Raw genomic sequence first — 55,519 nt, 5'->3', positions numbered from 1 at the left:
AGGCCGCGAAGACGTAGGCCTTGCGCTTGACGAAGCGGTCCCGCCGGCGGTCGAACACCGTCCGCGGGCGGAAGCCGACGTAGCGCAGGCGGCGGTAGGTCGATGCGTCGCCCGACCGGATGATGTCGCGGTCGACGAAGATCGTCCCCTCGAAGGGGGGCTCGCCCTGCGGCACCTCCTGGCCCGCGGCGGACGACGGGGCGGCCATCGTCACGGCGACCGCCGCGGCGAGAACGGTGCGACGGGCGGCGTGCATGCGCGCGAGCCTACCCGCGGCGCGGTCCGGCCGCGGGCACCGCTCGGCGTCTGCGTCGGGCCGGGTCGCGCTCGTCAGTCGTCGCCGGCCGCCAGCGCGGCCACCTCGTCGCGCGCGTGACCGAGGTGCCCGCGGACGGTCCGCTCGGCGCCGACCGCCGTCCGGAGCTGCCGCGAGTCGACCTCGGCGAAGGCGCGCGTGCGGTCCCGCGCGGTGTCCACGCACTCGCCCATCGCGCGGAAGAGCTCGGGATACCCGGCGCTGTGGGTGAGCGCGGCGGCCTCGATCCGCCCGTTGACGTGCAGGGCCTGGATCTGCTTGAGGTCCCGCTCGAGCCGGGTCGCGCTGTCGACGATCCGCTCGAGGCCGTCCGTGACGCTGCCCAGCGAGGTGAAGAGGTCGTCGGCGCCCGACACGAGGCCGTCGGTGAGGACGCCGAGCGCGGGCACCATCTCGCGGACGTGCGCGTCGTCGCGCGCGGACTCGGCGAACTGCATGAGCATCTCGGCCTGCAGGTTGCTGAGCGCGATCCTGAAGCTCATGTCGCGGATGACGGCGAGCGTGGACGTGATGTCGCCGCCCATCTCGTCGGTGAGCGCCGTCACCGCCCGGGAGGTCGTGCGCATCATCGCGGAGAGCGCCCCGAACACCGCGCCGTGCTCGCTGAGACCGGCCGACGAGATGCTCGCGTTGAGCGCGAAGTCGCTGAGCTCCTCGCCGAGCTCGCCGACGAACGCGGAGTTCTCCTCGAGACGCGTGCCGATCGCCGAGACGTCCTGGAGGAGGGGGAGGAGGGTCTTGAAGTACGCGTCGGTGTCCGCGCACGCGCGGTGCAGCGCCGCGAGCCGACGGTCCGAGATCGCGACGTCCGCGGAGCGCTCGGCGGACCGGTGCGCCTCCCGGCTGTGCGTCTCGAGCGGCAGGGCGTGCCGCATGAACTCCTCGTAGCTGCCGTAGCCGAGGTCGCCGAGGCGCTGCCCGAGGAACGCGACGCCGTCGGCGATCGCCTCCTTGCGCCGTCGCACGTCGCCGCCTTCGCTGCGCAGCTCGTGATCGCGGACCTCTGCGTAGAGCTCCTGCACGGTGTCGAGGAGACCGCTCGTCGGCTTGAGGCGGACGGACACGAAGCCGTCGCGCGTCGGCACCGCGACGGCGATCACCCAGTAGTACGAGCCGTCGCTCGCCGCGTTCTTCACGTAGGCGGCGATCGGGCGTCCCGCGAGGAGGAACTCCCAGAACGTCGCGAAGACCGCGCGCGGCATGTCCTCGTGGCGGACGATGTTGTGCGGGCGGCCGATCATGTCGCGGAGCTCGTACTTGCTCACGCGTGCGAAGACGTCGTTCCCGTAGGTGATGATGCCCTTCGGGTCCGTCGTCGAGAAGAAGAGCTCGTCGACCTCGTACGGGCTCTCGACGGGCGTGGGGCGGGCGTGGGTGAGAGTGGCCATCACGCACTTTGTCGGCAGCCACGGCCATGATCGCAGTCGAATTGCGGAGAACTACGGACCCGGCATGATCCGGCGAGGGGCGAGGCGGGCCGCGCCGAGCGGCGGGGAGCGCCGTGCGAGCACGTCGCTCCCCGCCGGCTCGCGTCAGGAGCAGCCGTCGGTGACGCCGTCGCCGATCGCGGTCGCCGTGCAGCCGGTCAGCGAGAACGCCGTCGCCAGACTCCCGTCGCCGATGACCGTGGCGGTGTTGTCGTTCCCGACGCTGTAGGTCGTGCTCGAGTCCCCGATCGTCGTCGCGGTGTTCCGGTCTCCGTCGGTGAACGCGTTCGAGCCCTCGCCGATGACGGTGGCCGAGCTGTCCGTGCCGATCGCGCGGGCGATGCTCCCGTCACCGACGACCGTCGCGGTGTTCGAGGTGCCGAGCGCGGCGGCGTCGCTCCCATCGCCCGTCACGACGGCGGTGTTGCCCTCGCCGTTGGCCGCGGCACCGCTGTTCATCCCGTCCACCGTGGCGGTGTTGCCGTCGCCGTCGGTGCTGGCGACGCTGTCGTCGCCGGTCACCGTCGCGGTGTTGCCGTCCCCGCGCTGGGCGTAGGCCCAGGTGCGGTCACCGGTGGCCGAGGCGGTGTTGTCGTCTCCGTCCTGGGCCAGCGCGTGCGCGTCGTAGCCGTCGGCGATGGCGGTGTTGCCGCTTCCGAAGATCGCGCTCGCGCCCGAGAAGTCGCCGGTCGCCGTGGCGGTGTTGCCGTCGCCCTCTCCGGCGCCGGCATACGCATATTCGCCGGTGGCGACGGCGGTGTTCCCGTCGCCGTTGCCGGCGAATGCGAAGCTGTCGGCGCCGCGGGCTCGGGCCTTGTTCCGATCGCCGCCGGTGGCCTCGGCGGTGCTGCTGCTGCCGAAGGCGAGCGCCACCGAGCCCTGGCCTTCGGCTGTGCAAGACGCCGATCCGGAGTCGTGCCGCACCTCGCCGTTCGTGGCGATGCACATGGTGGACTTGGCCTGAGCCGCCGGGGCGCCGGCGGCGACCAGCGTGATGGCGGCTGCCGCCACGAGCCCTCCTGAGCGTGTCTTCGTCATGTCTGCTGCTCCTCGTGTGTCGTCGGACGCTGACCCGAGGCGACGTTGGCCCAGGGCCCAGGCCTCCGACAGCGTGCTCACTACCGCTCCGACTTCGGAGGAGTACCGAGGCCGGTCCGTAGGTCTCGGAGTCCTGCGACACGCGTCGGCCAGACGCCGGGCGTGCTCCGGCCCCTTCGCAATTGGTTGACATAAGATCGATTATCGAGCGCAACACGCCGCAGCATCGAGCCGTGGTTCTCGCGCGCGAGAAGGCTCAGTAGTTCGAGGCAGCCGCCGCGCGGCGAGTCACGGATGCCACGTGAGACGGCGGCGCCGACCATGAACGGCCCGACCAGGAGACGTGGCGTGCCGGCTCACACGATGGTCAGACCGAGTCCTCCGGCCGACGGCAAGACGGGCCCTTCCGACGACACGTCGCTCCCGCTGGCCGCGCTCGCCGGCGCGGTGTTCTTCGCGCTGATCGTCGTCCACTCACAGCTCCGGGCATCGGCCCCCGCCGTCACCGATCCCGCGCGCGAAGTCGCGGCGTACTTCGCGTCCCACCAGGACAGCCTCCAGCTCGGCGCGGTCGCGCTTGCTCTCGCCATGCCCGCTGCTCTCGTCTGGCTGGCCGGCCTCGTCAACACGCTGCGGCAGATCGAGGGCCCGAGCAGGGTCGCGAGTCTCACGGCGCTCGGCGGCGGAGTCCTCGCCGCAGCGAGCGCGGTCGTGACGGCCCTGATCCAAGGAACCGTCGCCGTCCGACACGCGGATCTCGGCGCCGACGGGACGCAGGCGGGTTGGACGATGGTCCTCCTCAGCACAGGCGGGATCTTGCTCGGCTTGATGGTCGTGATCGGAGCCGCGGGGATGGTCTCGCGGCGCACGGGGCTGCTGCCCCGCTGGGGTGGCGTCGCGAGCGGCGCGCTCGTGCTCCTCTCCCTGGTCGGCGCCTTCACCATCGGCTACGGCTCCGACGCCATCCAGGCCGTCGCGGGCATCACGATCCTTCTCGACAGCGTGTGGATCGTGGTCGTCGGCGTCCTCATGTGGCGACGCCCGCCGCACGCGGCCGCGTAGCCCCGATCGCTCAGCGTCGTCGTCGCCGTGCATCGGGTGCGCCCGTCCGGGCAGGTCGGCGGGGACTCCCCGGACCGGCCACCGGCGACGAGGTGTGCCGCGGCGGCTTTCGCGGTATCTAGGACACGTGAGCTCTCGGCCCTTCTCCTACTTCGCAGCCCCCGCCGCTCTCGTCGCCTGCGCCGCGGCGGTCTTCGTCATCCTCGGTGGCACCGGTGAGGCCGTCGGCGACGGGCGCATCGCGAAGGCGCTCCCGGAGTGGGACGTCCGCCTCGTGGGCAACGACCCGCTCGTGTCGCGGCGGTTCGGTGACGACTGCCTGCTGCGCGTCCGCGAGGGCCGCTCGGTCGAGGGCGAGGACCGCGACCGGCTGCCCGGGCGGATCGGCCTCGCGGAGGAGCCGAAGCTGAAGGTCGGCGGCCAGTCGCGACGGACGGACCTCACGACGCTCTACCTCCGCCTCACCCACGTCGGCGAGCGGTACACCCTGCGCACCGCGCTCGCACGCGCGTCCGACGAGGAGTGCGCCGAGCGCACCCGCCGCGACGCGCTCGCTGCCGCGCGGGTGCTCGTGGAGGCCGACGCCCCCCAGACGGCGACGACGGGTCTCTGACCGGCACCGCCCGCTCGGCGTCAGAGACCGAGGATCCCGCGCAGCGGCTGCGGGATCTGGGCGACGAGCCGGTCGCGCGCCTCCGCGAGCGCCGCGTCGCGGATGACGGCGATGAGCCGCTCCTCGAGCGCATCCGGGTCGTCGAGCTGACGCAGGACGGCGAGGACGTCGATCTCGAGGAGCGCCCGCCGGACGACCGGACCGGTCGGCACGAGGCCGTCGACGACCCCGTCGGGGATCCGCCGCACGGCCTCCTCCGCGAGCCCCGGCAGGCCGAGCTCGCCCACGTAGTCGTCGACGAGCACCGAGGCCTCGGGGAGCCGGCCCGCGCGCTCGAGGCGGTCGACCGCCGCGATGAGCCCGCTGCGGAGCACGCCCGCGAGCCGCCGCTCGTCGCGGCCGGTGAGGGCGGCGACCTCGCGGCGGTCACGCGCGGAGGGCAGCGACAGGACGAGCCGCTCCCGCGAGACGCCGAGGACGCAGGCCGCGCGCTGGACTCCCAGCAGGACGACGTCCTCCGCGACCGCCTCGAGGTCGTCCGTCGGCGGCCCGAGCGGCCGCTCCACGCACGGGTCGGCGGTGCGCGCCGGCTCGAACTCGTCGCCGCCCGACGCGAGGTGGATCGCGACGAGCCCGGCGCTCAGCGCGAGCGCCGCGAGCGGGAGCAGGAGCGCACGGAGGCTCACGTCCGGACCACCCGGGTCGGCCGCGACGCCGCGCGCCGGCGCGGTGGCCGGTCCCTGAGCATGAGCGACGGGAGGACCGCGAGCAGCGCGAGGCCGCCCGCGAGCAGGAAGGCGTCGCGGAACGCCCTCGTCGCCGCCCGCTCGAGCTGGTCGTCGAGCGCCAGCTCGAGCGCATCCGCGCGCTCCCGGCCCGCGGGTGAGAGCTCGATGGCGGCGAAGGCCGGCGCGAGGTCGGGGACGCGCCCCTCCTCACCGCGCAGCTCGGCGTCGAGCGCGTCGGCGAGGTCGAGCTTCGCGGTCGCCGAAAGCGGAGCGTCGAGGACGAGCGAGGCGATCGCCTCCTCCGTCGGCGCCTGGGCCTCACGGAGGTCCGCGGTGAAGACCGGCGTGAGGAGCGCGAGGCCGGCGACGACGCCGGCGTGACGAGCGGCGATCGTCCATCCCCCGTGCAGCGCCCGCGGGACCCGGTCACGCAGCGCGACGGCGGTGAGCGAGTCGACCGTGAGGCCGAGGCCGAGCCCGATGAGCGCCTGCGGGGCGAGCGTCCAGCGCGGGTCGGCGTCGGGGAGCAGCCCGAGCGCCACGAGCCCCCCGCCCATGAGGATCGAGCCCGCGACCGCCTCGGAGCGGGTCCCCGCCCGCGCGGCGCGCGCGACCGTTCCCGCGAGCACCGCGGCGACGGGGATGACGGTCACCGTGAGCGCCGCGAGCGCGGGCGACCGCCTCCACCCCTCGACGAGGAGGAGGACGAGCAGGAAGAGCGCCGCCGTGAGCGCGGCGGAGAGCAGCGCGAGCGTGACGTTCGCGACGAGATGCGGCCGATCGGGCAGCACGGGCACCTCGTCGACGCCCGTGTCGTGGACGGCGCGCCGTGCCCGCCGGCGCAGGACGAGCGCCGCCGGAAGCGCGAGGAGGACGAGCGGGACCTGCACGATGAAGATCGACTGCCAGGAGATCGCCTCGGTGAGGAGCCCGCCCGCGACCGGGCCGATCGCCGCGCCCGCGACGCCCGCGGCGGCCCACCGCGCCGCCCCGCGCCGCTCCTCCCCCGTCGCGGCGACGAGCAGCTCGAGGCACGCCGCGATGACGAGCGCCCCGCCGAGGGCCTGGACGACGCGCGCGGCGATGAGCACCTCGAGGGAGGAGGCGAGCGCGCACCCCGCCGACGCTGCGGCGAACACCACGATCCCGACCGCCCCCGCAGCACCCGCGCCGCCGTGGAGGCACACGCGGGCCGCCGGAACGGCCGCGAGGGCGAGGACGAGATTGAACGCCGTGAGGACCCAGGCGACCTCGCCCACCTCGGCGTCGAGCTCGCGCAGGATCTCGGGGAGCGCGAGCGTGACGATGGCGGAATCCGCGAGGACGATCCCGACGGCGAGCGAGAGGACCGCGGTCACGCCTCGATCGTAGAAGGCCGCGGGGTTCGGGCATCGTCCCGCGACGCGGGTCGCGCCGACGGCCGCCGCTCGTCGCGCGAGAAGCGTCGCGTCTAGGGTGGGTCCATGCCCGCCTCCCCCTCCCTCTCCGAGCGCGCCGACGTGCTGCGCCGCCTCCACGACGAGCATCGTCCGCTCGTCCTGCCGACCGTCTGGGACGTCTGGTCCGCGCGCACCGCGGCCGACGCCGGCTTCGCCGCTCTCACGGTCGGCAGCCACCCGCTCGCCGACAGCCGCGGCGAGTCCGATCAGGAGGGCCAGGCGCTCGCCGACGTCGTGGCCGCCGCGGGCCGCATCGCCGCGTCGGTCGACGTCCCGGTGTCCATCGACCTCGAGTCGGGCTACGGCGTCTCCCCCGACGAGCTCGTCGCCGCCCTCCTCGAGTCGGGCGGCGTCGGCCTCAACGTCGAGGACACCGTGCACTCCGAGGGCGGCCGGGTCCGCTCGACCGAGGAGCACGCGGCGTACATCGCGGGGCTCCGCGAGGCGTCCGACGCCGCCGGCGTCCGCGTGTGGATCAACGGGCGCACCGATCTCTTCGCTCACGCCGACGACAAGGCCGCGGTCCTCGACGAGGTGATCGCGCGGCTCCGCGCCCTCGTCGAGGCCGGGGCCGACAGCGTCTACCCCGTGAAGATCCAGGACGACGACGACCTGCTCCGCGCGGTCGTCGACGCCGTCGACGTGCCCGTGAACGCGACCGCCCACCCGGCGAAGCACGACCTGCGGCGCTTCGCCGACCTCGGCATCCGCCGGATCACGAACGGGCCGCTCCTCCAAGCCGCCCTCACCGAGGCGACCCGGGAGCTGCTCGCGCCCTGGAGGCCCGGCGGCTGAGCGAGGTTTCCCCGCACGCAGCGGTTCGGCGGATCACGGATGTCGCCGGGACCGCGCGAGGCGATCGTGGGGTCATGCCCGAGACGACCGCGCTCACGTCCCCGACCGCCACGCCGCTGCTCGAGGTGCTCGTCCCGCACGCCGACGCGAGCACCGAGGTCACCGTGATGGTCGACGCCCCCGCTCACGTCACGTACGCCGAGCTCAGGACGATCGACTTCGCCGAGATGCCGCGGCGCGACCCGCTCATGGGCTGGCTCATCGCCGCCCGCGCGATCCCCGACCGGATCGCGCGCCGGCTCCGCGGCGAGGCGCCCGCGGTGGCCATGGCGGAGGCGGGCTCCCGGCTGTGCGACATGTCCGAGGGCCCCGACGCGTGGATCCGGCTGGGCGAGCGCCCGGGGCTCGAGTTCGCCTTCGGCGCGATCGGTCAGTTCACCGGCCCGCAGGTGCGGTGGCGGCCCAGCACGGCGTCGGAGTTCCCCGGCTTCGCGGAGCCCGGGTACGTGAAGGTGGGCGCGGCGCTCTCGGTCCGCCCCTACGGCGAGCGGCGGTGCCTCCTCACCTACGAGTGCCGCTCGGTGGCGACCGACGAGAAGGCGAGCGCCGCGTTCCGCCGGTACTGGATGCTCGTCTCACCGGGGATCCGCCTCGTCCTGTGGCGCGCCGCGGTGGCGATCCGCCGGGCCGCGGTCGCCGCACGGCCCGAATGAGCCCCCCGGCCCCGGGCCGGGGCCCGGGGCGCGGACCGGCGGACCGCTTCAGCCGCCCTTCTCCGCGTCCTGGAGCTCGCCGCGGCCGAGCGCGAGCAGGAGAGCGTCGTTCGCCCCCTCGCCGATCTGCGTCTGCGGGGCGTCCCTGCGCAGGCGGGCGAGCTCGTCGTCGGCGCGGTAGGACCGGCTCGCCGCGAGCCGCGCCGCGAGCTCGACCGCCCACACGGCGGTGTCGGACGCGACGACCTTCGCGGCCGTCGACAGCTCGCGGGCGTTGTCGGCGTCGAGGTCGACGGCGATCGCGGCGCGCTCGGTGAGCGATTCGGCCGCCATCAGGCGCGCGCGCAGCTCGCCGACCCGGAGCTGCACGTGGGTGTGGTCGCCGAGGACGCCGTCCCCGATCTCGCGGTCGGTCGATTCGGCGAGCGCGACCGTCAGGCAGCGGTCGATGATCCCGAGCGCCCGGCAGGCGACGTTGACGCGGCCCACGCCGAGCGCGCCGAGCATCTGACGGGCGCCGCGGCCGGCGCCGTCCGGTCCCCCGAGGATCTCCGCGCCCGGGGCGTGGTGGGCCTCGAACACGTAGGCGGCGGACTCGACGCCGCGGTAGCCGATCTTGTCGAGCTCGCTCACCTGCCAGCTCGGACCGTCGCGGCCCTCCGCCGGGAGGACGACGCACGTGAGGTCCCCGTCGACGCGGGTCATCACGAAGACGACGTCGGCCGACACCCCGCCGGCGACCCAGCGCTTGCGGCCCTCGAGGAGGAGCCCGCCGCGCGGGTCGGGCGTCGCGGACGTCGTGAGCCTCGAGAGGTCGCTGCCGGCCTGCGGCTCGGTGATCGAGAACGCGGCGAGAGCCGACCCGTCCGCGAACCGCGGCAGCCAGCGCTCGCGCTGGTCGGGCGTCCCGTCACGGACGAGGAGCTGCGTCGCGAGGCCGGTCGGGTTGACCGCCCCCGTGAGCGAGATCCAGCCGCGTGAGAGGGACCGCCACACCGGGACGAGCTCGGCGACCGTCAGGCCCTCTCCCCCGTGCTCCGCCGGGACGAGCGCGCCCGGGATGCCGAGGGCGACGATCTCCTCCCAGACCGCGTCCGGGAGGACGTCGTCGCGGTCCCAGTCGGCGACGTGCGGGAGGACGACGTCGGCGACGAAGCGGTCGACCGCGTCGGTGAGCGGGGGCTGCGCGAGGTCGGGTGCGGGCATGGCCGACCGTCCCTACCCGCCCGGCGCCCCGCCGAAGCGCGCGGTCGATGCCGAGCACGCACCCACCGCCCCTGACCGAGCGGACGCGTCTCCCCCGTCCCGGGTGTCGGCGTGGGTATATGTGCGCCATGTCCGTGCCCCGGCGTGCCGCGCTCTGCGCCAGCCTCCTGGCTCCCGCCGCCGCGGCGGCTGCTGCTGCGGAGGCTCTCGCGGCGCGACGTCGTCGCGACGGCAAGCTACGGTTGCGCGCGGCGACGCGCCCGACGACCATCGCGTCGGTGAAGACCGTGCCGGCCAGGGACCCTCACGGCGTCGGATGAGCGCGACCGTCGTCGTCGGCGACTGCGAGCTCGTCCGGGCGACGTGCATCGAGCTCGCCCGCGCCGGGACGACGGCCACGCCGCTCGACGGCGCGGAGGCCGATGTCGAGCTGCCCCGGCTGCTCGACGACGCGGAGCGCGTCGTCATCGCGACGCGCTCCGACGCGCTCGCACTGCGGCTCGTCCTCCTCGTGCGCGACCGCGCGCCGGAGATCGATCTCGTCGTCACCGTCTTCGACGGCACCCTCGCGGCCGAGCTGCGCGGCCCCGGTCTGGACTGCCGGGTGGTCGCCTCCGCCGAGGTCGTCGCGGCCTCGGTCGCGGGACCGTGCGCAGGCGGCGCCGACGCGTTGAGCCGGAGCGCGCGCGGCGTCGAGGATCTCGAGGCCTCCGAGGCGGTCGTCCGTCGTCCGCACGAGGAGCATCGGGTGCCGCTGCCCGCGCGGGCTTGGCGCGGTCTCTCGTCCCTCGCCCGCCCGCACGACACCTCGGCGCAGATCCTCGTCGCCGGTCTCGCCGGCCTCGCGCTCATGCTCGCGATCGACGTCGTCATCGGTCTCACGGCCCTCGACGAGGACCCGGTCGAGGCGCTCTTCTACGCGACGCGCATCCTCACCACCGTGAACGGCAACGACGCGCTCGTCGAGAGCTCGGCCGCGATCCGGCTCATCTCGGTCCTCACGATGCTCGGCACGCTCGCGTCGATCGCGCTCTTCTCGGCGGGGCTCGTGAGCCGGATCGTCGAGCCGCGGCACGTCGGCATCGTCGGCCGCCGGTCGATGCCGCGGAGCGACCACGTCGTCGTCATCGGGATGGGTCAGATCGGCCTGCGCACCGCGCTCCTCCTCCGCGACGCCGGCGTGCGCGTCGTGGGCGTCGACCGCGACCCCGCGGCGGTCGGCGTGCGCCTCGGCAAGGCCGCCGGCCTGCCGATCGTCATCGCCGACGCCGAGGACAGGGCGCTCCTGCGGCGCGTCGGCGCGAAGAGGGCCCGGGCCGTCGCCGCGGTGACCTCCGACGACCTCGCGAACATCGAGGTCGCGATGGCCGCGCGCGCCGTGCGTCGGGACGCGACCGTCGTCATGCGCGCCGGCGACGGCGAGATCGCCCGCGAGACGCGCTCCCTCCTCCACCTCGGCGTCGTGCGGGACGGGCACCGCCTCGTCGCGATCGCGCTCTGCGCCGCGGCGCTGCGCGACGTCCCGTCCGCGGTCCTGCTCGACGGCGGCGCCGACCGGGGCTGGGTCGTCCTCGAGAGCGGGGAGCCGCTGCGCTGGCCTGCCGGCCGGGACGCCGACCCGCCGGGCGACGCCGCGGCGGTCCCCTCCCCGCGGGGCACGCGCGCGGAGCGCTGAGGCGCCTCCTCAGGGGAGGGCCGCGAAGGCGGCGCCGAGCGCGCCCCGGACGCCGCGCGGGAACCTCCCGAACGGCTCCGGGTCGATGCGCCGCGCGCCTCCGCTGCCGGCCGCGCGCCACGTCCCGACGACCTGGCCGTCGGCGACGACGGTCGGCCGGAAGACGCCGTTGCGTCCCGGCACGATGCGCTCCGCGTAGGCGTCGGGCACCACGGCCGAGCGGTCGGCGTAGCCGAGCACGTACTCGTCGAACCCGGGCAGGAGGTGGACGCCGGCGACGTCGTCGCGCGCGGCGGCCAACCGGTCGGGCGTCGCGGGGTCCATGAAGTGCTCGACGCCGTCGGCGTCCACGGCCTCGAGGGCCGGGCGGGCCCCCGCGAGACCCGCGCGCGCGTCGCCCATGGTGAGCCCCGCCCAGCGTGCGAAGTCGTGCACGGTCGCGGGCCCGTGCCCGCGGAAGTAGCGCTCGGCCCACTCGACGAGGGCCTCCTCCGGGTCCGGGCGGCGCGGGTCGGGCACCCACTCCTCGAGGAGGACGACCTCCTGCTCGCCGTCGCACATCGGCCCGAAGCAGACCACCCCCGTGAGCGCGAGGTGGTGGAGGAGGTGGTAGCCGCGGCCGCCGGCCGGCGAGAGCCCCGCCTGCTCCCAGCGGGCGAGGATCTCGGCGCGCGGCAGTCGGCCTCCCCCGCCGAGCGCGTCCTCGACGATCTCGCGGGCACGCGCGATCGCCGCGTCGTCGACGCCGAGAGCGGCCCGCCGCGCGCGGTTTCCCGCGACGACGCGCGGCGCGGCGACGGCGAGCATCCATCCGAGATCCTCGGCGGGAACGAGGTGCAGCGTCCCCCGCATCGGCCACGAGCGGACGACCTCCCCGGCGTCCATCGCGGCGACGACCTCGTCGCGTGAGCGTCCCGCCGTCCGCAGAGCGACCGACGTGATCGCGCCGGGGAGATCCTGCGCCTGGACAGCGGTGAGCCGGTGGACGGCCTCGCGCGGCGTCTCGCACGGCGGGCCCGCGATCCGCTGGGCGGTGAACCGCAGCCGCGCGATCTCGTCGTGCTGGAGAGGCACGACGCGGACGCTACTCGACCCTCGGGGGTGATCGGGGCGGTCCGATCTTCGTCCAGCGTTGAGGTTGGGCTCGTACCTTTCGGGCATGAGCGCCGTCGTCCCCAGCACGCGTCGTGAGGAGCTCGAGGAAGCTCGGGAGTCGCTCTCATACTGGGAGGGCCGCGCCCGGTCGCTCGGACGGGGCCGCGGCGCCCGCGCGCAGCGTCGGGAGGCCATGGAGCACGCCGAGTCGTGCCGGTCCCGCGTCGCCGAGCTCGAGCGCTCGCTCTACGGCGCCGGGACCCGCGGCGCGCTCGTGCTCCTCGCCGAGGAGGGGCGCCTCCCCGAGGCCGCCCGCCACGCCGGCCGGACGCTCGCGCGGCGCGGCCGGACCGCGCTCATCGTCACCGCGGTGGTCGCGGTGACGGTGACGCTGCTCGTCCTCGCGGTCGTCATCGCGATCGCGATCGCGATCCTCGGGGTGGCCTGAGTCAGCGCCGGGCCACCTGGGGGCTGCGCTCGGCCGGCTCCACGCTGCGTACGAGAGCGCGCGCGGCGTCGGCGATCCGCTCGGCGTCCGGGAGCGTCGAGGCCTCGCTCGTGCGGGAGTACGGGATCGTCCGCTCCGGCGCGACGCGCCCGAAGCGCGCCGGCACGCCGCGCTCGGCGATGACGGCAGCGATCTCGCCCGTGAGCCCGAAGGCGCGGTAGTCCTCGTCGACGGCGAGGACGGCCCCCGTGCGGGCGGCGAGACGCTCGACCGCGTCACGGTCGAGCGGCGCCACGCTGCGAAGGTCGAGAACCGCCGCGTCGATCCCCGTGCGTGCGAGCGCCGCCGCCGCCTCGAGGCAGCGATGGACCGCGACGCCGACGCTCACCAGGGCGACGTCGGCTCCGTGTCGCACGAGCGCCGCCTTCCCGAGGGGGATCGGCGCGACCGGGTCGTCGACGGGGCCCTCCGCGCCGGCGCGGGGGACGTCGAACGCGACGGTCGTGCGGTGCCCCGAGCCGAGGTAGTCGAGCCAGTAGTCGGCGAGGAGCTTGTGCTCCATGAACACGACCGGACCGTCGTGGCGCAGCGCGGCGACCATGAGCCCCGCCGCGTCGGCGGGCGTCGAGGGGACGACGACCGAGAGCCCCGGGATGCCGGCGAGCATGCCCCACAGGCACTGCTCGTGCTGTCCGCCGTCGCCGTAGCCGCCGCCGCACGCGGTCCGGACGACGAGCGGGCAGTGCCACCGGCCGCCCGAGAACGCGTCGAGCTTGGCGGCGTGGTTGAGGAGCGGGTCGAGCGTGACGCCGACGAAGTCGACGAGCATGAGCTCGGCCACGGGGCGCAAGCCGGCCATCGCTCCGCCCACGGCCGCCCCCATGAACGCCGCCTCGCTGATCGGCGCGTTGCGCACCCGGCCGGGGCCGAACCGGACGAGGAGGTCGCGTCGCAGCAGCCGGACGTCCTCGCCGAGGACGACGATCCGCTCGTCATGGGCCATCTCCTGCGCGAGGGCGCGGTCGATCGCGGCGGCGAAGGTCGTCATGCCGCGATCTCCGAGACGGCGAGCGCGCGGTCGACCGCGTCGCTCACCTCGCGCGTGGCCCTGGCATCCGCGGCGCGGCGGGCGGTGCCGGGGAGGCGCCTCCCCGCGACCGCGAGCGGATCTCGCGCGGACATGCGCTCGACCGCGGCCCCGGCGAGCGACTGCGTGACAGCCGCGAGACCGGCCATCCGCGCCGCCGGCCGGGCGCCGGGGCGACGACAGGTCGCCGTCGCGAGGCCACCGAGGATCCTGCGCGAGTCCGCCCCGAGCGGGGAGCGCAGCATGCGCAGCAGGGGATCGCCGAGGAAGTGGCCGTCAGGGCGGTGGCAGCGGGCGATGAGGAGGGTCGGACCGCCGCCGCGCCGCGCGCGCCGCACCGCCAGAGCCGCGCTCCGGCTCACGCTCCCGACGTCGGTGCCACGCACCCGCCGGACCGGCAGTCCGAGCCCTCGGGCGCGGGTGCCGAGCTTCCCGGCGGTGACGCTTCGCGAGACGGTGGTGATCGCGAGGGCCGAGTCCTTGCAGACGAAGACGACGGGCAGCCGCCAGGCGGCCGCGAGGTTCATCGACTCGAGCAGCATCCCCTGGTTCATGGCGCCCTCGCCGAAGAAGGCGACGGCGACGGACCCGGGCCGCAGACGCTGGGCGGCGAACGCGAAGCCGGACCCGAGCGGTCCCGAGGCGCCGACGATGCCCGAGGACGCCGCGAGGGCGTCGGGGGCGAGGAGGTGCATGTGCCCGCCCTCGCCGCCGCACAGTCCCTTCTCCGAGCCGAGCATCTCGAGGAAGAGGGACTCGAGATCGACGCCCCGTCCGACGAGCGGCGGCGTCGAGCGGTGATCGAGCGCGAGTGCGTCGCCGTCGCGCAGCTGGGCCGCGACGCCCGCCGCGATCGCCTCCTCACCGATCCCCAGATGCATCTCCCCGGAGACGAGGCCGCGCTCCCAGAGGTCCCGCAGCGACTCTTCCACGCGGCGCATCCGGACCATCGAGGCGTAGAGCTCCTCGAGCGGGACGGACCTGTCTGCCGGGACGTCCATGCGGCGAGTCTCCCGACACCGCAGCGCCGGCCGCATCCGTGGAGAGTACGGCCGGGCCTCGGCGGTCTGCCCCGTCCACCGGGGCGGCTGCTCAGCGCACCTCGGGTGGCAGAGCCGAGTACGGCGACGTGCGCAGCGCGTCGCGGATGACCCTCGCCGCTCGCGGGTGCCGGGAGAGCCGGAAGGGGCCGCTCGTCCTCTCTCCCTGGTTGTACTGCAGCATCCGCGTCCGGCGGTGGGCCCGGACCCAGGTGAACAGCCGGCGCGCGAACGCCGCGTCGTCGGCGCCCCACATCGCCCACTCGGCGAGGGCGAAGGGCCGCCGGTGCCCGGAGGCGTAGCGACGGTAGAAGCGGTCGAGGCCGCGGAAGTTCGGGTACTTCGAGTAGAAGCTCGTGCCGACCCAGTCCACGTAGCGGCGGCCGGGCCAGAAGCGCTCGGGGGCGAGCGCCGCGACCTGGGGCGAGCCGGCGGTCATCGGCGCCCACATGAGCGCGAGCCGCGGGACCGGCAGGGTCTCCTCGTCGGTGCGCAGCCGCGGCTGGCCGAGTCGGCGCAGCCGGGCGTCGATGCGGGAGACCGAGCCGCCGCGCAGCACGAGCGCGGTCCGGCGCCACGCGGCGACGAAGCGCCTTGCGCCGTGGTCGCGGCCTCGCGAGCGGCCGTCGCAGCGCAGCGGCGCGTAGGCGTTGCGGCAGTTGTTCATCTCGGCCATGAGGCGCAGGTAGACCGGCGCGCCGTGCTCGGCGAGGCGGCGGTTGAGGGCGACGAGCTCGGCGTCGCCCTCTCCCCTCGCGATCTCGCCCGGGGCGATGGCTCCCGCCCGGTCCTGGGCGTTCGCGGTGCTGAGGTGGAGCATCACGCGGGCGGGGACGGACGCCGCGCGCCGGAACGCCCACTCCTTGCCCTCGCCCCACTGCACGAACTGCTGGACGACGGCCGGCCGCGGGCCGAAGGCGTCGGGCTCGCCGCCCGTGACGCCCGACCAGACCTTGCCCGGTGGAGGGAGGTACTGCCCGGCCGCGGCGGGCCCGGCGAGGGCTCCGGCGACGAGGACGGCGAGCAGCGAGACGAGGCAGACGGCGGGGAATCGACGCATCCACCCGGTGATCGGCGGCGAACGCGCGAGGTTGAAGGTGAGCCCCCCGGCCAGGCGCCGAACCGGATTCCTCCGTTCACATGGCCACGGGGGAATCCGGTTCGGCGGGGCAGGGCGGTGGTCAGGGGGCGCCCAGCTGGAGCGCCATCTCCGTCACGAAGTCGATGAGGCTGTCGTCGTCGACCGGGAGGGTGCCGTCGAGGCGCCGGGCGACGAGCGCCGTGAGCGCGCCGGCGATCGCGGTCGCCGCGAGGACCTCGCGGCCGGGGCCGATCGGCGCCGAGCCGAAGAAGGTCGCCCGCTGCTCGACGAGCATGTCCGCGAAGCCGCCGATGATCTCGCGACGCCGCCGCTCCAGCTCGGGGGTGCCGATGCCCTCGAGGAGCGCGGCGCGACCCTTCCGCGGGTCGCCGACGAGGACGCGGACGACGGCGACCGCCCCTGCGCGCACGCGGGCGCGGGGATCGTCGGCGGGGCTCGCGGCGGCGGCCTCGAAGATCGACTCCCGCACCTCGTCGGCGAGCTCGTCGATGAGCGCGACGTAGAGATCCTCGCGCGAGCGGAAGCTCTCGTAGAAGTAGCGCTCGGTGAGCTTCGCCGTGCGGCACACCTCGGTCATCGTCGCGTCGCGCCATCCGCGCGTGCCGATGACCTCGAGCGCGGCGGCGAGCAGGCGGGTCCGCCGCTCCGCGCGGCGCTGCTCGCTCGTGCGGCCCTTGAAGACGCGCTCGCCGGTCGCCATCGATGCTCATGTTGACAGATCGTCCTGTCATCTCTAGAAGTTCCTGACATGAATGCCTGTCAGTTCGTCCCGGTGACCGGATGACCCCCGCGCTCGACGAGCCGGTCCGGGGCCGCGCGGTCTCCGCGGACCCGCCGTGCCCGTTCGACCCGCGCATCGCGACGCAGGTCCGCGCAGACCTCCTCGACGAGACCCGCGCGCGCCGGCGCGTCGGGCTTCCGCCGGGGTCGCTCGCGCCCAGCGCGAGGAACACCCTCCTCACGACGACCGACCCCCTCCGCCTCGTCCTCGAGCACCACCGCCGCTTCGGCCCGGTGTTCACGATCCGCCACGCCCACCAGGCCGTCGTGTGGGCGATCAGCCCGCGGGCGACGCACCAGGTCCTCGTCAGCGAGGCCGACGCGTTCTCCTGGCGCGAGGGCCGGTTCGGCGATCTGTGGCCGCTCCTCGGCGACAGCTTCTTCGCGATCGACGGGCCGTACCACCACCAGACGCGGCGGATGCTCCTCCCCGCCTTCCACGCCGACGCCGTCGAGGACGTCGCCGACCGCATCGTCGCGGAGGCGGTGCGCGCCGCCCCGACGCTCCGTCCCGGCACGCGCGTCGACGTCAACCACTGGGTCCGCGACCTCGCGATGCGCGTCGCGCTGCGCGTCCTCGCCGGGTTCGACGGCGACGACGACGAGGCCCACGACTTCGCGGTCGCCTTCGAGCGCGCGCTCTCGTTCCACTCCCACCCTCTCCCCCTCCAGATGCTGCGCGGGCCGGGGACGCCCTTCGCCGAGATGCAGCGCACGCGACGCGAGCTCGACCGCCTCCTCGACGTCCAGATCGCGCGCGGCCGGTCCTCCGACCGCCCGCGCGGGCTCCTCGGGATGCTCCTCGCCGCCACCGACGGCGACGGACGTCCGCTGCCCGACCGCACCGTGCGCGACCACCTCATGTCGCTCCTCTTCGCCGGGCACGACACGACGACCGCGACCTTCACGTTCCTCGCCCACGAGCTGGGCCGCAACCCGGCCGCGCGCGACGCGCTCCTCGCCGAGCTCGACGACGTGCTCGGCGACGCGGACCCGACCCCCGACCAGCTCGACGGCAAGGCGCTGCCGGTCCTCGAGCGGACACTCGGCGAGACCCTGCGCCGCTACCCCGCCGCCTGGGTCGGCCCGCGCAGGACCGTGCGCGACGTCGAGCTCGACGGCGTCCTCGTGCCCGCCGGCGTCGCCGTCCACTACTGCAGCTGGGCGACGCACCACCTCGACGAGCTCTATCCCGAGCCGCTCGCCTTCCGTCCCGACCGCTTCCTCCCGGGCGGCGAGGTCGACTCGCTTCCGAAGGGGTCCTACGTGCCCTTCGGCGGCGGTTCGCGGATGTGCCTCGGCAAGCGCTTCGCGCAGTACGAGCTGAGGGCCATCAGCGCGGTCGTCCTGCGTCGCGTCCTCCTCGACGGCGACCCTGCCGACCCGCTGCGGATGGCGTTCTCGCCGACGCTCGGGCCGCGCGACGGCCTGCGCTTCCACGTCCGCGCACGTTGAGACCGGGGGCGGCGTCGGTGCGTCCCGGGTCCGCCGGGGCGCATCGACGCCGCGTCGGTTGACGCGGCTGCCCCGACCAGGCACGCTCGCACCGGAGCCGCGACACGAGGAGGGGCGACATGGGACTCCACGTGAGGAGGACGGCACGCCGGGCGGCGGCCGGGATCCTGCTCGGCCTTCTCGCGGCGCCGGCCGGCGCCGCCGCGGTCGGGCACACGGGCATCCCGACGACCGGCCCCGTCGCGGTGGCGCCCACCGCGGTCCTCGAGTGGCGGATGCCCGAGCGCTTCGACGAGGGCTGGAAGGCTTGGCGCCGCACGGCGGCGACGTACCGCTCGTCGTACGTGTCGCCCTCGAGCTGGACGATCGAGATCGACGGCTGTCGCTCCTCCGGCCGCGGGAGCAGGATCGTCCGCTACGAGGTCGGCGTCGCCGGCGTCGGCCACGCCTTCACCGGGACCGCCGGCGGGACGTCGTGCCGGCAGCGCGTCACCGGTCTCCCCCGTCTCGGCGACTACGTCATCGGGCTCACGGTCCGCACGGAGGGCGGAGGCGTCGCGCGGGCGGCGGAGCGCGTCACTCTCCGCGACTGGCTCGTCGTCTCGCTCGGGGACTCGATGGCCTCCGGCGAGGGATCGCCCGACCGCTCGGGCCGGTACCGCCTGCGGACCGACCTCGACAGCACGAAGGACAAGCTGCGGTTCCTCAAGCACCTCGCCGTCGGCCATCCACGACCGGACGCGAACACCGACTTCGACGTGCGCGAGAGCCGCGCGGTCACCTGGAAGGACAAGCGCTGCCATCGCTCCGCCCGCGCCGGCCACGCGCGCGCCGCCCGGTCCCTCGAGCGGCGGGACCCCCACTCCTCGGTCACGTTCGTCAGCCTCGCCTGCTCGGGAGCGAAGGTCGCCCACCTCCTCGACACGACCTACAGCGGCCAGCAGCCGCCGGTGGATCCGCGGCCGAAGCGGCTGAAGCCGCAGCTCGGCGTGCTGCGCTCGCTCCTGCGCGCGCGGGCGCCGGGCTCGCCCGCCGGGCCGCGATCGGGGCGGCGCATCGACGCGCTCCTCCTCTCGATCGGCATCAACGACGTCGGCTTCTCGACGATCGTCGAGAAGTGCGCGCAGAACGTCGCGTCACCGAAGTACGGCGATCCCCGATGCGTGACCGACACGCGCGTGGACAGGAAGATCGACGGGCTCGAGAGCAAGTACGACCGCCTCGGCCGCGCGCTGCGGGGCTTCGACATCGACGAGGTGTACGTCACCGACTACCCGGCGGCGCCGTTCGGTCGCGGGGACCGCAGCGGCGGGTGCGGCATCCTCGGGCTCCGCCTCGTCGGCATCAAGCAGGACGAGGCCGACCGCATGTACGTCGCGGGACGCCGCCTCAACGGGCAGCTCCGGGCGGCGGCGAACCGCCACGACTGGAACTTCGTCGACGGCATGACGGAGCGCTTCCTCGGCCGCGACTACTGCCGGCACCACGAGCGGCGGAACTTCGTGCGGCTCGAGGAGTCGCTGCGCAAGCAGGGCACCGAGCACGGCACGTCGCATCCGAACCCGCGCGGCCATGCCCAGATGGGCAGCCTCCTGCGCGATGCGATCGGGCTCGGCCTGCCGGACGGCCCGTTCGTGCGCACGACGCTCGTCATCGACGAGGTGAAGCTCGGAAGCTCCTTCCGCGACCAGCTCGACGACCTCGACATCACCTTCCACCCGTCGGCCCAGCAGGAGGTGACCGTCCGCCGCGGGGTCCAGTTCATGGGCCGCTGGCGTCCCCTCGGCCTCGAGCTCGAGACCGACGTCCACGACCCGCCGCGGCCGCCGCGGTTCGCGACCGGCATCCGCGTCGAGCTGCGCCCGCACAACGCGTCGACGCACGTCATCCGCATCCGGCACGACCGCCGCGACTCGTGGGGCATCGGGGCGCACGAGGTCGCGAGCGAGCCGACGGAGGAGCACCCGGAGGGCTTCCTGCGCGTCCGCTACAGGGTCCGCGCCGAGCCCGTGGCGGGCCCGGCTCCGCCGGGTCCCGTCGCGGTCGAGGCCCGCCGCTGACCCTCCCCGTCGCGTGAGTGCGGATCCACCGGGCCATGCGCCGGGTGGATCCACACTCACGCGGGGAGGGCGGTCAGCCCGAGAGGGCCGCGAGGCGCTCGTCCGCCCACGCGAACGCCGCCCGCTGCGCGGCGGTGACGACGACCGGGTCGCCGTCGTGGACGAGGCCGCGCTCGGCGGCGAGGACGATGCGCAGGAGCGCGCCGTACGGCCCGCCTCCGGTCTCGAAGGCCTCCCGCACCTCGGCGACGAGCGGGAGTCCCGAGAGCGCCTCGTGACGGGTGATGCCGAGGAGCCGGTCGGCGACCGAGAGCAGGCCGACCGTCTCCGCCGTCGGCACGTCGAGGCCCGCGTCGAGCGCGAGGACGGCCATCGTGTGGGTGCGGGTCAGCGCCGTGGACATGAGGCTGTCGTCGCCGCCCGCGACCCCTCCGACGAGGACGAGCGCCGCCCACTGGCGGACGCGCTCGGAGCCGAGGCGGACGAGCGCCTCGCGCACCGTCTTGACGGGCTGGCGCCCGGCGTAGGCGGCGGAGCTGAGGAGCCGCAGGAGCATGACCGAGAGCGCCGGGTCGGCGCTGACGACGCGATCGACGTCCTCGAACGTCACGTCGGGGCGCGAGAGCTCGGCGACGGCCAGCAGGCCCGCGCGGGTCGCGGCGGGGGGCCGCTGCGTCCCCACGACCTCCGCGGCCCCGACGTGCCAGCCCTGCAGGAGGTGGCAGTCGGCGGCGAGGCACCCGCCCGCCTCCTCGCGGCTCTCGACGCCCGCGGCGACGACCGTGAGGCGGCGGCCGGCCAGGTGCCCGGCCGCGCGGGCGATGCCGTCGAGCCCGTGGTCGGCGATGTCGAGCTTCACGGCGCTCACGACGTCGAGGAGGCCGGCCTCGACGACGGCCGGCGTGAGCCCGTCGACCGCGACCGCGTAGCGCGCGGCGCGGAGCTCCCTCAGGCGCTCGGGCAGACCCGGGGTCCGCGCGTCGGCGCTCGACACCTGGAGGACGACGCGCGCCGGGTCGACCGGGAACGGGTCGAGCTCGAGGAGGAGGGACGCGGAGATCGGCAGCCACGCCCGCAGCGGGCCGACGATGTCGAGGCCCTCCGGCTCGAGGAGGATGCGGGCGAGAGCGAGGGCGCGGGCGTCGTCACCCTCGGGCGAGCCGCCGCCCGGGAGCCGCGGGAGCAGCTCGTAGCCGCGCAGCCGCGCCTCCCGGTCGACGATGGGCTGGCGGGCGAGGAGGAGATCGGCGGCGCCAGGGCGCCCGTCGGGCGTCGAGGAGGGGGCGGCGGGCGCGGACATCTGGATCCCAGTTCGGCATACCGCGCCGCTTTCCCGAGTCCTCTCGGCGAATGATCGGTGCCGCGCCTCGTCAGTTCGCGGCCGCGGCGGCGGCCGGTGCCGCGGATCGCGAAGCGCTCGACGCGGCCACGGAGCGCTCCGCCGCGCGCTACGAGGCGCTCGGGGGCCGACCGGGGGCCGTCGTTCACCGACTCGTCATGGACACCCCGGCGCCGGCGCGGGAGGCTCCGGGCATGTGGATCCGTCGTCGTCTCCTCGGACCGGGAACCCTCGCGGCGCTGCTGTCCCTCGCCGTCCTCGCCGGCGGGTGCGGCGGCGACGACGACGAGCCCGCGGCGCCCGCCGACCCGGACCGGGGGGCCGCGCTGGAGCGGGCACGGGCCGTCGAGTCGGCCGTCGCGGCGTGGGCGTCCGCGGACTCCCTCGCCGAGGCGAAGGCCGCCGCCGAGCATGCTCGCAACCTCATCACCGGGCCGCACGTCCGCGGCGCAGGCGACGCAGACGGGGACGGCAGCCTCCGCGAGGTCGCGATCGGCCTCCTCCCCGGCGAGGACGGCACGCCGGGGATCGCGAGCCCTCTCACCTCCGGCTGCCCGGGCCGCGACGTCCTCGGCGGCTCGTGGGACGATCCGGCCGACCGCTGGGACGGGCTCTTCCGGCGCGTCGCCGAGTGGACGCCGGCGAACAACCGCTTCCCTGAGCTCCCGAGCCACGCCCAGCGCGTCGTGGGCTGGGCCTCGCTCACGCTCGCGAGCGAGTCCCTTGCGGAGGCGACGGAGTACAGCGGCCACGCGGCCGGTCACGCGCGCATCGTCACCGACGCGATCCGGGACCCGGGCGCCTCCCCCTGCCCCGGCGGCTGAGCCCGCGCGCCGCGCTTGGGCGCTCTACCCTCCGCCGGGTGATCGACGTCCTCGAGCGCGAGAGCCCGGCCGCGCACGTCGCCCTCGCCGGGACCGTCCTCGTCGACACCGGGGACGGGGGAGCCCGGCGCCGCAGCTCCCGCACGAGCGGGACGGCGTCCCGGTCCGGCCGCAGGCGCGTCGACGCCCTCGGCGTGAGGGTGAAGCCGCTCGATCCGGGTAGCGCCCGGCGATGTCCAGCCTCCAGACCGCCACGCCGCGACTGCGCGGCAAGCGGATCCTCCTCACCGGGGCGAGCTCGGGCGTCGGGCTCGCCGCCGTCGACCTCTTCGCGCGGGAGGGGGCGCGCCTCGCGCTCGTCGCCCGTCGCGCGGACGCGATGCGCGCCCACGTCGACCGCCACGGCCTCGACGCGCATGTCATCGGCGCGGACCTCGCCGACCGCTCGGCCGCCCGCGACGCGGTCGAGGAGGCCGCAGAGGTCCTCGGCGGCCTCGACGTCGTCGTCTCGAACCACGCCGCGGCCGTCTTCGGGCACCTCGGCGAGGTGCATCCGGACGACTTCGACCGCACCATCGCGGTGACGTTCACCGGAGCGGTCGACGTCGTCCGCGCGGCCCTCCCCCACCTGCGGCGCTCGCGCGGCGCGATCGTCGCGACCGGCTCGCTCATGACGCGGGCGCCTCTGCCGACGTGGTCGAGCTACGCCGCCGCGAAGCACGCGCTTCGGGGCTTCCTCAACTCGCTCGCCATCGAGGAGCGCGAGCAGGGAACGGGCGTCACCGTGTCCGTCGTCCATCCGGGCCCGATCGACACGCCTCTGTTCTCGCAGGCGACGTCGACGACGGGACGCAAGCCGCGCGTGCCGCCGGACGCCTACCGCGCCGAGGTCGTCGCTCAGGCGCTCGTGGAGAACGCCGTCCGCCCCCGGCGGGAGACCGTGCTCGGCGGCGGGACCGTCGCGCTGCGCCTCCTCTTCGACCACGCCCGGCCGCTCGCCGACAGGGTCTTCCTCCTCGTCGACCGCTGGTATCGCAGCGGCGAGGAGGAGGCGCCCGTCCCCGGCTCGCTCTGGCGCACCGAGAACCGCCCGGCTGCCGTCAGCGGAGGGATCCCCTCCCGCGACAGCCTCCTCGCCCCGCTGCAGCTCGGTCGGCGCCTGCGCCCCTCGCCGCGGACGCCGCTGACGCTCGTCCGCCACCTCGCCAGGACAGCGCGGCGCGCCGTCGCGCTGCGTGACGTGCTCCTCTCCCCGCAGCCCGAGAGGACGCCGCCCGCCGAGCCGGCGAGCACGCGGGAGCCCCGCCCGGTCGAGGAGCCCGTCGAGGTCTCCACCTAGGGCGCGGTCACCGGGCTGCGGGGGTCGACGAGGATCTTCGCGTGCCGCTCGGCATCGCCGAGCGCAGCGAACGCGGCATCGACGCCGTCCAGGCCCACCTCGCCGGTGATGAGCGGCCGCGGGTCGACGTCCCCCTCGGCGAGCATGTGGAGGGCGTCGCGGAACTCGAGCGGCGTGTATCCGATGACGAACCGCAGGTCGATCTCCTTGTTGATCGCCATCGCGGGCGTGAAGGAGTCGCGGCCGACGCACACGCCCACGACGACGACGCGGGAGAAGAGCGGAGCCCCGTCGATGATGCTCTCGATGACGCCCGGGACGCCGACGCACTCGAACACGACGGGGTGCTTCGGCCCGGCTCCCAGGGTCTCCGCGAGCCGCCACACGTGCCACCACCCGACCGGCAGCCGCCCGAGGCGCTCGGTCGTGGAGACCGCGAGCTCGAGCGCGTCGGGGATCGTCTCGAGGTGCCCCTTGCGGCCCGCCGCCGCGAACGGCGATCCCTCGCCCGGGTCGACGACGACGTCTGCCCCGCACGCGGTCGCGAGCGCGCGCCGGCCCGGGGAGTAGTCGCTCGCGACGACGCGACGCACGCCCTTCGCCTTGAGGAGCAGGATGACCGCGAGGCCGATCGGGCCGCACCCCACGACGACGGCGACGTCGCGCTTGCCGACGTCGCTGCGCTGGACGGCGTGCCAGGCGACCGCCATCGGCTCGGTGAGCGCGGCGACCGTCGGGTCGAGCCCGTTGGGCACCGGGAGCATGAGCGACTCCTCGACGAGCATCTGCTCGGCGTAGGCCCCCGGGGCGTGCACCGAGAGACCGACGGCGTCGACGTCGTGCGCGGTGCGCAGGAGCGGCAGCGCGACGACCGGGCTGCCCGTCGTGACGGCCCTCCGGCAGCCCGGGCCGTGCTCGGCGACCGCGCCGCAGAACTCGTGGCCGAAGACGACGGGGTCGGACGAGCGCCCCAGCCGGTCGAAGCCCGCGCGGGCGGAGACGTCGGCCCACTCGTCGGCGCCGGTGCGCGCGTGGAGGTCGGACCCGCAGATCCCGCAGCGCAGGACCTCGAGACGGACCTGCCCCCGTCCCGGCACCGGGTCGGGGACGTCGGAGACCGAGAGCTTCTCGTGCTGGCAGACGACGGCGCGCATCGCGCGACTCTCGCAGAGGGCGGTGACGCCGTCACGCCCTCCGCGAAGGAGGAGAGGTCGACGCGGCAGTCGCGGACGACGCCGCGCGGAAGGGGCAGGTCGTGCCGGCCCAGCGAGCGGCAGGCTGCTCGCGGCCCGCGCGTCCGGTCGGCGATGCTGTCGGGACCGTGTCCGACCTCGTCCTCATCGTCGACGACGAGCCGAAGCTCCGCGAGATGCTGCGGCGCACGCTCGAGCGTTCGGGGTTCGCCGTGCTCACGGCGAGCGGCGGCGCGGAGGCGCTCGAGATCGCCGCGCGCGCCCGACCCGCCCTCATCGTCCTCGATCTCGGGCTCCCCGACGTCCCGGGCGAGGAGGTGGCGCGCGAGCTCCGCGACGCCGGCGACGACGTCCCCATCCTCGTCCTCACCGCGAGGGCGGGCGAGGAGGACCGCATCGGCATGCTCGAGGTCGGCGTCGACGACTACGTCGCCAAGCCGTTCAGCCCGCGGGAGGTTGCGCTACGCGCCGAGGCGATCCTCCGCCGCGCGCGCGGCGACGCGGGTCGACGCGACGGCCCGCTCTCCTTCGGCGGCGGCGCGCTCACGATCGACGTGGCCCGCCGCGAGGTGTCGGTCCGCGGCACCTCGGTGACGCTCACGCCGACGGAGTGGGGCATCCTCCTCGCCCTCACCGGCACCCCGGGGCGCGTGTTCTCGCGGTACGAGCTCATCAACCGCGTGCGTGGCTACGAGTTCGACGGCTATGAACGCGTCGTCGACTCGCACGTGAAGAACCTGCGGCGCAAGGTCGAGCGGGACCCCCGCGCGCCGGAGGTCGTCGAGACGGTCACCGGCGTCGGCTACCGACTGGGTCTGCACGCCGATGCGTGAGGCGCTGCGACGCGCGACCCTCGCGACGCGCCTGGCGGCGGCGTTCGTCGCGGTCGGCCTCGGGGCGGTCGCCATCGTCGTCGGCGTCGTCGCCGTCACGTCGGGGCGAGAGACCGACGCGCTCGTGCGGGAGGACCGCGCGCGTGCCGCCCAGGAGGTCGCCGCCCTCCTCTCCGAGGCCTACGTCGCGGCGGGCACGTGGGCGACGGCCGACCTCGGCCCGGCCGTTCGCCGTGCGAGCACCTCGCGCGCCGCGCTCGTCGTCACCGACGTCTCCGGGAACCTCGTGGGGGCCGCCAACCCGCGGGGCCGACTCGTCCCGCTGCCCTCCGGGGAAGGGACGAGCGATCTCCCCGCCCCCGAGGCGCCACGGCGATCGGCCGACGTCTCCGCGGGCGGAGCGACGGTCGGTCGCGCGGAGCTGCGCTTCACGCGGGAAGGGCTGCTCAACCGCGGCGCGCGCGAGATCCGTGACGCGCTCGTGCGCAACGCGGTCGTCGCGGCCGTGTTCGCCGCCCTCCTCGCCGTCGCGACGGCCGCGTTCGTCGCCCGGCGCCTCCGATCCCCGCTGCGCCGGATGACGGCGGCCGCCCGCGATCTCGGCGCAGGGCGCCGCGACGCGCGCGTCGGCGACGCCGGCGCGCCCGCCGAGCTCGCCGAGGTCGGCGCCGCGCTCGACGCGCTCGCCGACTCGCTGGCCCGCGAGGAGAGCGCGCGCAGCGAGATGGTCTCGGACCTCGCGCACGAGCTCCGCACGCCGCTCGCCATCCTCCGCGGCAGCCTCGAGGAGCTGCTCGACGCCGGCGCGGCGCCGCCTCCCGAGGAGATCGCCTCGCTGCACGAGGAGGTCCTGCGGATCGAGCGTCTGACGAACGACCTCTCCACCCTCGCCGAGAGCGATCCGGCCGTCCTGCGCCTCGAGCGCCGCCCGACGGACCTCGCGGCGGTCGCACGCGACGTCGTGGCGGCCCACGGAGCCCGCGCGCGGAGCGCGGGCATCACCCTGCGCCTCGACGCCGGCGCCGCGGTCGCCCTCGCCGATCGCGACCGCGTCGCCCAGGCCCTGGGCAACCTCGTGGGGAACGCGCTGAAGTTCACGCCGGACGGCGGCAGCGTGACCGTCACCGCCCGCTCGGACGCCGAGGGCCCGCTGCTGGAGGTGGCCGACGACGGCCCGGGCATCCCGGACGACGAGCTGCCGCGGGTGTTCGAGCGCTTCTGGCGGGGTCGCGGCGCGCGCGGCATCGGCGGGACCGGCGTCGGGCTCGCGGTCGTGCGCCGCATCGCGGACGCGCACGGCGGCCGGGTGACGGCATCGAGCCCTGCGCAGGGCGGCGCGCGCTTCACCCTGCGCCTCCCCGCGGCCTGAGCGCGCCCCGCGCATCTCCACATCGTCTCCACATCCCCTCCACGGCTCTCGCACCGCCGTGCGGTGTCCTCCGTGCACCACCTCTCCCCCTTTCGCCTCAAGGAGCCGCACCGATGGTCACCCGACGTCTCACCCTCGCCCTCGCCACCACGGCCGCGGCCGCGGCCGGTCTCGCCGGCGGCCTCGCGGTCGCAGGCGCCGACGAGCCTCGGCAGGACGCGGGGCGCGCGTCGCAGTCGGCGTCCGGGGACGGCGGCCACCGCCACCACGCCCGCCACCGCGAAGCGGGAGGCCAGGAGCGCAAGGGCCGCCGGTCCGGCCGCCACGGCGCGTCGCGCGGCAAGCTGCGCCTCTCCGCGCAGGAGAAGACGGCCCTCGTCTACCTGCGCGAGGAGGAGAAGCTCGCGGGCGACGTCTACGAGAAGCTCGCCGACCGGCACGCCGACGCGCCGTTCTCGCGGATCGCGCGCAGTGAGGATCGTCACGCCTCCGCGGTGCAGCGCCTCCTCGACCGCGCCGGCGTCGACGATCCGACGACCGGCAACGCGGTGGGCGAGTTCGAGAGCGACGAGCTCCAGGACCTCTACGACCGGCTCATGGCCGAGGCCGCCGGCGGCCGTGTCGCCGCGCTGCGCGTCGGAGCGCTCATCGAGGAGACCGACATCGAGGATCTCCGCGAGCGCGCGGACCGCGCGACGTCGAAGACCGTCAAGCGGGTCCTCTCGCGGCTCGAGCGCGGCTCCGAGAACCACCTGCGCGCCTTCGTGCGGTCCCTCGACGCCCAGGGCGTGACCTACGTCCCGCAGGTCCTCCCGGCCGCCGAGGTCGCCGAGATCATCGGCTGAGGCCGGGCCGGTCCGCCGGGCCGGCCGCGAGGTCAGGCCCGGCGCGCCGCGTCCACGGATCCCAGGTCCTCGACGGCCGCCGCCGACCGCTCGATGATCGGCAGGCAGAGGTGCGGCGGCTGCATCTTCGGCTGGAACGGGCCGCGCCCGATCGTGTACGTCCACGAGTGGTACGGGTAGAGGATCGCGCTGCGGTACTCGTCCCACGCCTCCTCGAACGACGGGGGCTCGCCGCCGGCCGCTGCGAGGCGCTCGAGGTACCCGGTGAGGAGGTCGCGCTCCCACGCGCGCCGGTCCTCGACCTCGAGCGACGTCGTCATCGCGAGCGCGACGTCGAACGCCCACGAGCCGCGCATGCACATCTGCCAGTCGGTGAGGCCGGTGCGCCCGGCGCTCGTCGCGTAGAAGTTCCCGACGTGCGTGTCGCCGTGGAGGAAGGTCCAGGGCCGCCTCGTCGCGCGCACCATCGCGCGCTCGAACGCCTCCCATAGCTCGTCCGTGCGCTCGAGGAGGGCCGGCGGCATGACCGAGGTCGCGCGCTTCGCGCCGATCGCGGAGCGCTTGCGCATGTTGATCGACGACTTGATGCTGAAGAGGAGGTCGAGCGGCGTCCGCATCCAGCCGCCCTCGTGCTCGACCTCCGGGCTGCGCCACATGCGGCCGTGCAGGCGCGCGAGGTCGCCGAGGACGTCCTCGATGGCCTCGCGGCCGATCGGGCAGTCGGAGTGCAGGAAGCGCGCCCCCTTCGTCGCCGTGATGTCCTCGATGAGCGAGATCGAGCGCCAGGACCGAGGGTCCACGGCCGAGTGGTAGCCGCGAGGGGTCTCGATGTCGAGCAGCGGCCGCACCTCCTCGAAGAACCGCACCTCGCCCTCGATGACGCCGGCGAGGCCGAGGATGAGCCGCTGCGTGAGCGTCGTCGTCGTCTTCGCGTAGAGCGCGGTGGGCAGGCCGGCCGCCTGCCCGGCCTCGTCGTACTCGATCCGCAGCGCGTGGCGGGTCGAGGTGCCGCTGCTCGAGTCCGGCATGCGGCACCCGACGGCGTGCGCACCCGGATGGCGGGCGCAGAGGACCGCCGTGAGCCACTCGGTCGTGATCGCCTCGGCCGAGACCGGCACCTCCCCGGCCCGATGCACCCGCGGGCGCGTCACGGTCTCGGCGACGCGGTGGGCGGCCGTGGACCCGAGGCGGCCGAGGATCGTCGCGGTCGCGCCGAGGCGCTCGGCGGTGCCGATCTCGGTCGACGGGACCTCTGCGGTGGCGGTCATCTCGGTCGTCGTCATGGTGACGTGCTCCTCTCGTCGGTGGAAGGGCGGTGGTCGGCCTCGCCGAGATAGGCCGCCTCGAGCATCCCGGGGTCCCGCCCGAGGCGATCCGCGGGGCCTCGCAGGGCCACGTCGCCGTGGACGAGGACGGTCGCCTCGTCGGCGATCCCGAGGGCCAGCCGGACGTGCTGCTCGACGAGGAGGACGGCCGCTCCCGTCTCGGCGATCCCCCGAACGACCGGAAGGAGGCTCTCGACGACCGTGGGCGCCAGGCCCATGCTCAGCTCGTCGACGAGGAGCACGCTGGGCTCCTGGATGAGGGCGCGCGCCATCGCGAGCATCTGCTGCTCCCCGCCGGAGAGGAGCGCTGCTGGAACGTCCCACCTCTTGGCGAGCGCCGGGAAGGGCCCCAGCAGGTCGCGCGCCGCAGGGCTCGTCCGCGTGCGCGCCGCCTCGAGGTTCTCGGCGACGCTGAGGCGGCCGAAGAGGGCGCGATCGTCAGGCACGAGGACGACGCCCCGCCGACGCGCCTCCCTCGGCCGCGCGTCGGGCAGCCTCCTCCCGGCGACCTCGACCTCACCCGCGAGCCGCGGGAGCAGACCCGCGATCGTCTCGAGCAGCGTCGTCTTCCCGGCCCCGTTCGGGCCGAGGATCGCGTGCACCTCGCCGCGCCGCGCGGTGAGGTCCAGGGGCCGGACCGCCGTCACCGAGCCGTGACCCGCGCGCAGCCCGCTGCAGACGAGCGCCGTGCTCATGCCGTCTCCCCCACCGCGTGCGCGTGAGTCGTGCCGAGGTACGCGGCGACGACCGCGTCATCGCCGCGCACCTCCTCCGGCGTGCCGCGGGTGAGCATGCGGCCGAGGTCGAGGACGACGACCTCGTCGCAGAGTCCGAGGACGAGCCCCATGTCGTGATCGACGAGGAGGATGCCGAGACCCCCGTCGCACAGGGCCCTCAGCCGGTCCCCGAGCCACCGGCTCTCGTCGGTGTCGAGGCCGCCGGCAGGCTCGTCGAGGAGGAGGATCGACGGCCGGCCGGCGAGAGCGCGGGCGATCGCGACGAGCTGGCGCTCGCCCGTCGAGAGGTCCCCGACGACCCGGTCGGCGTCGTCGGCGAGGCCGACCGGCTCGAGGGCCCGGCGGACGGCGTCGCCCCCGTGGTCGTCGGCCGGGCTGGCGGCGAGCCCGACGAGCACGTTCTCCGCGACCGTGAGGTCGTCGTAGAGCTCGGCCGCCTGGAACGTCCTTCCGAGCCCTGCCCGCACCCGGCGGTGCGGCGGCAGCAGCGCGAGATCCTGCCCCGCGAGCGCGACGCTCCCGGTCGCCTCCGCGAATCCCGTGACGGCGTCGATGAAAGTCGTCTTCCCGGCGCCGTTCGGGCCGATGAGCCCGACGATCTCCCCGGGCCTCACCGCGAGCGAGACGTCGTCGACCGCGAGCACGCCCCCGTAGCGAACGGTGAGGTCCTCGACGAGGAGGGTCGCCGGCGCGCGTCCTGCGACGGGGGCGTCGGCCGTCCTGCCCGGCCCCGCGCCGCGCCGGCGACGAGGGTCCCTCGGCGTGACGCCCCGCGACGCCCTGCGTCGTGCGAGCGCATCGTGCACCGGCCGGACGAGTCCTTCGGGGTTGAGGATGATCGTGAGGACGAGGGCGGCCCCGAGGACGATCTCGAACCACGCGCCGCCGCCGAGCCACGTGGTGAGGGCGTGCGAGACGAAGCCGTTCGTCACGAGGAGCCCCGCGAGGAGCGCCCCGGACACCGACGTGATGCCGGCGACGTAGGCGGTCGCGAAGACGGCGAGTCCGGTGAAGATCTCGAACGAGTCGAACGTGACGTTCGTGAGCTGGTAGCCGTGGAGCGCGCCTCCGAGCCCGGCCAGGAACGCCCCGATCGCGAACGCGGCGACCTTCGTACGGACGACGTCGATCCCCGCGGCGGCGGCGGAGCGCTCGTTCGCCCGCACCGCGAGCATCCCCGACCCGAGCGAGCTGCGGCGCAGCCGCGCGACGCCGAGCGCGGCGGCGACGAGCACGACGAGCGCCATGAGGCAGAACTCGAGGCGCGGGTAGGCGGCTCCCGTGCCGACCGAGAGGTCGAGTCCGAGCAGCTCCGCCGGCGCGACGTCGACGCCGCCGCCGGGGACGAGGTCGGAGTTGCGGAAGACGAGCGCCTCGACGGTGACGGCGAGCGCGAGCGTGACGACCGCGACGGCGATCCCGCGGACTCGGAGGGCCGGAAGTCCGACGACGATTCCGACGACGCCCGCGCCGGCGGCCGCGAGGACCGGCGCGACCGGGAACGGGACGCCGGCGTCGTCTCCGAGGACGCCCACGAGGAAGCCCGCGACGCCGGCGAGCGTGAGCTGCGCGAGCGAGATCTGGCCCGCGTACCCCGTGACGACGACGAGCGAGAGGGTGATGAGCGCGAAGACGATCGACGTGAGGAGGGCCCCGCGCCAGGCGCCGTCGAGCAGGACGAGCGCGGCCGCGGCCGCGACGGTGCCCGCGAGGGCGGGCCGCGCGAGCTCGCGCGGCCGCGGCGCCTGCCCGAGCGCACGGACGGTGACCTCGCCGCGCGTGGGCAGGGCGCGTCCGGTCGCGACGAGCACGGCGAGTATGAGGGCGAGGGGGATCGCCTCGGCCAGGCCGCTCGACGGCAGCCAGTCGTGCCGCGTCGCGAGGAACGTCGCCTCGGACTGGAGCATCCCGATCGCAAGCCCGCCGAGGACGACGGGTGCGAGCGCCTCGAACCGGCCGAGGAAGGCGGCCGCGAGCGCGGGGACGATGAAGAGGGTGTAGGAGATCGGCACGAGCGGGACGATCGGGGCGATGAGCACGCCGGCGAGGCCGGCGACCGCTCCGCCGATCGCCCAGTTGAGGGCGGCGATGCGATCGGGTGAGATCCCGCTGACGTAGGCGCCGCGCTCGCTCTCCGCCGACGCGCGGGTGTGGAGCCCGAAGCGCGTGAGCCGGCTCATGAGGGCGAAGGCGACCGCGATCGCCGCGACGACGGCGGCGAGGAGAACGCGGTCCGCGGTGACCGAGATCCCCGCGAGGTCCCACGTCTCCTGCGGGAGGATCGGGTCGACGAGGACCGCCGACGAGCCGAGCCGCTCGGCCATGAGGCCCGTGAGGACGATCATGACGCCGATCGAGGCGACGGTCCGCGCGACGGGGAGCGCTCCGCGCAGCGGCCGGTACACGAGCACGTGGAGCACGAGCCCGAGCAGCGCCGAGACGGCGAGCGTGACTGCGAGCGCAGGCCAGAGCCCGAGTCTGTCCCCGACGGAGACGGTCTCGGGCAGGCCCGGGAGGAGGACGAGGATCTCGCCGTCGCGGAGGAACGCGTAGGTGTAGGCGCCGTACAGGGCCATCGCCCCGCACGCGAGGTTGAGGACCCCGGAGCTGCGGTAGGTCACCGTGATCGCGAGGGCGAGGGCGGCGTACGTGCCGCCCGCGCCCAGGCCGAGCACGAGGAACTGGATGTGCTCACGCATCTCGCGTCCTCCGCGTCGGCCTCAGCCCGCCGGCAGCTCGAGGGTGACGTCGATCGCCTTGTACTCCGTCACCTTGCCGTCGCGGGAGAGCGGAGCCTCGAGACCGTCGCCGTTGCAGAAGCCCGGACCCAGCGGGTACTGCTTCCCATCGCACCGGAACGCGAGCCCCGCGCCGAGCGGGATCGGCGTCTCGGGCATCGCCGCGAAGGCCTCCTTGACGCCGTCGGGCGTCACCTCCCCCTCGTGGTTCTCGAGGGCGGCGGCGAGCGCGAGGGTGACGCGGTAGCCGATCGGCGCGAGGGCGGCCTTCGTCTTGCCCTTCGCGTACGTGTCCATGACGGCGTCGTAGAGAGCGAACTCCTCCTCGATCTCCGCGCCGCCGTCGGCGGGCGGGAACGACGCGCCGGTCGCCGTGATGCTGAGTCCCTCGGCGCCGTTGGGCAGGCCCTCGCCGGGCGTCCCCGGGAAGCACTGCGTGATCCCGGTCATCGGCCCGTCGAAGGAGAGCGTCTGGGCCGCCCGGAAGACGGCCGTGCAGAGGTTCGACTCGCCGATGACGTGGATCGCCTGGGCCCCGTCGTCGATCGCGGACTGGATCTGCGGGGTGACGTCGGGCGTCCCGAGCGGGACCGGGACGACGTCGAGGTCGACGCCGGCCGCACCGAAGTAGCCCTTGCCGACGGTGTTGACGCCGTCGGTCGCGGCGGGCACGTCCGTCACGACGTAGGCGGCCTTCTCGACGCCCTTTTCCTTGTCGGTCTGCGCGGGGATCGCGAAGGCCGCGGCGATCGCGTTCGTGAGGACGTAGCTGCCCGGCGTCGCGAACGCGTCCGGGTCGATCGCCTGGTCGGAGAGCACGACCGCGCCGCCCTCGGCGACGCGCTTGGCGACGACGCCTCCCTGCGTGGAGGCGCCGAGGAGGACGACCGGCACCTCGGCCCGGAGCATCTCGTTCGAGCACTTCGCGGCGCCCGCCGGCGTCGCCTTCGTCTCGCACACCTTCAGCTCGACGGGTCGGCCGGCGATCCCGCCGCCGTACTCGTTGAGGTAGGCGACGGCGGCGCGGGCCGCGTCGATCTCGCTCGAGAGGTCGCTCGCCTGGGTCTTGCCGTCCCCGACGAAGCCGATCGTCACCGGCGCGCCGGTGAGGGGCTCTGGCGTGCCGAGCGCGGCGGCCGCCGGCTCGGCGGCCGCGCCGCCGTCCGCCGTCGCCTCGTCGTCGTCCCCGCATCCGGCGGCGGCGACCGCCGCGCCGGTGCAGGCGAGCGCGAGCGCGCGCCGCGCCCACTTGCTGGTGGTGCTCATGGTGACCCTCCGGTCGTTCGTGGTGTGTGGTGAGGCGCTCATGCCGCTGCTCCCGCCGCCGTCCGACGGCCGTGAAGGAGACGGCGGCGACCTCCGTTCGCGCCGCTGCGGCGAAGGAGACGACGGGCGGCCTGCTGGCCGGGGACGCCGCTGATCCCGCCGGTCGGATGCGTTCCGGCGCCCGTGAGGTAGAGGCCGGGGACGGGCGTCTCGTACGACGACAGCCCGACCGCCGGGCGCGTCGGTCCGAGGCGCAGGCCGAACGGATCGACGTGGTACACGTTGCCGTCCGGGACGTGGAAGCGGGTGGCGAGATCGGGCGCGCCGAAGACGCGCCTGCCGATCTCGAGCTCCTCGAGTCCCTCGTAGTGCTGCGCGCACTCGCCGACGACGCGGTCGCCGATCTCGTCGCGCATCTCCGACCAGGGCGTGCGCGGCGACGCCGGGACGATGCCCGACCAGATCCACAGCGTGTCCTCACCCTCGGGCGCCTGGGTCGGGTCGATCCCCGTGGGCACGATGGAGATGAACGGGATCGGGTCGGGCCAGAGCCCGGCGACCGCCTCGTTCCATCCCGTGAGGTGCTCCTCGTAGGTGTGCCAGCTGACGACCGGGCGGCGGAGGTCGAGGTCGTCCCGGCGCCACGCCTGGTGACGGGGCAGGTGGATCCGCCCCGAGAGCGCGATGTCGATCTTGAGGTTCGCCGCCCCGGTGTTCGTCGTCGGGATGAGGCCCGCCCGCCGCTCGAGCTCCTCCGACAGGGTCCCCGAGGGCAGCAGCTCGTTGAGCGTGACCTTCGGGCTGCACGAGGCCATGACGTGCCCGGCGCGCACCTCCTCCCCGTCGTCGAGGCGGACGCCGACGACGCCGCCGTCGCGGACGAGGAGCTCGTCGACGCGGGCCGAGGTGCGGATGCTGCCGCCGTGGGCCTCCACGCAGGTGGCGAGTGCGCGCGGGAGCGCGACGGAGCCGCCCTCGAAGCGGGCGCTCATCACGCGGTGGCAGATGCCGAGGTAGACGAGCGCCCAGCCGGAGCCGTCCTGCGTCATCCAGCAGAAGGGCGGCATGGAGGCGAGCGCGGCGCGGACGAGCGGATGGTCGAACCACTCCTCGATGAGCTCCTGGTGCCCGCCGACGAAGAAGCGCGCGAGCGGCACGAGGGCGCGGTGCCGACGGGCGGCGGTCGCGAGCGCGCGGGCGACGGCGGCGGGCTCCGGCCGCGTCGGGTGCCCGAGCATGAGCGGCATCGCGATGTCGACCGCGGCGTCGAGCATCTCGGCGAAGCGCAGGAACGCGGTCGCGTCGCGCGGCGAGAACCGCCGGATCTCCTCTGCCGTCCGCCGCGGGTCGTGCCAGAAGGCGAGCGACGCTCCCTCGGGCTCGAGGTGAACGTGGTAGGGGTCGGCGGGGAGCCGCACGAGACCGTGGCGGGCGAGATCGAGGTCGCGCTCGATCGTCGTCGCGAGGAAGATCGACGCCTGGATGCCGCCCTCGTTGTGGAGGTGCCCCGGGGCGCCCGGAACGACGGGGCTCGTCGCGAGCATGCCGCCGATGGCGTCGGCGGCCTCGAGCACGGTGACGCGCCGCCCGGCCTTCGCGAGATACGCGGCGGCGGTGAGGCCGTTGTGGCCGGCTCCGACGACGATGACGTCGTCCTCGGTGGGATGGGTGATGAGCATGGGTCCTCGTCGTGGTCGGGCAGGGGCCGGCGCGCCGTCGCGGACGGCGGGTCGGACGGGAAGGTGCGGGGTCGCTAGGCCTGGCGGATGACGTGTGAGCCGGGCCCCTCGGGCGCGGGGATGTCGAGCATGCGCGCGAGGAGCTGCGTGCCGGGGTTGTTCGTCGCCATCGTCGAGTCGGCCGGCACCGCGCCGACGCTCTTCACGAGGGCGGCGGCGCGGACCATCATCACGCAGAACCGCAGGCCTCCGAGCACCTCGTAGAAGTCGATGTGCGGCATCGCGTGGCCCGAGAGCTCCTCGTAGAGGGCGATGGTGCGTGCGCGGTCGTGGAGGCCGGGCGGCACGGGCGCTCCGACGCCCTCGGTGTGGTGACGCTGCATGAAGAGCCACCAGCCGAGGTCGAGCGCCGGGCTCGCGAGGCTCGCGAACTCCCAGTCGAGGACCGCGGCGACCGACAGGTCCGGCGCGAAGAGGATGTTCCCGATCCGCGAGTCGCCCCAGGAGAGGCACACGGGCTCGTCGGCCACGGGCCGGTTCTCGCGGACCCATTCGAAGGCGGCGTCGACGACGGGGTTCTCCTCGCCCTCCCTCGCCCACTCCATGTAGTCCTCGAAGTAGGAGATCTCGCGGTCGAGCGGCGTCTCGCCCGGGCCGCCGCGCGCGAGCCCTCCGAGGCCGAGCGCCGCCCAGTCGAGCCGGTGGATCGCCGCGAGGGCGCCGATCGCGTTCGCGGAGAGGGCCGCCCGGTCGTCCGGCGCGAGGTCCGCGACCCAGCCGCTCACGGTGAACGGCGGCGAGTCCTCAGGGACGCGCCCCTCGACCCGGTCCATGACGAGGAAGGGCGCCCCGAACCAGCCCGCGTCGGTCTCGAGCCAGCGCGGGCGCGGGACGGGGACCGTCCCCTCGGCGTGGAGCGCGCTGAGGGTCGCGTGCTCCTGCGCGATGTCGTAGGTGCGCGTGACGCCGGCCGTCGGCGGTGCGACGCGCGCGACGAGGCGCTCGCGGTGCGCGCGGCCCCTCTCGCGCCACGCGGCCTCGAAGAGGAGCGTCTCGTTCGAGAGCCCGTTCGCGCTCGGGATCTCGACGGGTGAGATCTCGACGTCCTCGACGCCCTCGAGCCCGGAGAGCCAGCGGCTGAGCTGGGTGCGGGCGTGGTCCTCGGTGATGTGGTTCGTGATGGCCATGCGTCTCCTCTCTGGAGGTGACGCTAACGCAATCTGACCAAAAGGTCAATCTTGGTTGTTCGACCAACTCTGGATCTATAGTCATGGTTGCGCTAGGCTCGCGTCATGGCGCTCGATTCCGACACGCGGGCACGGTCGAGGTACGACCGCCGTCGCGATCAGACCCGCTCCCAGCTCACGGCGGCCGCGCGGCTGCTCATCGCGGACAAGGGCGTCGCGGGGCTGCGGATCGCGGACATCACCGAGACCGCGGACGTCGGCAAGGGCTCCTTCTACAACCACTTCGGCTCGAAGGAGGAGATCGTCGAGGCGGTCGTCATCGACTCGCTCGAGGACCTCGCGGAGGCGGTCCTGCAGGACCTCGCCGACGTCGACGACGCCGCGGAGATGGCGAGCGCCGCCGACCGGCGCTTCATCCGACTCGCCAACGACGACCCCGAGTTCGCGCGCCTCCTCGTCAACCTCCATCACGGCGACGATCTCTTCGCCACCGCGGTCCTCCCCTATGCGCGCGTCCCGCTGCAGCGCGGGCTCGACGACGGCCGGTTCTCGGTGACGGATCTCGACTCCGTGCTCATCTCGATCGCCGGAAGCGCGCTCGCGACGATCCGCGCGATCCTCGCCGGTCGCGCCCCCGACGCCGCCGACGAGAAGCAGGCGGAGAGCATGCTGCGGATGATGGGCCTCCCGCCCGAGGAGGCGCTGCGCGTGAGCCGGCTCCCGCTCCCCCCGTCCGACGGCGGACGCAAGGTCGAGGCGGGTGGCCGATGAGCGACCGCATCGGCATCCAGCGCGCGGAGACCGACCTCTGGATCCCGCTTCCGGCGGAGGGCGAGTCGTGGGACCTCCACACGGTGCACACCCACTACTTCGGGTTCTCGATCCCGGAGGAGCGGATCGGCGCCTGCATCTACTTCCGCTACCAGCCGGCGTTCCCGCTCCTCGGAGGCGGCGTCGGCATCTACCGGGGCGCGCGCAACGTCCGCCCGCTCGACATCGAGCACCTCAACTGGTGGATGACGATGCCGTGGCCCGACGTCCAGGACGGCGTCGTCCGGGCGGCGAACGGCCTGGTCCTCGACGTCCGGGTGCCCGGCCGCGACATCCGCATCGGCTACGAGAGCCCCGACGGCCGGACCAGGCTCGACCTCCGCCAGGAGGCGATCACGCCGCTCACCGCCCGCGGCTCCCTCATGCCCGCGCTCGAGGGAGGAAGCGACCCGTCCCAGCACCCGGGCGGCTCCGAGCAGTTCATGCACGTCACCGGGACGCTCGTCCTCGACGGCGCCGAGCACCACGTGGACTGCGTCAACGTGCGCGACCGCTCGTGGTGCCAGCACCGGCCCGAGGTCCCCGGCATCCCGATTCCGCCGCTCGGGTGGACGCCGATGTGCTTCGGCCCGGATCTCGCGCTCAACGCGTTCAGCTTCGAGCCCCCCGACACCGAGCCGGCGTGGGCGGGGCTCTACGACGTCCCCTCCGAGGGGCCGTTCCACCAAGGCGAGCCCTACCTCATCGTCGACGGGGAGATCCGCGCGGTGACGCAGGTGCGGCGCCACGTGCTCGCGACCCACCCCGACACCTTCCAGGCGACGCGCATGGAGCTCGAGGTCACCGACGAGACCGGCACGACCCGGCGCTTCGCCGGCGAGGCCGTCGCGAGCGCGTCGCTGCCGATGTGGCACAACATCTCCTACGTCGACAGCGTCGTGCGCTGGGAGGACGAGTCCGGCCGCGTCACCCACAACACGTATCAGGAGGCCTGGTTCGACGCCTACCAGCGGTCGCGGAGCCGGCGCCGGGCCGCGACGCCGGCGGCCGCCTCAGCCTGAGCCCCGCAGGGCGGCGCGCGCCGCCGCATCGCCGGGGACCCCGTGGACCGCGCCGCCCGGGAACGCCGCCGCGCTCCCGAGATAGAGGCCGTCGAGCGGCGTGCGGTAGGGCGAGATCGACGGCACGGGCCGGAACACGAGCTGCGAGAGGCGGTAGCTGCCGCCGCCGACGTCGCCGTCGACGAGGTTCGCGTTGCGGCGCTCGAGGTCCGCCGGTCCGAGGACGTGGCGGTCGAGGATCGCGTCGCGGAAGCCGGGCGCGAAGCGCTCGACCTGGGCCTCGATGCGCTCGACGATCGCGTCGAGCGGCGCTCCGGCGTCGGCGCCGTTCCGGGGCCCGTGGGTGTACGCCCACGCCGTGTGACCGTCCTGCGGCGCCCGCGTCGGGTCCGCGATCGACTGCTGTCCGAAGAGGAGGAACGGTCGCTCGGGCCAGCCGTCGTGCGCCTCGGCGGACGCCGCGAGGCAGTCCTCCTCGTCGCCTGCGACGTGGACGGTGCCCGCGAGGCGGCTCGCCTCGTGCTCCCACGGCGCAGGGCGGCCGAGCGCCCAGTCGACCTTCACCGTCGCGGGCCCGTGGGCGAACCGGCGGACGCCGGCGCGGTACCAGTCGGAGATCGCGTCCTCGCCCGCGAGCGCGACGAGGTCACGCGGCATGACCGTCGCGACGACGACCGGGGCGCGCACCTCCCCGCCGCTCTCGGTCCGCACGCCGGTCGCGCGCCCCGCGGACGACAGGACGGCCGTCACGCGCGTCCGCGGACGCACCTCGCCGCCGAGGCTCGTGAGGTAGCCGGTGAGGGCGTCCGCGAGCCGCTGCGCGCCGCCGCGCGGGCTCGGCCACCCGACCGCGTGCCCCATGACGTCGAGGTAGGCGGCGGCCATCGCCGTCCCGGCGCCCGACGGGGGCACGTCCCCGTGCATCGCCGCGCCGTGCAGCCACGCCCGTGACCCGCTCGCCGTGAAGAGCCGCCGGGCGAGCCCGACGGAGGAGCCGGTGAGGAGCCGCATGAACTCGAGCGTGCGGCGGGGCCCGAGCTCGGCGAGGAGCCTGGGCGGGCCTCCGACCGGCGGGAACGCGGACAGCGCCGTCGCCCTCACGGCGTCGAAGTGCTCCACGAACGGCCGCACGAAGCGCGCCCACGCCGCCCCGTCACCGGGATGGAGGGCGTCGAGCGACGCGGCCGTCGCGTCGACGTCACGGTACAGCGCCGCGCCGCGGCCGCCGGGGAGCGGGTGCGCGAAGCACGCCTCCGGATGCACCCACTCGAGCCCGTGCTCGTCCAGCGGCATCCGCGCGAAGACCGGAGAGGCCGCGGCCGCCGGGTACACCGAGCTGAAGGTGTCGTGGAGGAACCCGGGCCGCGTGAGCTCCTCGGTGCGCACGGCGCCCCCCGGCGCGTCGCCGGCGTCGAGGACGACGACCGACCTCCCCGCCTCGGCGAGGCGGATCGCCGCCGCGAGGCCGTTCGGCCCGGCCCCGACGACGACGGCGTCCGTGTCGGTCACCCGATCCTCCGCGCCAGCTGATGGAGCATGCTGAGGCGCTCGTCGCCGCCCTCGCCCCAGAACGCGTGCTGGGCGTCGCTGCCGGCCGCGCGGTAGGCGCGGTCGAGGTGCCACGGCATCGGGTCCCAGGTGCCCGCGGCGCGCACCCACGCCCGGCCCCCGTCCTCGTAGAGGAGGAGGCGGTTGTGGCCGTTGCCCATGAAGTGCCCCCGGTGGGTCGTGAGATCGAAGCCGACGATCGGCGTGCCGCCCTCGGGCACGGCGCGCGGCTCGTCGTCGCCGTAGCGGGCGAGGCCGTCCTCGAGCTCGGCGAACCACCGCTCGAGGGCCTCCGGGTGCTCGGGCGTCACGAGCTCGGTGATCGTCACGTAGCCCCGCGTGAAGACCGGCCGTCCCGACCGCGTGCCGGCCGCGACCTCGATCTCGAAGGTCTGGCCCGCGAGCCCGCCGGGCCGCAGGGGCGTGAAGCGCCCGATCTCGCTCGCGTAGTCCGGCCACGTCTCAGGTCGCGTGAGGGCCGCGACGACCGCGTCCGCCGAGGGCATCTCCACCGGCGGATAGGTGTGCCACACCTGGTCCTCCGGTGGCGCGCTCTCCGGGGTGAGCTCGCCGAGCCGTGAGAGCCGCAGGCGGCGCTGGGGATCGTGCGCCGCCCGGTCGGCGGCGGTCTCGAACGCGATGCCCCATCCCCGGCGGTCGTCGTCGGCGACGGCGTCCGGGAACCAGTCGCCGAGCAGGCGGCGTCCTCCTTCGAGGAGCTGGTCGCGGTCGAGCGTCCCGCGGGAGGTGCGCTCGGTGGACAGCCGGTCGGCCCCGAAGGCGCGGTGGAAGGCGGCGAGGTCGGTGACGTGGAGCCGGTGGTCGCCGTCCTTCCGCGCCCAGTGGGTGGTGAGGATCGAGAAGGCGAGCCGGAGGTCGTCGACCTCGCGCGCCGACGGGTCGCGCCGGTAGTAGGCGGCGTTGAGGAAGTCGGTCACCCACACGGCGGCGTCGCGGCCCGCGATCGACGAGCCCACCATCCGCGCGAAGCGCAGCGGGCCGGTCCGGGGGACGTCGGCCGGCGCCCCCGCCGGCTCGTCGTCGAGGTCCTCGAGGTGCTCGGGGACCGTCTCGTGGAGGGTCGCGGTCGTGTCGTCGGGCATGGTCACCTCACGGGTGGCGGGCAGCTCTCTCCGCGCCGTACCCGGGGCCCGCGAGGGCTCATGCCCGCGTCGTCACATCCGCGACTCGACGAGGCGCTTGATCGCGTCGAGCGTGCCGACGATGTCGTGGTCGGCCTCGAGGTGCGGCGTCGACAGCTCCAGCGTGAGGGTCGAGCCCTGCCCGTCCGGGGTCACGCTCATGCGGCCGTGATAGCCGTCGCCGGCGCCCCACTCGATGACGCGGTTGTCCTCGTCCGAGCGGAACCAGGCCTCGCCCTGCTGCTCGTGCCCGTCGTAGCGGGCCTCGACGTGCACCTCGTCGCCGGAGCCCTGGGTCGCCTTCGTGATCTGCGGGACGTACTCCGGCAGGTTGCGGACGTCGGCGAGCGCCGCGTACACATCGGCCGGTGCGGCGGCGACGTGCTCGGTGTGCGCATGGTTCGTCACGGTGATGCCTCGCGTTCGGTCGGGGGGCCTGACGATCATCGTGCCCCGGCGGGCGCCGCGTCAATCGTGCAGAGCGACGGCGCGTTCCGGCGGCGCACCGGCGCCGCCCTCGGCACCTTCGCCCCTCGGGGCTGACAACCTGTGCGGGATGGCCGACCTCTCCGACATCGCGACCCGCGCGGACTGCGAGCGCCTCGTCCGCGCCTTCTACGGCAAGGCGCTCGTCGACCCGATCATCGGCTACCTCTTCACCGACGTCGCGAAGCTCGACCTCGAGGCGCACGTCCCGCGGATCACGGCGTTCTGGGAGACGGTCCTCCTCGGCGCCGACTCCTACCGCGGCGGCGCGTTCCGCCCCCACGCCGAGCTCCACGCGCGCTCACCCCTGCGAGGCGGCCACTTCGACCGCTGGGTGGCGCTGTGGCACGAGACGGTCGACGAGCTCTTCGCCGGCGAGCGCGCCGAGCTCGCGAAGGCGCACGCGACGCGTGTCGCGCGCGCCTTCCACGCCCGGGTCGAGGGGCGGCCGGTGACGATCGAGCCCGAGCTCGTGCCGGGCGCGCTGCTGCAGATCACGCGACACGGTCCGGCGCCGGACGAGGGCTGACGCCGCCCGGCCCGCCGGCCGCCTCGCGCTCCGCCCGGCGCTTGTGGACGAGCGAGGCGACGACGCCGATGCCGAGGATGAGCCCGATGCCCGCGAGCGAGTAGGCGGGGCCGACCTTCCCGAACAGCTCGCCGTAGGCCATCTTGCCGCCGATGAACACGAGGAGGACGCCGAGCGCCGCCTTGAGGTGGTAGAGCCGCTCGACGAGGTCGGCGACGAGGAAGAAGAGCGGCCGCAGCCCGAGGAGCGCGAAGGCGTTCGCCGCGAAGACGACGTACGTGTCGGTCGTGATGCCGAGGATCGCCGGGACCGAGTCGACGGCGAAGATGACGTCGACGACCGCGATCGCGAGGAGCGCCGCGCCCGCCGCGGTGAGCACCCGGCCACCGTGGTCGCCGACGAACGTGAGGCGGCCGCCGTGGTCGCCCGAGGCGACGCGGAGCCGCTCCTTCACGCCCTTGACGAGGCCCTCCTCGGCGCCGTGGTCGTGGCGGTGGCTCCACAGTCGCCAGCCGGTCCACGCCAGGAGCGCCGCGAACGGGAAGGCGAGCCAGGAGGCCTCCTCGAGCGCCGCCGCGCCGACGACGATGAAGATCGCGCGCAGGACGAGCGCGAGGACGATCCCGTAGGTGAGGAGCCGCGCCCGCTGCGGCACCGGGATGGCGAACGCGCTGAAGACGATGAGGAAGACGAAGACGTTGTCGAGCGAGAGCGACTTCTCGACGAGGTAGCCGGCGATGTAGGCCGTCCCCTGGTCGCTCGTCCCGAAGAGGAAGAGCACGCCGGCGAAGGCGAAGGAGAGGCCGACCCAGACGAGGCTCCAGATCGTGGCCGACCTCGTCGTCATCAGGCCGCCGCGGCCGCGGATGACGAGGAGGTCGATGACGAGGAGGACGCCGATCGCACCGAGCAGGATGAGCCAGTCGGTGGTGGCGCCGAGGGGCGTGTTCATGCGGGAGATGCCTTTCGCGGTCGTGGATGACGTCGCGAAGGTTTCTCCGCCCCTGGGGGCCGCGGGTGCCGGACCTCACGCGGAGGTCGTGCTGACGACACCTGCCGTCGGGATACTTCCCTTCTCGTCAGGATCATACGCGACGCGGTGACGGGCCGATCACCGCGTCATGGGTCCGTCACACCTCGGATCAGCCGACGTAGGCGCTGAAGTTGACCTGCGTCCCGTCCCCGCGCGAGCACGTGTAGGACGTGAGGCCGTCCGCCTGGCGGTCGACGACCGAGCAGCTGTAGCCCTCGCTCGATCCCTGGCCGGAGACCTGCCACACCGCGGCGCGCAGGGCGGTCGTGCAGTCCACGCCGACGGCGCTGACGTCGAAGACGGCCTCGAAGCCTCCGCAGTCCACCGCCGTCACGCCCTCGGGCTCGGCCGTCTCCTCGGCCTCGCGACGCGCCTCCTCCTCGGCGTCGCGCCGCGCCTGCTCGTCGGCCTCGCGCTCGGCGGCCGTGGCGTCCTCCTCGGCGCGCGCCCACGCGGTGAGACGATCGACGCCGGCGATCCGGCCGCCATCGAGTCCCGTCGCGCTCCAGGCGTCGCGCGCGCGCTGCGCCTCGTCGGCGACGTCGGATGCGGTCGCGTCGCCCGGGTTCGTGAGCGCGCCGACCGCGGCGGAGAGGAACGCGCGGTTGCGCTCGATCGCCCGCACGGCACGAGCGCGGATGTCCGCGGCGTCACCGGGGCTCGCGAGCCGACCGACCGACGTCCCGGTGGCAGCGGCGACCCGGTCCGCGGCGCGGGCGGCCGCGAGCGCCTCGGCGGGGTCCTCGCCGCGACCGAGGCCGAGGAGCTCCTCCGTGAGCTCGGTGTTCGCCTCCGCCAGCGGGGCGATGAGCACCGCGACCTCCTCGCGGTAGGCGATCGCGGCGTCGTCGTCCTCCCCTCCGTCGTCGCCGCCGCCGAGGGCGAGCACGAGGACGAGCGCGGCCGCTGCGAGGGCGACCGCGACGGCCCCGAGGCCGATCGCGAGCGCTCGGCGTGACGTCCCGTCCGCGGGCGGCGGGGCGGGCTCCTGCGGCGTGGCGACGAACCGGTGACCGCAGGTCTCGCAGAACCGGGCGGAGGCGTCGTGCTCGGCGCCGCACTCCGGGCAGAAGCGGCGGGTCGTGGTGGTCGGCGGCGTGGGAGTCGTGCTCATGAGGGAAGGTCTCTCGTCGCGGTGCCCCGACGCTATTGGCGCCGCGGACCCCCGAGACACCGTGCCGAGCCGCCGTCCCCCTCCGTGGTCGACCGCAATGCAGAGCGTGCGCGAAGCTGGCGCGCTCGCGCCTCTCCAGATCCGCCTGCATCTGCCGATAACGCATGCATGGAGACGTGCGCGATGCGCCGGACGGCGGCCCCCGCCCGCTGATGACGGGGGACGCGCCGCAGCCGGACGTCGGCAACGAGGTCCTCGTCGAGGAGGCGCTGCGCACGGTCGAGGAGATCTCCGTCCTCGTCTTCGACGGCGAGATGCGGATCCGGGCCGTCCACGGGGGCGCGGTGGCGCGTCACGGCTACGTCCCCGAGCGCCTCATCGGGCGCCGCGCCCCGGACGTCCTCCCCGCGGCGGCCTGGGAGCGCATCGGCCCGCTCTACATGCGGGCGCTCACCGGCGAGACGGTGACGGTGGAGATGCCCTCGGCGGACGGCTCGGCCGTCTACGAGACGACCTTCCAGCCGGTGCGTCGCGACACGCGGATCATCGGCGGCATGGCGACGTCGCGCGACGTGACGGAGCGCGTCACCGCCGAGGCGTCGCTGCGCCGGTCCGAGCGGGACTTCCGCCTCCTCGCCGAGACGACCGGGGACGTCATCTCCCGCTCGTCCCCCGACGGGACGCTCCTCTACGTCTCGCCGGCCGTGCGGCGGGTCTTCGGCCGAGAGCCGCAGGACATGAGGGGCACGACCCTCTGGCGCACGGTGCGTCCCGAGGACCGGCGCCGGGTCGCCGCCGTCCGCCGGGCGGTGCTCGCCGACGGCCGCCGCCGGACCGTCGAGCATCGCGTCCGTCGCACCGACGGCCGCGAGATCTGGGTCGAGACCGAGCTGCGCGCCGTGCGGGACGACGTGACCGGGACGACTCTCGAGATCCACTGCGCGACACGGGACGTCACGCAGCGCCGCGCGGACGAGGACCTGCGTCGCCAGTGGCAGCTGAGCTTCGAGAAGGACACGCGCGGCATCATCCTCGTCGAGCCCCGGTCGCTCGCCATCGCCCAGGTCAACCCGGCGTTCGCGACGATGCACGGCGGCACGCGCGAGGACTTCATCGGCCGCACCCTCTACTCGGTCTTCGCCCCCGGGAGCGCCCACGTCGTCGCGGAGGCGAGCGAGGTCCTCGAGCGCGAGGGGCACGTTGAGCTGCAGGCCGATCACGTCAGGCTCGACGGGACCGTCTTCCCGGTGGCGATCCAGGTCGCCGCCGCCCGCGACGAGGAGGACCGGCTCATCTACCGGGTCGGCTACGTCCGGGACCTCACGGTGGATCGAGCGCGGGAAGCCTCCGAGCGCCGCGCCATCGCGCGCTTCGAGTCGAGCTTCACGCAGGCTCCCATCGGGATGGCGATCGTCGACCCCGAGGGACGGCTGCTGCGGGTGAACCGCAGCCTGTGCGACCTGCTCGACCGCTCCGAGGAGGAGCTCCTCACCACGGACTTCCAGCACCTCACGCATCCCGACGACCTCGAGAAGGACCTCGCGTTCCTCCGCGCGACGCTCGACGGGAAGCGGGACGGCTACGAGATCGACAAGCGGTACCTCCGGACGGACGGCTCGACCATCGAGGCGCGCCTCTCGGTCTCCCTCGTCCGCGACGAGGACGGGACGCCGCTCCACTTCGTCTCCCAGGTCGTGGACCTCACGGCGCTCGAGGAGACCCGTCGTGAGCTCACGGAGGCCCAGGCTCGTCTGCGGTCGGTGCTCGACCACAGCCCCCTGGCGATCTACACCCGCGATCTCGACGGCTGCTGGCAGGTCGTCAACGCCGAGGCGACGAAGATCCTGGGCCTCCCGGAGGAGGTCCTCGTCGGGCGTCCGATCGAGGAGACGGTCGCCCCTGAGGTCGCCGAGGAGTTCGCGGCACACGACCGGGCGGTGCTCGCCGCGGACGCGGCCATGAGCTTCGACGAGATCGCCCCCGACGCACGCACCGGCGAGTTCCACCAGTACTGGTCCCTGCGGTTCCCGGTGCGGGACGCCGCCGGAGACCTGCTCGGGGTCGGCGGCATGTCGCTCGACGTCACGGCGCGCGAGCGGATCTCCCGCGAGCTCACCGCCGTGCGCGACCTCTTCGAGACGGGGTTCGACTCGGCGCCCGTCGGGATGGTGATCAGCCGGCTCGAGCCGGACGGGTCGACGACCGCCCTGCAGTGCAACGCCGCGTTCGCCGCGATGACGGGACGCGCGCCGGACGAGCTCGTCGGCCGCTCGGGCATGGTCGCCGTCCACCCGGACGAGCACGCGGAGTGCCGCCGGCTCCTCGCGGAGGCCGCCGCCGGGCGGCCCGCCTCCGGGGAGCTTCGGCTGCTGCATCCGGACGGGCGCGAGGTGTGGGCGCTCATCACGCCGGCGTCGGTCGAGGACGCCGACGGCCAGCGGCTCCTCGTCGTCCAGGCCCTCGACATCTCCGAGCGCAAGCGGCTCGAGGGGCGGCTCCAGCACCTCGCCGACCACGATGCCCTCACGGGCCTGTTCAGCCGACGCCGCTTCGAGGAGGAACTGCGTCGCGAGGCCGCGCGCGTGCGGCGTCACGGCGGACATGCGTGCCTGCTCCTCCTCGACCTCGACGGCTTCAAGGACGTCAACGACTCATTCGGCCACTCGGCCGGCGACGAGCTGCTCGCGCGACTCGGCGAGGCGCTGCGGGGCGTCCTGCGCGAGATCGACGTGCTCGCCCGGATCGGCGGCGACGAGTTCGCGATCGTCCTCCCCGGGACCGACGAGGAGGGCGGACGCACGGTCGCGGTGAAGCTCGTCGAGGCCGTGCGCGCCAACGGGCGCATCGTCCGCAGCGGCGGGTACGCGGAGGTGACGGCGTCGGTCGGCGTCACGACCATGAGCACGGGCGGGGCGCTCGATCCCGAGCTGCTCCTCGTCGAGGCCGACCTCGCGATGTACCAGGCGAAGGACGGCGGCAAGGACCGCATCTCGGTGTACGAGCGGGCCGAGAGGCTCCGGGACGAGGTCGTCCGGCGCACCGACTGGATGGGACGCCTTCGCCGCGCCGTCCGCGACGAGAGCTTCGTCCTCCACGCGCAGCCCGTCCGCCCGCTCCTGCGGCCGAGGGGGTCGCGGGAGCACTACGAGCTGCTTCTGCGCCTCTGCGAGGAGGGAGACCGGCTCGTCACGCCCGACGCCTTCCTGCCGCACGCGGAGGAGAGCGGCATCATCCTCGACATCGACCGGTGGGTGCTGGGCCGCGCGGTCGACATGCTCCACGCCGCCCGGCACGCCGGTCGCGACGTGCAGCTCGCGGTCAACCTCTCCGCCCGGTCGGTGCAAGACGGCGACACGGTGCGGCACCTCGAGCGGCTCCTCGCGCGGCGTCCCGTCGCCGCCGGCTCGCTCATGATCGAGGTGACCGAGACGGCGGCGATCACGAACGTCGCGCGCGCTGCCGAGCTCGCCCGCCAGCTCCGCGAGCTCGGGTGCCTCCTCGCCCTCGACGACTTCGGTGCCGGGTTCGCGTCCTTCAGCTACCTGAAGCACCTCGCCTTCGACGCCCTGAAGATCGACGGCGACTTCATCGACCGTCTTCCGACCTCGTCGACCGATCAGCTCGTCGTGCGCGCCGTCGTCGACATCGCCCGCGGGCTCGGCGCCGAGGTGATCGCGGAGCGCGTGGCCGACCAGGCGACCGTCGCGATGCTCACCGACCTCGGCGTCGACTACGGCCAGGGCTTCTTCCTCGGTCGCCCGCGGCCCTTCGAGGTCTGAGCCCCGCGCCGGGACGCGGCGTGTGACGGGGCGCACAGAGGGGTGTCCCGCCCGGGGGTCCCGGGCATCCCGACGGGGTGTCACGCGCGACCGAGGCAGGGGCTCGGGCTCGGCGCATCCCCTTCCTGCGGGATCGTCCCCGGCCGCAGAAGATCGAGAACGCCGCCTGGCGCCAGCAGGCCGCGGAGGCGGCGCGGCGCGCCAGGCGCCGTCTCGTCGTCCTCGTCCCGGTGCTCGCGGCGGTCATCGCCGCGTACTCCTGGCGGGTGGATCTCTTCGGCGTCGACGAGCCCGTGCGGATCGCGACGGCGATCGCGTTCGCCGCGATCGGCTGGTCGGTCGCGCGCGGGTTCGCCAACGTCGTCGTCGACCGCCTCACGCGGCGGATGGAGCCCGGCACGGCGGGCGTCGCGGGGTTCCTGCTCCGCCTCGTCCTCCTGCTTCTCATCGTCATCGTGAGCCTCCGGCTCGCCGGGCTCCCGCTCGGGACGGTCGCGCTGGGCGCGTCGTTCACCGCGGTCGTCGTCGGTCTCGCCGCCCAGCAGACGCTCGGCAACGTCTTCGCGGGCATCGTGCTGCTCTCCGCCCGTCCCTTCCAGATCGGCGACCGCGTGCGGTTCGCGGGCTTCGGGATGGACGTCGAGGGCACCGTCGTCGGGCACGGGCTCCTCTACGTCACGTGCGAGGACGGCGCCGACACCGTCCTCGTCCCGAACAGCACGGCCCTCACGATGTCGGTCCGGCCGATCCGCGAGCCGGCGAAGGTCGATCTCCGCGCCCGGCTGCCCTCGGACGTCGATCCCGTCGCCATCGAGGCGATCGTCGCCGAGCGGGTGACGACGCCGACGCGAGGCGTCCCGCAGGTCGGTCTCGAGGAGTACCTCGACGACGAGGTCGTCGTGCGCATCCGCGCGGCGCCCGTCGACCCCAGCGACGGCGGCCGACTCGCACGCGAGGTCCTCAGCGCGGTCTCCGACGTCGGCCGCGCGCAGGCGGCCGCCTGAGCGGCTCTCAGAGGTCGACGACGACGAGGTCGGCGCGGCGGCGCCGCAGCGCCTCGCAGACCACCCGCCGATGGCAGACCGCCGCGTCCTCCTCGAGGCAGAGGAGGACGGTGGGCGGCGACGAGTCGATCTGCGCGGCGAGCTCGTCGAGCTCCGCCGCGGCGGTGTCCTCGAGGTGCGTCGCGAAGACGTCGCGTGCCTCGGCCGTGCGGCCGTTCTTGAAGAGCCAGCGGATGTCGGGCGGCGTCCCGAGCGTGCGGCGGCTCTCGTAGCTGATGCCCGCCTCCCCGAGGCGATCGGCCAGCCGCGTCTTCGACATCCCCGCCCGGCGGGACTGGGGCCGCTGACGCACGTCGAGGAGCCGCCGGACCCCCGCCGCCTCGAGCTCGGCCACGAGCTCGTCCGGAAGGAGGCGCTCGTAGCCGATCGTCCACACCCGCGGGGCGGGCGCAGCGGGATCGGCGAGGTCCGCGCCGACGCCGCCCTCGAAGGTCACCCTGACGTGGCGCGCGGCCTCGCCGCCCTCGACCACCGTGTACGAGCCGGATGCGGACCGGACGCGGAGGAGCCCGGGCTCGTCGACGCCGACATCGAGACCCGCGCGACCGGCGAGGCGCACGTGCGCGTCCCGCACCGCGCCGAGGTCGGGGACCCGCAGCCAGACGTGGTCGATGCGGCCGGCCGACCGCTCCATCCCGTGGTGGACGGCCTCGAGGCTGAGGCCGTCGGGATCGCGCAGGAAGGCTCCGTGGTAGTCGTCGCGGTACCGAGGTCGCGGACCGGGCGCCCCGTCGTCGGCCAGCCCGGCCTCGCGTCCCGCCCGCCAGAACGCCTCGACGGCCTCGATCGAGGGCGCGAACCACGCGACGTGGACGCCGCGGCTCGGGGCGGCGCTCTCGACGAGCGAGACCCCCTCCCACCGACCGCGCTCCCTCGGCTCGAGCCCCACCTCGCGCAGCGCGGCGGCGTACATCGGCGCCGCCCGGTCGAGGTCGCTCACCGCCAGCTCGAGATGCGCGAACACGACCGGAGCCTACGCCCGCGCGCGGCGCTAGCGTCACCGTCATGCCCGACGCGCCACCCCCTCCCCCGCCCGCGCTCGTGCGCGCGAGCGCCGACGAGCAGCAGCTCCCCGAGGGCAGGAGCGTCGAGGGGCGCCGTCTCGTCGTGCAGCGCCGCGGTGCGCGAGACGCCGCGCGCACGATCCTCGTCGTCGGCCAGATCCACGGCGACGAGCCCGGCGGCCGGCGCGTCATCGCGGCGCTGCGGCGCCGACGGGCCCCGAAGGGCAGCGCCGTGTACACGATCGCCTCCGCCAACCCGGACGGCGCCGCCGACCGGACCCGCGTCAACGCTCGCGGCGTCGACCTCAACCGCAACTTCCCCGGCGACTGGCGGTCGGGTCCCCGTGGGCGCTACCACCCGGGTCCGCGCCCGTCGAGCGAGCCGGAGACCCGCTGGGTCCGCCGCGTCGTGCGCGCCGTCCGCCCCGACGTGACCGTGTGGTTCCACCAGCCCTACGGGATGGTCGACCTCAGCCGCGGCGCGTCGCCGTCTCTCGTGCGTGCGTACGCGCGCCGGGTCCGCCTCCCCTCCCGGCGCCTCCCGCGCCTGCACGGGACCGCGACCGGCTGGCAGAACCGCACGTTCGACGGCACGAGCGCGTTCGTCGTCGAGCTCGGCGCGCGGCGGCCCACCGACCGCGAGGTGCGTCGCCACGTCCGCGCGATCCACGCGATCGCGCGCGGCGACTGAGCGCCGTCCTCCCTCTCTTCAGGCCCGGGGCTGGTCGCGGGCGCGCCCGAATGACCCGCACGCGCACCGGGTAGCCCTCAAGGGACCGCAACGGAAAGGACACCTCATGGCGCTCACCAGCAGACGCAGCCGCGTCGCGGCGAAGGCGGCGCGCACCGGGATCCGGACGTACGGCGAGGCGAAGCGGCTCCAGGGCCGGGCCTCCACGCGGCGCCTGCGCCGCGCAGACGTGACGACGAGCCGCGGTGTCGCCGCCGGCTTCGGCGCCGGCGTCGCGCTCGGCGCGTTCGTCGCGTACCTCCTCGACCCCGCGGACGGGCGCCGTCGGCGCCACGTCGCGCGTGACCGCGCCGCCGCGACGGTCCGCCGGCGCACCCGGGATGCCGGGACCGCCGCGACCGCTGCGGCGAACCGCGCGAAGGGCGCGGTGCACGAGGCGACCCCCTCGTCCGCGGGCCCGCCGCCGAACGACGTCGCGCTCGCGCGCAAGGTCGAGACCGAGATCTTCCGGCCGGCCGAGGCTCCGAAGGGGAAGGTGAGCGTCGACGCCGCGGAGGGCGTCGTCCACCTCCGGGGCGAGGTCGACGAGCGGTGGATCGGCGAGCTCGTCCGCTCGGCTGAGCGCGTCGACGGCGTCGCGCGCGTCGAGAACCTCCTTCATCCGCCGGGCACGCCCGCGCCGACGTCGACCTGAGCGCGACTGCCGAGCCGGGTCGCTGCGCGTCCGCGGGACACGCGGCGGCCCGTCTCGGCGCGCAGGCCGAGCGTCTCAGCGCGCTGCGACGGACGTGTCGGTCAGCGCGACGACCTCCGAGGCGTCCGCCGCCGCAGTGCCCGGGACCGCGCCGATCGCGCAGCAGTGCGAGAGGAGCGCGTCGACGCCCGCGTGCCGGTCCCGGCGGTGCCCCGCCCACTGCCCGAACCGGCCGCCGAGATACTCGATGCGCCAGAGCGGAGCGCCGCGGTAGCGCCAGTCGGCGCGACGCCACCACGAGATGTGGCGGCGGGCGAAGCGCTCGATCTCCGCCGCGCGCCGCTCACCGACTTCGGGGTCGTCCGCGCGCGTCCCCACCGCGTCCGTGGCCCACGCGAGGAGCACGGGCTGGCGGCAGTCGTCGGGGAGCTGGTCGTTGTAGCCGCGCAGGAACGCGGCGATCGTCGGGCAGACCGACTGCGGGTGGTCGGTGAACCTGTCGCCCGCCAGGACGGAGGCGAGCTCCATCACGCACATGCCGTCCTCCGGGGTGGGATGCCGGCCGGGTGAGAGGACGACGGTCTGGTGGAAGGTCGGGTGTGAGGCCATGATGGCGCTCGCGGTTCCCGGCCAGCACGAGCACCTCACATCGGATGGACGGACGTCACATGTAGTGGGAGAGCCAGTCGGCGATCGCGTCCGTGAGGGCCATGAACCGCGGATCGTCGTCGTGCATCCACTCCGTGTGTCCCGCGCTCGCGATCCGGTGGAGCATCTTCTCGCCCCGCCACGCGCGGTAGAGGCTGAGAGCCTCGGACAAGGGGTAGAGGTCGTTCTCCTCGCCGTGCGCGATGAGGATGGGCCGCGTGAACTCCGAGGCGAGCGCCTCCGGGTTCCACGACAGGAGCGACTCGGCGAAGTCGAGGTCGTATCCCTCGGCGTCATAGCCGCGGACGGCCTTGAGGAAGTAGTCGACGTAGCCGCGGGAGGAGTCGTCGAGCGGGTGGATCTCGAAGGGGTCGACCGTCTCGTGCTCGTTCGAGCGCGCCCGGCGCTGTCGCGCCTCCCACACCCTCTCCTCGAGGGCCCGCAGCTCGCTCGGCGTCCGGTGCGCCGCCTGGAAGCGCTTCCCGTTGTAGAAGCCGTTTGCGGCGACGATCGCCCGGACACGGGGCATCGCCCAGCACGCCTCGATGACGATCCCGGCGCCGACGCCCCAGCCGAGGAGCGCGACCCGGTCGGCGTCGATGCGCGGATCGGAGGTCGCGTAAGCCGTCGCCGCCCGGATGTCCCGCACCTGCTCGGCGAGGAGGACGCGGTTGCGGATGCCCTCGCTGTCCGCGAAGCCGCGGTAGTCGAACGAGAAGCACGCGTAGCCCCGTGGGGTCAGCGCCCGGGCGAACCGCTGCGGGTGGATGTGCCGCAGGCCGGTGAACCCCGAGCACGGGACGACGAGCGGGAGCGGCGTCGTGCCGTCGTGGTCGTCAGGGAGGTGGAGCGCGGCGCCGAGCTTGAAGCCGTCGCTGAAGAGGATGTGGTCTTCGGTCTGCATCTGCGCCTACACTCGCACGATGGCGCGGTCGCTGCTCGACGCGGTGCTCGAGGCCCGCGTGTACGACCTCGAGCAGCCGCGCTACCAAGGGGCGCCGGTCTTCCCGGCCCACGAGCCCGGGTTCCAGCTCTTCCTCCACCGTCGCCACGAGCCGTCCGCGCCGGAGCCGCGCACGTCGGCGTCCGCGCTCGTCGTCACCGCCGAGCACTGCGGGACGCACATCGACGCGCTCTGCCACCAGGCGGAGGGAGGTCTCCTGTGCGACGGCCGGAGGGTCGACGCGAGCGTGCAGGGCCCGCACGGCATCGCGCACCTCGACGCAGCGTCGATCCCGCCCCTCCGCGCGCGGGGGGTCCTCCTCGACGTCCCCGCCGCGCTGCCCGACGGCGCGGACGTCCCGCGGCTCGTCGGGCGCGACCTCCTCGAGCGAGCCGCCGCGGCGGCGGGCACCGACGTCCGGCCCGGGGACGCGGTGCTCGTCCGGACGGGCAACGGGGCCTCCTACGCCGATCGCGCGCGCTACGAGGCGGGGCCCGGCGTCGACGGCCCCGCGGCCGCGTGGCTCGCGTCCCTCTCGCCGCTCCTCGTCGGGATCGACAACATGGCGTGGGACCTCCCCGGTCACGTCGATCCGGAGCTCGGGTGCACGCTCCCCGGGCACGTCCACCTCATCTGCCGCGCCGGGATCTTCATCGTCGAGAACGTCGCCCTCGAGGAGCTCGCCGCCGACGGCGTCACGCAGTTCACCTTCGTGTGCCTCCCGTTGAAGATGCGCGGCGCGACCGGGTCGCCGGTGAGGCCGCTCGCGCTCGTGGAGCCCTGACCGCAGCCGGCGCGGCTCAGCCGCGGGCCCGGCGCCACTCGCGCAGCACCCGCTCGAGGTCGAGGGGGCCGACATCGAGGGGCGGCCCCGGCGGCGGCGTGCGGATCGCGTCGACGATCGCCTCGTTGAGCGGCTCCACGAGTCGCCGCACCTCCTCCTCCGAGCGGGCGTCCGCCACCGCCGTGAGCACCTTCTGGCGCTGCTTGCGGAGGGCGAGCGCCGGTGGGAGGAACGAGAGCCCCTCGCGCTTCATCTTCGCCTTCGCCCACCACATCTCGTCGTGGGGCTCGTGCAGCCCGCGGATCGGACGGCCCGCCCCGGGGAGGTCGTCGAACTCCCCCCGGTCCATCGCCTCGCGGATGCGCCGGTCGACCCACGACTCGCGCGGGGACTCGGGGGGCGGGCGGCGCTGCACGGCTCCAGTGTCGCACGCGCCACCGCGGGGTTCCCACGGGTCCGGGGGCGTGGACAACTACGGATCGAGACACGCAGCAGGTTCGGACGCGACGGGCCGCGACCGGGAGCAGGATGCGCCCATGTCCCTCATCGATCGCTCCCCCGGCATCTTCATCGGCCTCGTCGCCTACGTCGTGTACGGCGTCGTCGCGATCGAGATCTGGATGTGGACGGCCGAGAGCGCCGTGGCCGTCGCCGCCACGCTCGTGCTCATCGCCGTCACCGCAGCGTTCATCGCCCGGTTCGCCGTCCGTCTCATGGACGACGGGACCGAGGCCCCGAGCGCTCCCGTCGTCGCGGAGGTCACCGAGGAGGAGTCCCCAGCTCCTGCCCCGGTCAGCGCTCCGCGTCCCCGACCGGTCATGCGGCCGGTCGCCTGAAGGCAGGTCCACGCCGACGGCGGGCCGGCTCTCCTCCCCCGGCCGGCCCGCCAAGGCGTGACCGCCGCCGCGGCGCGATCAGTTGAGCCGCGCGACGAGGCCCGCGCGCTCCGCCTCGAGCGTCGCGCGGAGCTCCTCGTCGGCCGGCAGCAGCAGCCGCAGGTCCGCGGCGTGGATCGCCTTCGCGAGGTCACCGCGCCGGGCGAGCGAGCCGACGAGGTTGTTGAGGATCCGCATCGCGGTCTCGTGCGGCCCCCACGGCCGGACGAACGCGGCCGGCGCCTCGGTGCTCACGGGGCCGCCGCCCCCGAACGGGTCGAGGAGCATCGGCGGGTCGACGCCGACGTGGCCGACGACGAAGTGCCCCGGCAGGCCGATCGGGGCGAGCGGCACGCCGGCGCGGCGCGCGACCTCCACGTAGACGACGCTGAGGAGGATCGGGAGCCCGCGGCGGCGCTCGAGCACCACGTCGAGCATCGAGTTGCGGGGGGCGTCGTACTCACGCGTGTCTCCGGCGAAGCCGTGGACCTCGCCCAGGACTCGCGCGCAGGCCCGCGCGTCGTCGGCGGGCGTCCCACCGCCGTCCGCGCGCGCCTGGGCGAGGTCGAGGCTCAAGTGGCCGAGCTGACCCAGACCACC

51 protein-coding genes (1 of these 51 cut by a window edge) are annotated in these 55,519 nt (G+C 74.8%); 22 read left to right on the top strand and 29 right to left on the bottom strand.

The window, feature by feature from the left end; genetic code table 11:
- The 3 genes from ACME2J_RS10195 to ACME2J_RS10185 form a co-directional block, all read right to left on the bottom strand.
- Positions 1–256, bottom strand: the start of a protein-coding gene (locus tag ACME2J_RS10195) for a hypothetical protein (protein ID WP_495544801.1). 539 nt of this gene lie to the left of the window's left edge; 256 of the gene's 795 nt are visible here — the first part of the coding sequence; the start codon lies at positions 254–256; the stop codon falls past the left edge of the window.
- 74 nt (positions 257–330) lie between these two features.
- The gene (locus ACME2J_RS10190) at positions 331–1,704 is read right to left on the bottom strand and encodes a PAS domain-containing protein (protein WP_495544800.1); all 1,374 of its coding nucleotides are present in this window, start codon (positions 1,702–1,704) and stop codon (positions 331–333) included.
- A gap of 144 nt (positions 1,705–1,848) precedes the next feature.
- Positions 1,849–2,781 (bottom strand): hypothetical protein, encoded by a 933-nt coding sequence (locus ACME2J_RS10185; protein ID WP_495544799.1) that lies wholly within the window; start codon positions 2,779–2,781, stop codon positions 1,849–1,851.
- Between the two features lie 348 nt (positions 2,782–3,129).
- Here ACME2J_RS10185 and ACME2J_RS10180 point away from each other — a divergent pair, with 348 nt between their 5' ends.
- Positions 3,130–3,843, top strand: a complete 714-nt coding sequence (locus tag ACME2J_RS10180; protein WP_495544798.1) for a hypothetical protein — start codon at positions 3,130–3,132, stop codon at positions 3,841–3,843.
- Between the two features lie 127 nt (positions 3,844–3,970).
- Positions 3,971–4,456 (top strand): hypothetical protein, encoded by a 486-nt coding sequence (locus ACME2J_RS10175; RefSeq protein WP_495544797.1) that lies wholly within the window; start codon positions 3,971–3,973, stop codon positions 4,454–4,456.
- Between the two features lie 20 nt (positions 4,457–4,476).
- On the opposite strand, the gene ACME2J_RS10170 is transcribed toward ACME2J_RS10175, so the two are convergent.
- Positions 4,477–5,142 (bottom strand): hypothetical protein, encoded by a 666-nt coding sequence (locus tag ACME2J_RS10170; RefSeq protein WP_495544796.1) that lies wholly within the window; start codon positions 5,140–5,142, stop codon positions 4,477–4,479.
- Positions 5,139–6,542 (bottom strand): MFS transporter, encoded by a 1,404-nt coding sequence (locus ACME2J_RS10165; protein WP_495544795.1) that lies wholly within the window; start codon positions 6,540–6,542, stop codon positions 5,139–5,141. The genes ACME2J_RS10170 and ACME2J_RS10165 overlap by 4 nt, the downstream gene beginning before the upstream one ends.
- 105 nt (positions 6,543–6,647) lie before the next feature.
- Between ACME2J_RS10165 and ACME2J_RS10160 the strand changes: the two genes are divergently transcribed.
- Both ACME2J_RS10160 and ACME2J_RS10155 read left to right on the top strand, forming a co-directional pair.
- Entirely contained in the window at positions 6,648–7,418 is a 771-nt protein-coding gene (locus ACME2J_RS10160; RefSeq protein WP_495544794.1) for an isocitrate lyase/PEP mutase family protein, read from the top strand.
- A gap of 74 nt (positions 7,419–7,492) precedes the next feature.
- Complete coding sequence (locus tag ACME2J_RS10155; RefSeq protein ID WP_495544793.1) at positions 7,493–8,131, top strand: hypothetical protein; 639 nt, start codon at positions 7,493–7,495, stop codon at positions 8,129–8,131.
- 48 nt (positions 8,132–8,179) lie between these two features.
- On the opposite strand, the gene ACME2J_RS10150 is transcribed toward ACME2J_RS10155, so the two are convergent.
- Positions 8,180–9,337 (bottom strand): acyl-CoA dehydrogenase family protein, encoded by a 1,158-nt coding sequence (locus ACME2J_RS10150; protein ID WP_495544792.1) that lies wholly within the window; start codon positions 9,335–9,337, stop codon positions 8,180–8,182.
- Between the two features lie 316 nt (positions 9,338–9,653).
- Here ACME2J_RS10150 and ACME2J_RS10145 point away from each other — a divergent pair, with 316 nt between their 5' ends.
- Positions 9,654–11,012: an NAD-binding protein gene (locus tag ACME2J_RS10145; protein WP_495544791.1), complete on the top strand. Its 1,359-nt coding sequence runs from the start codon at positions 9,654–9,656 to the stop codon at positions 11,010–11,012.
- A gap of 9 nt (positions 11,013–11,021) precedes the next feature.
- Here the strand turns inward: ACME2J_RS10145 and ACME2J_RS10140 are convergent, their stop codons facing one another.
- Positions 11,022–12,086 carry a winged helix DNA-binding domain-containing protein gene (locus tag ACME2J_RS10140; RefSeq protein WP_495544790.1) on the bottom strand — a complete coding sequence of 355 codons (1,065 nt, stop codon included), beginning with the start codon at positions 12,084–12,086 and terminating at the stop codon, positions 11,022–11,024.
- A gap of 85 nt (positions 12,087–12,171) precedes the next feature.
- Between ACME2J_RS10140 and ACME2J_RS10135 the strand changes: the two genes are divergently transcribed.
- Positions 12,172–12,555: a hypothetical protein gene (locus tag ACME2J_RS10135; RefSeq protein ID WP_495544789.1), complete on the top strand. Its 384-nt coding sequence runs from the start codon at positions 12,172–12,174 to the stop codon at positions 12,553–12,555.
- A 1-nt stretch (position 12,556) separates the two neighbouring features.
- Here the strand turns inward: ACME2J_RS10135 and ACME2J_RS10130 are convergent, their stop codons facing one another.
- The 4 genes from ACME2J_RS10130 to ACME2J_RS10115 all read right to left on the bottom strand — a co-directional run bounded on the left by ACME2J_RS10130 (position 12,557) and on the right by ACME2J_RS10115 (position 16,484).
- Positions 12,557–13,603 (bottom strand): alpha-ketoacid dehydrogenase subunit beta, encoded by a 1,047-nt coding sequence (locus ACME2J_RS10130; protein WP_495544788.1) that lies wholly within the window; start codon positions 13,601–13,603, stop codon positions 12,557–12,559.
- Positions 13,600–14,643: a thiamine pyrophosphate-dependent dehydrogenase E1 component subunit alpha gene (locus ACME2J_RS10125; RefSeq protein WP_495544787.1), complete on the bottom strand. Its 1,044-nt coding sequence runs from the start codon at positions 14,641–14,643 to the stop codon at positions 13,600–13,602. The genes ACME2J_RS10130 and ACME2J_RS10125 overlap by 4 nt, the downstream gene beginning before the upstream one ends.
- Before the next feature lie 91 nt (positions 14,644–14,734).
- The gene (locus ACME2J_RS10120) at positions 14,735–15,742 is read right to left on the bottom strand and encodes a glycoside hydrolase family 26 protein (protein ID WP_495544786.1); all 1,008 of its coding nucleotides are present in this window, start codon (positions 15,740–15,742) and stop codon (positions 14,735–14,737) included.
- A gap of 121 nt (positions 15,743–15,863) precedes the next feature.
- Positions 15,864–16,484 (bottom strand): TetR/AcrR family transcriptional regulator, encoded by a 621-nt coding sequence (locus tag ACME2J_RS10115; RefSeq protein ID WP_495544785.1) that lies wholly within the window; start codon positions 16,482–16,484, stop codon positions 15,864–15,866.
- Positions 16,485–16,564: 80 nt separating this feature from the next.
- On the opposite strand from ACME2J_RS10115, the gene ACME2J_RS10110 reads away from it, so the two are divergent.
- On the top strand, positions 16,565–18,019 hold the full coding sequence (locus ACME2J_RS10110) for a cytochrome P450 (protein WP_495544784.1): 1,455 nt from the start codon (positions 16,565–16,567) through the stop codon (positions 18,017–18,019).
- A 119-nt stretch (positions 18,020–18,138) separates the two neighbouring features.
- Positions 18,139–20,079, top strand: a complete 1,941-nt coding sequence (locus ACME2J_RS10105) for a GDSL-type esterase/lipase family protein (protein ID WP_495544783.1) — start codon at positions 18,139–18,141, stop codon at positions 20,077–20,079.
- A gap of 73 nt (positions 20,080–20,152) precedes the next feature.
- Here the strand turns inward: ACME2J_RS10105 and ACME2J_RS10100 are convergent, their stop codons facing one another.
- Entirely contained in the window at positions 20,153–21,379 is a 1,227-nt protein-coding gene (locus ACME2J_RS10100) for an EAL and HDOD domain-containing protein (RefSeq protein ID WP_495544782.1), read from the bottom strand.
- A 233-nt stretch (positions 21,380–21,612) separates the two neighbouring features.
- Between ACME2J_RS10100 and ACME2J_RS10095 the strand changes: the two genes are divergently transcribed.
- Both ACME2J_RS10095 and ACME2J_RS10090 read left to right on the top strand, forming a co-directional pair.
- Positions 21,613–22,242 carry a hypothetical protein gene (locus ACME2J_RS10095; RefSeq protein WP_495544781.1) on the top strand — a complete coding sequence of 210 codons (630 nt, stop codon included), beginning with the start codon at positions 21,613–21,615 and terminating at the stop codon, positions 22,240–22,242.
- 232 nt (positions 22,243–22,474) lie between these two features.
- Positions 22,475–23,581, top strand: coding sequence for an SDR family NAD(P)-dependent oxidoreductase (locus ACME2J_RS10090; RefSeq protein ID WP_495544780.1), 1,107 nt, complete (start codon positions 22,475–22,477; stop codon positions 23,579–23,581).
- Here ACME2J_RS10090 and ACME2J_RS10085 read toward each other — a convergent pair.
- Positions 23,578–24,735, bottom strand: a complete 1,158-nt coding sequence (locus tag ACME2J_RS10085) for a zinc-binding dehydrogenase (RefSeq protein ID WP_495544779.1) — start codon at positions 24,733–24,735, stop codon at positions 23,578–23,580. The two genes, ACME2J_RS10090 and ACME2J_RS10085, sit on opposite strands and share 4 nt — an antisense overlap.
- A gap of 167 nt (positions 24,736–24,902) precedes the next feature.
- Between ACME2J_RS10085 and ACME2J_RS10080 the strand changes: the two genes are divergently transcribed.
- The 3 genes from ACME2J_RS10080 (at position 24,903) to ACME2J_RS10070 (ending at position 27,821) form a co-directional block, all read left to right on the top strand.
- Entirely contained in the window at positions 24,903–25,607 is a 705-nt protein-coding gene (locus ACME2J_RS10080) for a response regulator transcription factor (protein WP_495544778.1), read from the top strand.
- Complete coding sequence (locus tag ACME2J_RS10075; protein WP_495544777.1) at positions 25,600–26,976, top strand: ATP-binding protein; 1,377 nt, start codon at positions 25,600–25,602, stop codon at positions 26,974–26,976. The genes ACME2J_RS10080 and ACME2J_RS10075 overlap by 8 nt, the downstream gene beginning before the upstream one ends.
- Positions 26,977–27,089: 113 nt before the next feature.
- Positions 27,090–27,821: a DUF2202 domain-containing protein gene (locus ACME2J_RS10070; protein WP_495544776.1), complete on the top strand. Its 732-nt coding sequence runs from the start codon at positions 27,090–27,092 to the stop codon at positions 27,819–27,821.
- 32 nt (positions 27,822–27,853) lie between these two features.
- Here ACME2J_RS10070 and ACME2J_RS10065 read toward each other — a convergent pair whose 3' ends face one another.
- The 6 genes from ACME2J_RS10065 to ACME2J_RS10040 form a co-directional block, all read right to left on the bottom strand.
- On the bottom strand, positions 27,854–29,104 hold the full coding sequence (locus tag ACME2J_RS10065; RefSeq protein ID WP_495544775.1) for an aminoglycoside phosphotransferase family protein: 1,251 nt from the start codon (positions 29,102–29,104) through the stop codon (positions 27,854–27,856).
- Positions 29,101–29,841, bottom strand: a complete 741-nt coding sequence (locus tag ACME2J_RS10060) for an ABC transporter ATP-binding protein (RefSeq protein WP_495544774.1) — start codon at positions 29,839–29,841, stop codon at positions 29,101–29,103. Before ACME2J_RS10060 ends, ACME2J_RS10065 begins: the two co-directional genes overlap by 4 nt.
- Positions 29,838–32,582 carry an ABC transporter permease subunit gene (locus tag ACME2J_RS10055; RefSeq protein ID WP_495544773.1) on the bottom strand — a complete coding sequence of 915 codons (2,745 nt, stop codon included), beginning with the start codon at positions 32,580–32,582 and terminating at the stop codon, positions 29,838–29,840. The genes ACME2J_RS10060 and ACME2J_RS10055 overlap by 4 nt, the downstream gene beginning before the upstream one ends.
- 21 nt (positions 32,583–32,603) lie before the next feature.
- Complete coding sequence (locus ACME2J_RS10050; protein WP_495544772.1) at positions 32,604–33,887, bottom strand: ABC transporter substrate-binding protein; 1,284 nt, start codon at positions 33,885–33,887, stop codon at positions 32,604–32,606.
- 38 nt (positions 33,888–33,925) lie between these two features.
- The gene (locus ACME2J_RS10045; RefSeq protein ID WP_495544771.1) at positions 33,926–35,566 is read right to left on the bottom strand and encodes a phytoene desaturase family protein; all 1,641 of its coding nucleotides are present in this window, start codon (positions 35,564–35,566) and stop codon (positions 33,926–33,928) included.
- A 74-nt stretch (positions 35,567–35,640) separates the two neighbouring features.
- Entirely contained in the window at positions 35,641–36,753 is a 1,113-nt protein-coding gene (locus ACME2J_RS10040; protein WP_495544770.1) for a phosphotransferase family protein, read from the bottom strand.
- 105 nt (positions 36,754–36,858) lie between these two features.
- On the opposite strand from ACME2J_RS10040, the gene ACME2J_RS10035 reads away from it, so the two are divergent.
- Both ACME2J_RS10035 and ACME2J_RS10030 read left to right on the top strand, forming a co-directional pair.
- The gene (locus ACME2J_RS10035; RefSeq protein WP_495544769.1) at positions 36,859–37,524 is read left to right on the top strand and encodes a TetR/AcrR family transcriptional regulator; all 666 of its coding nucleotides are present in this window, start codon (positions 36,859–36,861) and stop codon (positions 37,522–37,524) included.
- A complete protein-coding gene (locus tag ACME2J_RS10030) occupies positions 37,521–38,585 on the top strand; it encodes a DUF7064 domain-containing protein (protein WP_495544768.1) in 1,065 nt (354 codons plus the stop codon). The genes ACME2J_RS10035 and ACME2J_RS10030 overlap by 4 nt, the downstream gene beginning before the upstream one ends.
- On the opposite strand, the gene ACME2J_RS10025 is transcribed toward ACME2J_RS10030, so the two are convergent.
- The 3 genes from ACME2J_RS10025 to ACME2J_RS10015 all read right to left on the bottom strand — a co-directional run bounded on the left by ACME2J_RS10025 (position 38,577) and on the right by ACME2J_RS10015 (position 41,683).
- Positions 38,577–40,094 (bottom strand): phytoene desaturase family protein, encoded by a 1,518-nt coding sequence (locus tag ACME2J_RS10025; protein WP_495544767.1) that lies wholly within the window; start codon positions 40,092–40,094, stop codon positions 38,577–38,579. The genes ACME2J_RS10030 and ACME2J_RS10025 overlap by 9 nt on opposite strands.
- Entirely contained in the window at positions 40,091–41,236 is a 1,146-nt protein-coding gene (locus ACME2J_RS10020; RefSeq protein ID WP_495544766.1) for a hypothetical protein, read from the bottom strand. Before ACME2J_RS10020 ends, ACME2J_RS10025 begins: the two co-directional genes overlap by 4 nt.
- A 72-nt stretch (positions 41,237–41,308) precedes the next feature.
- On the bottom strand, positions 41,309–41,683 hold the full coding sequence (locus tag ACME2J_RS10015; protein ID WP_495544765.1) for an SRPBCC family protein: 375 nt from the start codon (positions 41,681–41,683) through the stop codon (positions 41,309–41,311).
- 148 nt (positions 41,684–41,831) lie between these two features.
- On the opposite strand from ACME2J_RS10015, the gene ACME2J_RS10010 reads away from it, so the two are divergent.
- A complete protein-coding gene (locus ACME2J_RS10010) occupies positions 41,832–42,290 on the top strand; it encodes a group III truncated hemoglobin (RefSeq protein WP_495544764.1) in 459 nt (152 codons plus the stop codon).
- On the opposite strand, the gene ACME2J_RS10005 is transcribed toward ACME2J_RS10010, so the two are convergent.
- Positions 42,256–43,242, bottom strand: coding sequence for a TerC/Alx family metal homeostasis membrane protein (locus tag ACME2J_RS10005; RefSeq protein ID WP_495544763.1), 987 nt, complete (start codon positions 43,240–43,242; stop codon positions 42,256–42,258). The genes ACME2J_RS10010 and ACME2J_RS10005 overlap by 35 nt on opposite strands.
- A gap of 190 nt (positions 43,243–43,432) precedes the next feature.
- Positions 43,433–44,437 (bottom strand): zinc ribbon domain-containing protein, encoded by a 1,005-nt coding sequence (locus tag ACME2J_RS10000; protein WP_495544762.1) that lies wholly within the window; start codon positions 44,435–44,437, stop codon positions 43,433–43,435.
- A 164-nt stretch (positions 44,438–44,601) separates the two neighbouring features.
- Between ACME2J_RS10000 and ACME2J_RS09995 the strand changes: the two genes are divergently transcribed.
- Together ACME2J_RS09995 and ACME2J_RS09990 are read left to right on the top strand one after the other, a co-directional pair.
- Entirely contained in the window at positions 44,602–48,216 is a 3,615-nt protein-coding gene (locus tag ACME2J_RS09995; RefSeq protein ID WP_495544761.1) for a PAS domain S-box protein, read from the top strand.
- Positions 48,217–48,293: 77 nt separating this feature from the next.
- Entirely contained in the window at positions 48,294–49,220 is a 927-nt protein-coding gene (locus tag ACME2J_RS09990; RefSeq protein WP_495544760.1) for a mechanosensitive ion channel family protein, read from the top strand.
- 7 nt (positions 49,221–49,227) lie between these two features.
- Here ACME2J_RS09990 and ACME2J_RS09985 read toward each other — a convergent pair whose 3' ends face one another.
- Positions 49,228–50,244: a DUF488 family protein gene (locus ACME2J_RS09985; protein WP_495544759.1), complete on the bottom strand. Its 1,017-nt coding sequence runs from the start codon at positions 50,242–50,244 to the stop codon at positions 49,228–49,230.
- Between the two features lie 41 nt (positions 50,245–50,285).
- Between ACME2J_RS09985 and ACME2J_RS09980 the strand changes: the two genes are divergently transcribed.
- Positions 50,286–50,975 (top strand): DUF2817 domain-containing protein, encoded by a 690-nt coding sequence (locus tag ACME2J_RS09980; protein WP_495544758.1) that lies wholly within the window; start codon positions 50,286–50,288, stop codon positions 50,973–50,975.
- 106 nt (positions 50,976–51,081) lie between these two features.
- Positions 51,082–51,669 carry a BON domain-containing protein gene (locus ACME2J_RS09975; RefSeq protein WP_495544757.1) on the top strand — a complete coding sequence of 196 codons (588 nt, stop codon included), beginning with the start codon at positions 51,082–51,084 and terminating at the stop codon, positions 51,667–51,669.
- Positions 51,670–51,744: 75 nt separating this feature from the next.
- Here the strand turns inward: ACME2J_RS09975 and ACME2J_RS09970 are convergent, their stop codons facing one another.
- Positions 51,745–52,278, bottom strand: coding sequence for a hypothetical protein (locus ACME2J_RS09970; protein WP_495544756.1), 534 nt, complete (start codon positions 52,276–52,278; stop codon positions 51,745–51,747).
- Positions 52,279–52,333: 55 nt separating this feature from the next.
- Positions 52,334–53,221 (bottom strand): alpha/beta hydrolase, encoded by an 888-nt coding sequence (locus tag ACME2J_RS09965; protein ID WP_495544755.1) that lies wholly within the window; start codon positions 53,219–53,221, stop codon positions 52,334–52,336.
- A gap of 19 nt (positions 53,222–53,240) precedes the next feature.
- Here ACME2J_RS09965 and ACME2J_RS09960 point away from each other — a divergent pair, with 19 nt between their 5' ends.
- The gene (locus tag ACME2J_RS09960; protein WP_495544754.1) at positions 53,241–54,044 is read left to right on the top strand and encodes a cyclase family protein; all 804 of its coding nucleotides are present in this window, start codon (positions 53,241–53,243) and stop codon (positions 54,042–54,044) included.
- 16 nt (positions 54,045–54,060) lie between these two features.
- Here the strand turns inward: ACME2J_RS09960 and ACME2J_RS09955 are convergent, their stop codons facing one another.
- Positions 54,061–54,459 (bottom strand): DnaJ family domain-containing protein, encoded by a 399-nt coding sequence (locus ACME2J_RS09955; RefSeq protein WP_495544753.1) that lies wholly within the window; start codon positions 54,457–54,459, stop codon positions 54,061–54,063.
- A 121-nt stretch (positions 54,460–54,580) separates the two neighbouring features.
- Between ACME2J_RS09955 and ACME2J_RS09950 the strand changes: the two genes are divergently transcribed.
- Positions 54,581–54,880, top strand: a complete 300-nt coding sequence (locus ACME2J_RS09950) for a hypothetical protein (protein ID WP_495544752.1) — start codon at positions 54,581–54,583, stop codon at positions 54,878–54,880.
- Positions 54,881–54,958: 78 nt separating this feature from the next.
- Here ACME2J_RS09950 and ACME2J_RS09945 read toward each other — a convergent pair.
- Positions 54,959–55,519, bottom strand: a 561-nt coding sequence (locus ACME2J_RS09945; protein ID WP_495544751.1) for a transglutaminase family protein, incomplete at its 5' end; no start/stop codon positions are given.

The sequence above is a fragment of the Paraconexibacter sp. genome (genome assembly GCF_059438195.1).
This window is presented reverse-complemented; position numbering and strand designations above follow the sequence as displayed.

What these genes read in the sequence shown, in the direction of transcription:
- ACME2J_RS10190 (WP_495544800.1), bottom strand. Translation starts at nt 1,704, where the DNA reads ATGGCCACTCTCACCCACGCCCGCCCCACGCCCGTCGAGAGCCCGTAC.
- ACME2J_RS10185 (WP_495544799.1), bottom strand. Translation starts at nt 2,781, where the DNA reads ATGACGAAGACACGCTCAGGAGGGCTCGTGGCGGCAGCCGCCATCACG.
- ACME2J_RS10160 (WP_495544794.1), top strand. Translation starts at nt 6,648, where the DNA reads ATGCCCGCCTCCCCCTCCCTCTCCGAGCGCGCCGACGTGCTGCGCCGC.
- ACME2J_RS10155 (WP_495544793.1), top strand. Translation starts at nt 7,493, where the DNA reads ATGCCCGAGACGACCGCGCTCACGTCCCCGACCGCCACGCCGCTGCTC.
- ACME2J_RS10150 (WP_495544792.1), bottom strand. Translation starts at nt 9,337, where the DNA reads ATGCCCGCACCCGACCTCGCGCAGCCCCCGCTCACCGACGCGGTCGAC.
- ACME2J_RS10145 (WP_495544791.1), top strand. Translation starts at nt 9,654, where the DNA reads ATGAGCGCGACCGTCGTCGTCGGCGACTGCGAGCTCGTCCGGGCGACG.
- ACME2J_RS10135 (WP_495544789.1), top strand. Translation starts at nt 12,172, where the DNA reads ATGAGCGCCGTCGTCCCCAGCACGCGTCGTGAGGAGCTCGAGGAAGCT.
- ACME2J_RS10130 (WP_495544788.1), bottom strand. Translation starts at nt 13,603, where the DNA reads ATGACGACCTTCGCCGCCGCGATCGACCGCGCCCTCGCGCAGGAGATG.
- ACME2J_RS10125 (WP_495544787.1), bottom strand. Translation starts at nt 14,643, where the DNA reads ATGGACGTCCCGGCAGACAGGTCCGTCCCGCTCGAGGAGCTCTACGCC.
- ACME2J_RS10120 (WP_495544786.1), bottom strand. Translation starts at nt 15,742, where the DNA reads ATGCGTCGATTCCCCGCCGTCTGCCTCGTCTCGCTGCTCGCCGTCCTC.
- ACME2J_RS10115 (WP_495544785.1), bottom strand. Translation starts at nt 16,484, where the DNA reads ATGGCGACCGGCGAGCGCGTCTTCAAGGGCCGCACGAGCGAGCAGCGC.
- ACME2J_RS10110 (WP_495544784.1), top strand. Translation starts at nt 16,565, where the DNA reads ATGACCCCCGCGCTCGACGAGCCGGTCCGGGGCCGCGCGGTCTCCGCG.
- ACME2J_RS10105 (WP_495544783.1), top strand. Translation starts at nt 18,139, where the DNA reads ATGGGACTCCACGTGAGGAGGACGGCACGCCGGGCGGCGGCCGGGATC.
- ACME2J_RS10100 (WP_495544782.1), bottom strand. Translation starts at nt 21,379, where the DNA reads ATGTCCGCGCCCGCCGCCCCCTCCTCGACGCCCGACGGGCGCCCTGGC.
- ACME2J_RS10095 (WP_495544781.1), top strand. Translation starts at nt 21,613, where the DNA reads ATGTGGATCCGTCGTCGTCTCCTCGGACCGGGAACCCTCGCGGCGCTG.
- ACME2J_RS10090 (WP_495544780.1), top strand. Translation starts at nt 22,475, where the DNA reads ATGTCCAGCCTCCAGACCGCCACGCCGCGACTGCGCGGCAAGCGGATC.
- ACME2J_RS10085 (WP_495544779.1), bottom strand. Translation starts at nt 24,735, where the DNA reads ATGCGCGCCGTCGTCTGCCAGCACGAGAAGCTCTCGGTCTCCGACGTC.
- ACME2J_RS10075 (WP_495544777.1), top strand. Translation starts at nt 25,600, where the DNA reads ATGCGTGAGGCGCTGCGACGCGCGACCCTCGCGACGCGCCTGGCGGCG.
- ACME2J_RS10070 (WP_495544776.1), top strand. Translation starts at nt 27,090, where the DNA reads ATGGTCACCCGACGTCTCACCCTCGCCCTCGCCACCACGGCCGCGGCC.
- ACME2J_RS10065 (WP_495544775.1), bottom strand. Translation starts at nt 29,104, where the DNA reads ATGACGACGACCGAGATGACCGCCACCGCAGAGGTCCCGTCGACCGAG.
- ACME2J_RS10060 (WP_495544774.1), bottom strand. Translation starts at nt 29,841, where the DNA reads ATGAGCACGGCGCTCGTCTGCAGCGGGCTGCGCGCGGGTCACGGCTCG.
- ACME2J_RS10055 (WP_495544773.1), bottom strand. Translation starts at nt 32,582, where the DNA reads ATGCGTGAGCACATCCAGTTCCTCGTGCTCGGCCTGGGCGCGGGCGGC.
- ACME2J_RS10050 (WP_495544772.1), bottom strand. Translation starts at nt 33,887, where the DNA reads ATGAGCACCACCAGCAAGTGGGCGCGGCGCGCGCTCGCGCTCGCCTGC.
- ACME2J_RS10045 (WP_495544771.1), bottom strand. Translation starts at nt 35,566, where the DNA reads ATGCTCATCACCCATCCCACCGAGGACGACGTCATCGTCGTCGGAGCC.
- ACME2J_RS10040 (WP_495544770.1), bottom strand. Translation starts at nt 36,753, where the DNA reads ATGGCCATCACGAACCACATCACCGAGGACCACGCCCGCACCCAGCTC.
- ACME2J_RS10035 (WP_495544769.1), top strand. Translation starts at nt 36,859, where the DNA reads ATGGCGCTCGATTCCGACACGCGGGCACGGTCGAGGTACGACCGCCGT.
- ACME2J_RS10030 (WP_495544768.1), top strand. Translation starts at nt 37,521, where the DNA reads ATGAGCGACCGCATCGGCATCCAGCGCGCGGAGACCGACCTCTGGATC.
- ACME2J_RS10020 (WP_495544766.1), bottom strand. Translation starts at nt 41,236, where the DNA reads ATGCCCGACGACACGACCGCGACCCTCCACGAGACGGTCCCCGAGCAC.
- ACME2J_RS10010 (WP_495544764.1), top strand. Translation starts at nt 41,832, where the DNA reads ATGGCCGACCTCTCCGACATCGCGACCCGCGCGGACTGCGAGCGCCTC.
- ACME2J_RS10005 (WP_495544763.1), bottom strand. Translation starts at nt 43,242, where the DNA reads ATGAACACGCCCCTCGGCGCCACCACCGACTGGCTCATCCTGCTCGGT.
- ACME2J_RS10000 (WP_495544762.1), bottom strand. Translation starts at nt 44,437, where the DNA reads ATGAGCACGACTCCCACGCCGCCGACCACCACGACCCGCCGCTTCTGC.
- ACME2J_RS09995 (WP_495544761.1), top strand. Translation starts at nt 44,602, where the DNA reads ATGCATGGAGACGTGCGCGATGCGCCGGACGGCGGCCCCCGCCCGCTG.
- ACME2J_RS09980 (WP_495544758.1), top strand. Translation starts at nt 50,286, where the DNA reads ATGCCCGACGCGCCACCCCCTCCCCCGCCCGCGCTCGTGCGCGCGAGC.
- ACME2J_RS09975 (WP_495544757.1), top strand. Translation starts at nt 51,082, where the DNA reads ATGGCGCTCACCAGCAGACGCAGCCGCGTCGCGGCGAAGGCGGCGCGC.
- ACME2J_RS09970 (WP_495544756.1), bottom strand. Translation starts at nt 52,278, where the DNA reads ATGGCCTCACACCCGACCTTCCACCAGACCGTCGTCCTCTCACCCGGC.
- ACME2J_RS09965 (WP_495544755.1), bottom strand. Translation starts at nt 53,221, where the DNA reads ATGCAGACCGAAGACCACATCCTCTTCAGCGACGGCTTCAAGCTCGGC.
- ACME2J_RS09960 (WP_495544754.1), top strand. Translation starts at nt 53,241, where the DNA reads ATGGCGCGGTCGCTGCTCGACGCGGTGCTCGAGGCCCGCGTGTACGAC.
- ACME2J_RS09950 (WP_495544752.1), top strand. Translation starts at nt 54,581, where the DNA reads ATGTCCCTCATCGATCGCTCCCCCGGCATCTTCATCGGCCTCGTCGCC.